Below are 56,963 nucleotides of genomic sequence, written 5' to 3'. Positions count from 1 at the left end.
ATTTTGCATGTGACTTGTTCCACTTTAGATATTTGTTTAAGATGAGATGTAACTCATTGAAATGTGTCATCATATTCGTCGTCAGAAAACAAGTATTATGCCATTATTTCAATGAGTTATCTTTTTTGTCGTGTACAAAGTAAAAAGATGTAGAAATTAGTTTTTACACTTTTTAGCTTGGCGGTAAATATCAATATTATCTAGATTAGCTTGAGCAATTTCCATGGCTTGCTGTGCGCTGCTGCTATCCTGTTGTGTATTTTTATTGCCCGAAAAAGCTGTCGCAAATTGACCCATACGCGCGGCTGTTTCAGATTGACCTGAAAATGCGGATAGCGCGTTGCCAGCAAGACCAGCCCATTTTGAAACTTGATTATTTTGCTGTGCTGACGCTTGGCTTAATGCCAGTTGAGATGCTTCCAATGTACGTTCAAAGGTCTTACGCTCAACGCTTAGGTCAGTGCAATCTAAGGTTTTTAAATAACTGGTGCTATAAACACTATTGTTGGTTTGACTAGCTTGATTGAAATTTGAGGCATAGCCACGGTCTGCTTGAGCCACGGCATTGGCAGCTTCTTGACGGCTTTGATTCATACGAGCTTCAGCTTGGTCCATGATCGCGCCATTTTTGGCACCCATTACTGCAACAGCTGCATCCAATAAGCCTGCTTGAGTGAAACATGGTAGGACACAAAGTGAACTGATTAACGTGATTTTTCTTAGCATCTGATTTACCCCGAGTTTTAAATTAAAGTTATAAGAATCTAGAGTATTTTATCTAATTGAAGATGTATTTAAAATATTTATTATACTTAAGTATTTGAATATATTTATAATATTAAGTATTTCTTAAGTGGGTTAAAATATTTTTAAACTGAGTTTTAAAATCTCGACGAGTCAAAGGACCGATGCGCTCATCTGTATTGTGGTGTATTTTGTGTCGGAGAGTCGCATAAAATATAGCGTCATGGACGTAGTGTAAAAGATATTGGATCAATAACTTATGGCGAAAATTCAGCTTGAATATAGTGCAATTACTGACTTCTTTGTGGAGCCGCATGGCTTGAGTCGTCAAGAGGTAATTGCTGTGCGTAAACAAGCCATTTACCAATATCGCAATCAATTACTTGCGCAGCGGCTTAATAGATCATTTGAAAATTCAGATTTTTCAAAGTCTGCGTTTGGTAAGCCTTTTCTTCCTGATTTGCCACACTTTCATTTTAATCATAGTCATAGCCAGCAGCATTATGTTTTGGCCAGTAGTGAAAAAATCGCCAATATTGGTGTGGATATTGAGGATTTAAATCGAAAAGTCCGTTTTGAAGCGATGGCTCAACACAGTTTTCATCCCGAAGAATTGCTTCATTGGGAGAGCTGTGAGCATGATCCTGATTTTTGGTTTAAAGTTTGGACCACCAAAGAGGCGGTACTTAAAGCGTCAGGTTTAGGGATTCGAGTGAACCTGAATGAACTGAATACGCAGTGTCATCCTGAGCAGAATGGTGGGATGTGTAGCCATCCCACCATTGGCACTTTTGCTTATCAGAATATTCAACTGCCGCATGTGATGTTGACGGTGGCATGGCAAAGTGAACAATCTTGCCGAGGCTTTCATTTGCCGAAAATTGAGTTGAATGTCTTATAAATCGGTATGAAATAAAATAACTATAAAAAAAGCCCTGTTCTGGCTGAACAGGGCTTTTTTTGAAAATCAATCTAAACTGGCATTAGATTAGATTTTGCATTTTTTAGAACCTTGGTAGATACCAATGTTGTCGATGTTTGCTTGAGCAGCAGATTTGTTCGCTTGTTGAAGTTCAAGGTTGCTTGCATCAGAAGTATCTTGCTCACCAGCCAAGCTGTTTGCAATGTTGCCTGCACGAGCAGCTTTTTCAGAGTTACCACCGAAAGCAGCAAGAGCGCCACCCGCTAAACCAGCAAATTTGCTTAATGATTTGCCTGGCGCTTGAGCAGATGCTTGGATGTTTGCAATGTTTTTTTCAGCAGCTTCTAAAGAGCGCTTAGCATTCGCTTTTTCAACAGCAAGAGTTGCACAATCCATCGCTTTTAATTCTGAAGATGCGAATTGAGTTGTAGCAAAAGCAGAAATTGAAATAGAAGTAACAGTTGCAAGAACAAGTAATTTTTTCATGAAATAATTCACTTTTATTGTTAGAAAATAAACGCCCGAAAGTAATGGGCGGGTGAATATTATTCAAAAAAAGGAATTTTGTCCTGTTAAAATGTGACAATTGTGTAACTTTGTGTAATTTGCGTACAAATATGATTGCAAAATTAAATGATTAGTAACACGTTGCTATTTGGGTTTTTGTGCAATCCAAATATTACTTAAGCGGTTGACAAATTGCGGGCTAAACTTCGATAAATTAAATAAAAATTTAGCTTTCATCCCCACAGGTGTATGTGTGGCCATTAAGACCGTATCCTTTTTTTGTACCAAGGTATAAATTTGCTGAGCGACATCGCTCGGTTGAAGATTGACGCCCATTTTCTTAATGCTTTGGGCATCCATGTCTTGCACCATCGCGGTTTGAACAAATAAAGGCATCACATCTAAAACGCGAATATTGTATTTTTGCCATTCAATATCCAAACTTTCAGTGAACCCGCGGACAGCAAATTTAGATGTGGCATAACTGGCTAAATCGGCTTGTCCATAAATTGCTGAAGCCGAAGAGAGGTTAATCACACGAGCAAAATTGCTTTGTTTTAAATAGGGGAATGCCGCATAGCAACCGTTTATCACCCCTTTGACATTGATATCAATCGTACGGTGGTGTGCAGACAGTTCCGTATGTTCAAAGCTGCCTGAATGCAGAATTCCGGCATTATTGACTAAGATATTCAGCTGACCTGCCCAAGCAACAAATTCAGCTAAAGCGCTTTGCCACTGCTCTGGTTGTGTTACATCTAAATGTCCAGCTTTGGCATGGCTACCGAGTTCAGCAGCTAAGGAGGTGACTTGAGATTGGTTAATGTCGTAAAGCCCAACTTTATAGCCTTGTTGTATGAATAGTCGTGCAATTGCTGCGCCAATCCCTTGTCCTGCACCACTAATAAAAATACTTTGCATGTTATGCTTCCCTGAATTGAGTTGCTCATTCCCTGAGTGAATTTTGAGCATATCAAATTTTGTAATCGAAACAATGTACTGATGAGTAAATAGCTGGAGTTCACATGGAACAATTATTAGCAGTGATGAAAGAATTACGTGAAAAATGTCCATGGGATCAAAAGCAAACCCCTGAAAGTCTGACTCGTTATGCCATCGAAGAAGCCTATGAAGTTGAAGCGGCGGTTCGTTCAGGTCAGATTGACGAAGTACGAGATGAACTGGGGGATTTGTTGCTGCAAGTGGTTTTTCAGTCGCAGATGTATAGCGAACAAGGCGCATTTGATTTTCAAGATGTGGTGCAAGCCATTACAGATAAATTAATTCGCCGTCATCCCCATGTGTTTCAGGCAGAGCAATTCTCAGCACTCAATGCGGATGATGTGGCAACACTATGGAAACAGATTAAACAACAAGAAAAAGCAGGGAAATCAGTATCTAGATTAGATGAGGTTAAACATGCTCCTGCATTAAGCCAAGCAGATGAAATCCAAAAAAATGTGGCGAAAATTGGCTTTGATTTTCCAGATATTGAAGGGGCTTATGGCAAGCTTGAGGAAGAGCTAGGGGAGTTAAAAGAGGCCTTAGCAGGCAAAAAATCCGACGAAATATTTGATGAATTTGGTGATTGCTTATTTTCTTTGGTGAATGTTGGACGTAAGATTGGCATCTCAAGTGAGATGGCACTTTTAAGTACCATTCATAAATTTAGAAGCCGCTTTGCTTATATTGAAGCACAGGCCACATTACAACAAAAACATGTAGAAGACTTGTCCTTAACTGAGATGGATCAGTTGTGGGAACAGGCAAAACAACAATTAAAACAACAGGCTGAATATGTACCACATCCTAAAGAATAAATACTCTACACAATTACTTGTCTTGGTTTTGGGTTTAATGGCAGATTTAACTTTTGCTCAAAGCCCTTCGGGCTACGCGGAATGGAAAGCCATGCAGCAAGCTCAAGATCAGCAATTAAAAAAGCAATCTGAGGCCTCGAAGTCCAAAGCGACAACTGCACCGAGCAATACCAACTATTATTTGTCACGACCCAGCACTCAGCAAAATAGTCGATCAGATCAAGTACGCTTAAATACAGCCTCAGTTGATGAACTGCAAACATTACATGGGATTGGTCAGAAAAAAGCAGAAGCCATTGTGCAATATCGTAAAAGTAATGGCTTATTTAAAAGCATTGATGATATTCAACAGGTTAAGGGAATCGGTCCTGCGCTGTTTGCTAAAAATAAAGCAAAATTGGCACTTTAAGTGAAGTGTAAAAAAAAGAATTAGGTTAAGCTCAGCTTGAGCATCGAGATAATCAAATTGCCCTTTGATTGTGTTAGAGATATCATTAGCGACATCTTAAGAATTTTACGTTCAGACGTAGGAGACAGCGTCTTTTGCAAACTTTGCGCGCGTCCAAATGTGGTTTATCAACCGCACAATTACCTTCTTCCATTTTAGATGTGATTGATGCCTTAACTAAGGCAGGCTATGAAGCTTATATCGTGGGTGGCAGCGTCCGCGACCTAATGTTGGGTCATGCACCTAAAGATTTTGATGCTGTAACTAATGCGACACCAGCTCAGGTGAAAGAAGTCTTCGGGCGACGTTGCCGAATTATTGGTCGTCGTTTTGAGCTGGCGCATGTCTACTCAGGACGTGAACTGATCGAAGTTGCGACCTTCCGTGCGCCGCCTAAAAAAGCCGTGACTTCTGCTGCGGGCATGATTTTACGTGATAATAATTGGGGTACGATTGAGCAAGACTTTGCACGTCGTGACTTCTCGATCAATGCAATGTATTACCAACCACGCAAAGGCGAAGTGCTAGATTTTTGTCATGCAGTAGATGACATAAAACATAAAATGTTGCGTTTATTGGGTGATCCACAACTACGTTTTGAAGAAGATCCTGTGCGGATGCTTCGGACTTTACGTTTTGCAGCCAAATTAAACTTTAATATTGATCAAAAAATTCTGGATGTCTTTACTCCAGAACTTACTCAATTGCTGCGTGATGTGTCTCCACATCGTTTATACGATGAGTCACAAAAGCTTTTTACCATGGGGCATCTCAATCGCGTCTTACCGATGCTGATCGATTTTGGTATTTGGTATCAATTATTTGCAGATATCAAACCAGTCGTAACGCCATTTATTGAGTTGGCTGCAAAAAATACCGATCAACGTATTTCGATTGGGAAAACCATTAACCCTGCATTTTTCTATGCCGTGTTATTGTGGATTCCGTTCCAAGAACGTTGTACGTTCTATCTGAATAAAGGTGTGGTTCCTGCTGAAGCGCGTGCTCAAGCAGGCTTGGATGTATTGAAGCGTCAGGCTACACGAACCATTATTCCACGCTTTGCCGAAACATTTATTCGTGAAGTTTGGGAAATGCAAACCCGTTTACTAAGTCCAAAACCACAGCAAATTGAAGCACTTTCAGGTCATGCACGTTTCCGTGCAGGCTTTGACTTTCTGCTGTTGCGTGAAAAATCGGGCGATACAACCACGCAAGGCATGGGGCAGTGGTGGGATGCTTATCAGCAGATGAGCACTGACGAAAAAGAACGAGCAATTAGCCAATATAATCGTCAACGTGCCAAGAGTCGTCGTAAAGCGGCGCATGAAGATGTGGAAGCCAAAACTTCTACTCATCAGCAAGTTGAAATTGAACCGCTGGTGAATGAACCAGAAAGCAGAAGTCGCCGTCAACGTAAGCCTAAATCACATGCCAATAGTCTAGAGACAGTGTCAATCGTTGCAGCGTCAGCCAGTGGTGAAATTGGTGCAGATCATCCGATTTTAAAACGTAAACGTGTGAAACGAGATTTGACTCAGGTTATTTTTGGGCCAACACAATGACGCTGACATATATTGGTTTAGGCAGTAATTTAGGTGATTCTCTACAGATCCTTAGTGAAGCGGTGCATAAACTTGCAACACTCGGAAAAGTGAAAGTCTCAAAACTGTATCAAAGCCCGCCAATGGGTCCACAAGATCAGCCGAATTATTTAAATGCAGCGGTTGCATTAGAAACTGATCTAGCACCTTTGGCCTTGTTGGATGAATTGCAACGCTTTGAACAAGAGTCGGGGCGTGTACGCCTACGTCATTGGGGGGAGCGTACACTTGATTTAGATTTACTGATTTATGGTGAACAGCACATTCAAAATGAACGTTTGACGGTGCCTCATGTTGGTGTTTTAGAACGTGATTTTGTGTTGAAACCTTTGTTGGATTTAGATGAGAATCTACTGATTAAAGGACAACCATTAAAAGATTTACCTATTTTGAATAATCCAAATTTAACTGTATTGGATGCAGGAAACTGGGCCCATCTTTAATTTTTGTATGACCACTTGAGAAAGCCGTCATCTGAGGAATATTGAAATGATTAGTCTAAGTGACTTGAAAAAATTTAAAGCGGAAGGCCGCAAATTCTCCTGCCTGACTTGCTATGATGCGAGCATGGCAAAAGCAATGGAAGTTGCTGAAGTCGATAGTATTCTGATTGGTGATTCATTGGGGATGACCATTCAAGGGAATGACTCAACTTTACCTGTCACTGTTGAAGATATGGTATATCACACTGCAGCAGTGCGTCGTGGCAATAAACATGCGTTTATTTTGACTGATTTGCCATTTATGACCTATGCCACTTTGAATGACGCTTTAGTGAACTCAAAGATCGTGATGCAAGCAGGCGCGCAGATGGTCAAATTGGAAGGTGGCGCATGGTTGTCAGAAACAGTTGAAGTATTGACCCGTAATGGTATTCCAGTGTGTGTGCATTTAGGGTTAACTCCGCAATCGGTTCATGTGTTTGGCGGTTATAAAGTGCAAGCACGTACACGCGAAACCGCGAATCAACTCATTGCAGATTGTAAAGCTGTGGTTGATGCAGGTGCAGCAATTTTACTTTTGGAATGTGTTCCTGCCCAAGTGGGTAAAGAAATTAGTGAATTATTCCCAAATACACCTGTGATTGGGATCGGTGCCGGTGCAGAAACGGATGCTCAAGTCTTGGTTCAACAAGATATGTTGGGACTGACGTTTAGTCACGTGGCGAAATTTGTTCGCAACTTTATGAAAGAGCAAGCAGGGGAAACGGCAATTGTGGATGCGTTTAAGGCGTATCATGCTGCCGTACTTGATGGTAGTTTCCCTGCCAAAGAACATACATTCCAAATTGAGCTGTAAGACATGAAAACTGAAACAACGATTCAAGGTTTAAGTGCATCGCTAAATCCAGCACGTGCTGCGCGCAAAATCATTGGTTTTGTACCAACGATGGGGAACTTGCATGAAGGTCACCTTAATTTAGTTCGTGAAGCACGTAAACTGTGTGATGTCGTGGTGGTGAGTATTTTCGTTAACCCAATTCAGTTTGGTCCAAATGAAGACTTTGACAACTATCCACGTACTTTGGAACAAGATCAGCACTTATTGGCTGAAGTGGGTTGTGACATCGTGTTTGCACCGACTGTTGAACAAATGTATGGCAACAAACCGCGCTTAACCAATATTAGCGTGGGCGGCATTACCAATGATTTGTGTGGCGAGCAGCGTCCGGGTCATTTTGACGGTGTTGCTGTTGTTGTGACAAAACTCTTTAATATTGTTCAACCGAATTTTGCATTCTTTGGGCAAAAAGATTACCAGCAACTTGCAGTGATTCGTCAGTTTGTACGTGACTTAAATATTCCACTAGAAGTGATTGGTGTGCCGATTACTCGTGCTGAAGATGGTTTGGCATTGAGCTCACGTAATGGTTATTTAAGTGCGGAAAATCGTGCGATTGCACCAACGATTTACCAAAGCTTGAAAACGGCTGAGGCAGAATTACATGCTGGAACTCAACTTGCAGATGTGTTAGCGAATATTAAAGCAACATTGACAGCAGCGGGTTTTGTTGTGGACTATGTTGAAGCACGTACACCTGAATTACAGAAAATTGAAGAATTTGATCAAGACGTGGTGTTGTTTATTGCGGCTAAATTAGGCGCAACACGTCTTATTGATAATATGCAGGTTAAATATACTGCAGTTTAAAACGGCTATGGGGTAGCAAGCGATGAAGCGCATTTTAATTGTTACAGGACAATCTGGATCTGGAAAGTCATCTGCATTACAGATACTTGAGGATTTGGGCTATTACTGTATCGATAATTTGCCATTGGCCTTACTCCCCGAAATTGTTGAAAAACTCGATTCAGAAAATAATCTTGAACAATTGGCACTGGGTGTGGATGTCCGCAGTACACGTGCAGATTTACAAGAGTTCGATTTGGTTTTTCAACAGCTACAACGCCATGGCTCAGTCGATATTATTTATTTGACCACGCGTGATCAGGAATTGATTGCGCGATTCAGTTCATCTCGACGTCCCCATCCGTTGGCAAGTCGTTTCAAAAGTTTAAATGAGTGCATACAGGAAGAAAAATCTTTACTGTTACCGATTCAATTACGCTCGACAGTACATATTGATACTACAGACAAGAGCGTACATGATTTAAAACATACCTTGCTGTCTAAACTCGGACAGGCAGATAATTTAATTTTGATCTTACAGTCTTTTGGCTATAAGCATGGTATTCCTCTCGATGCAGATTATGTTTTTGACGTCCGTCATTTGCCCAATCCACACTGGGATATGGAATTGCGTAAGTATTCAGGATTGGATGAGCCAGTTCGTCAGTTTTTACAACAAAGTGAACAAACCAATGAAATGTTCCAAGATATTTATAATTTCTTGGATAAATGGCTGCCGGCATTTGCCGAAGGGCATCGTCATTACATGACGGTGTCGATCGGTTGTACAGGTGGGCAACACCGTTCGGTATATATCGTAGATAGACTAAAAAAAGCACTTGAGGCAAAATGGTCTATTCAGGTTCTACATAGAGAAATGAAGCACTGGTCATGATCGACACAACTGTTGACGTAATTAATAAACTGGGTTTACATGCGCGTGCATCTGGCAAGCTAATCGAAGTCACGACCAAATTTCGCTCGTCGATTCAAATTGGTAAGGGTGGAAAATTAGTAGATGCCAAAAATATTATGTCTTTGCTGATGCTTGGCGCAGGCAAGGGCACAACTTTACGCTTAGTGATTGAAGGTGCAGATGAAGAAAAAGCTTTATCTGAAATTCAAGCACTGTTTGCAGCAAAATTTTACGAGGCAGATTAAACGTGGCACGTCGACCGAACCGCTATACAGAAGAAGACTTTGAATCCTTAGAAGGACGTGCAAGTAAAACTGAGCAAAAGAAAGCTGTACAACGTATGGCTGCTTTGGGCGAGGAACTTGCAAAACTGAATCCTAAACAGATTAAAAATCTTCCTGTTGAAGAGCGTCTGATCGAAGCACTACTAGATGCACAAACCATTACTTCACATGAAGCGCGACGCCGTCAGTTTCAACGTGTAGGTAAATTACTGCGTAATGAAGATGAAACCATGATTTTATCTTACTTAACCCCGCAGCAAGGTGCGAAAAAAACAGCGCAGCTTCAACGCTGGACTGAACGTATGATTGCCCAAGGTGATCCCGTCATTAAAGAGTTCATGAAAGCACATAATGCTGCTGAACATCATCCTATTCGTCAGCATATTTTGCGTATTCAACGTGATATAGCAAAAAATGTAAGCGAAGAAGAACTGACTGCGTCAAAGTTGAAATTGTTTAACTACATTCAACAAGTGGCTTTATTATCTGATAACTAATGCATGATTAGATAGCCAAGTGCATAGATAGCTCAATGATCAGAGAATTCAACATGATCTGATCATTAAAGCAAAACGTGAAGTTATAGACTTCATATCAAAAAAGCGACCTGATTAGGTCGCTTTTTTTGCTTAAATGTTGAAAAAATCATGCTTGGCTTTTGAGTTTTAACATTAACCAAATTCACCAACAGCGCGCTCTTTAGCCCATTCACGGAGAACGAACTTCTGAAGTTTACCTGTCGAGGTTTTTGGAATTTCGGTAATCACTACATCTTTAGGTACTTTGAAACGTGCAAGGTGCTGCTTACAGAATTCGATCAGTTCTTCAGGCGTTGCTTCTTTACCTGCTTTTAATTCAATAAAGGCACAAGGCACTTCTTGCCAACGAGGGTCAGGTTTTGCAACCACTGCAGCTGTCAGTACAGCAGGGTGTTGATATAGAATTTCTTCTACTTCGAGCGATGAAATGTTTTCACCCCCTGAAATGATCACATCTTTAGAGCGGTCAGTAATTTTGGCATAACCGTCAGGTTGGCAGACGGCTAAGTCGCCGGTATGGAACCAGCCACCGGCAAAGGCTTCAGCCGTTGCTTCTGGGTTTTTCAAATAACCCTTCATTACGATGTTGCCACGGAACATGATTTCACCCATGGTCTGGCCATCATGCGGAACAGGTAACATGGTTTCAGGATCAATGACTTTCATGCCATCTTGAAGCGGGTATGGCACACCTTGGCGAGAATGCAACTGTGCTTGTTCTTGAATGGAAAGATCAGACCAACCAGCTTGCGATGCGCAAAGTGCCGATGGACCATATGTTTCAGTCAAACCATAAACATGTGTGACATTGATGCCAATATTACGCATCCCTTCAATAATCGCTGCAGGTGGCGCTGCACCAGCAACCATCACTTCAACGCGATGGTCAAATTGCGCTTTTTTCTCTTCAGGCGTATTGATCATCATTGAAAGTACGATTGGCGCACCGCAGAAATAATCTACTTTGTGTTCTGCGATCAGTTTGAAAATCAGTTCAGGGTCAATTTTACGTAGACAAATATTGGTTCCGCCATTGGCTGCCATTGTCCAAGCAAAGCACCAGCCATTACAGTGGAATAGAGGAAGCGTCCACAGATACGTTGCACGTGGCGTCATGCCGCAAGCAATGATGTTACTCGCTGCATTGATATATGCGCCGCGGTGATGATACACCACGCCTTTTGGATTCCCTGTGGTACCCGAGGTATAGCTTAAACTAATCGCATCCCATTCATCTTGAGGTAAGTGCCACTCAAAGTTGGCATCGCCTTGCGCCAACCAGTCTTCAAATTCAATTTGTCCAATCGGTTGTGCTGTGCCTTCAAATTCAGCATCTGCAACATCAATGACATAAATGTCTTGATCGATCAGAGCCAAAGCTTCGGTGGCAACTTGAGCAAATTCAGGGTCAACCAACAGGACTTTGGTTTCTGCATGTTCCAGCATGAAGGCAATGGTTTTCGCATCAAGGCGTGTATTTAGCGTATTTAGTACAGCACCCGCCATCGGTACGGCAAAGTGTGCTTCAACCATAGCCGGAACGTTCGGTAATAACACAGACACGGTGTCGTTTTTGCCAATGCCTAATTGTTGCAACTGATGTGCAAATTGACGACAGCGGTTATATGTTTGGCGCCATGAAATATGACGATTGCCATGGATAATGGCATCCTGATCAGGATAAATATAAGCTGCACGCTCTAAATAACGTAGAGGCGAAAGTGCCACAAAATTTGCCGGGGTCCGTGGCAATTCATCGTATGCGCTAACCATCGTGGTACTCCAAGTCCATGTCTATTTGTTTTAAATCTGACTTAACAATAATTCAGTCCGTAGCTTCTCTGCATTTATGCTTTAGTCGAGTATTTACACTAAATTTTTAAGTTATTGAAATTGAATAAAATAAAAACAGTAAAGTGACGAAAATGAACCCTGTGGTTCTCAAAATTGATTTTTTAGAATAAATAATTTAGCTGAAAAATAGACAATAATTGTTGGTTTTTTATGCTGATTTTGCAGATATTTCCGTGTGTGATCTTTTTTATTGATTCGGTTTGAATGATGCTTAACGAATAATGTAGAGCGCCTTGAATAGTCTTTGTGGGGATATAAACGAATGATATTTTCTTTAATTGATCGTGGCTTATTTGCTGTTTTTTAACAATAAATTTAAATTTGAGAAGATGCGAAACTTCGTATAATCTAAGTAAAAAATCAAGATGGCTTGTACATTAACATTGCAAAAGCGGAAATCAAAAATAAAACAATACGGCTAAATACAATAAAAAGTATGGCGACAAGGATGAATATGACAATTCAACACGACATTGCATGGGAAAATTGGTCAGGTGCTCAGAAGTCGATCCCGAAGTCATTTACACAACCGCAAAATCTTGAGCAATTAATGGATGTGGTGCAATCCCATCCTAAGATTCGCTTGGTTGGCGCAGGGCACTCATTTAGCCCTTTGGCAAAAACTACAGATACCTTAGTACGTTTAGATCATCTCAAAGGCATTCTAGATATCGATGTAGAACGCTGCCAAAGTACCGTCCAAGCTGGCACAAGATTATTTGATTTGGGGGAGAAGCTCGCGTCTTTTGATCAGGCACTGATTAATCAAGGTGATATTGATCGTCAAAGTTTGGCTGGAGCGATTGCAACAGGGACGCATGGTACCGGACTCGAATTACCATGTTTATCGGCATTGGTTACGGGGTTTGAGTTATTAACCGCGCAGGGCGAATTACTACAATGCAGTGCTGAACAGAACAGCGAAATTTTCCAAGCAGGGCGTGTTTCACTCGGGAGTTTAGGCGTGCTGACGCATGTACAGCTGCAAAATCGGCCGATGTATAAACTCAAAGAACAAACGCGATTATGTCCGCTGAAAGATGTCATGCAGAATATGCAGCAATGGCAATATGCACATCGACATATTGAGTTCTGGGTATTTAGTCATGCCGATCAGGTTATTTTAAAAACCTTAGATGAGACGGAAGATAACCTTCAACCGCGGAAAGAACAGTGCTTAGATGACGACGTATTACTCAAATTTTGTGCAGAATTGACGCGATTCTTTCCACCACTGAATCCATGGCTACAAAAATTATTGGGTGTTTTTGTCAAACCTTCGATGAGCGTAGATTGGTCAAGTCGAATATTTCCTTCTGCTCGAAATACAAAATTTAATGAGATGGAATACCAGATTCCGCTGCAACACGGGATGAATTGTTTAGAAGAAATTTTGCATACCCTTCGACGTCATAAGGTGCCGATGTTTTTTCCGCTAGAATATCGACTTGTACGTGGGGATGATATTTGGCTCAGTCCGTTTTATCAGCAAGATTCGGCCTCAATTTCGGTGCATCAGTTCTATAAGCAAGATTATCAAGTCATCTTTAAGCTCGTGGAGCCGATTTTTTTAAAATATGGCGGGCGTCCGCATTGGGGGAAATTGCATAGCCTAAATGCGCGGCAGCTTCAAAATGTGTACCCCAAGTGGCAGGATTTTTTAAAGATTCGACAAGAATTAGATCCTCAGCAAAAGTGGCTCAGTCCCGAGCTACAGCAGTTGCTGATTGATTAGGCATCGTGGAAAGTTAAACGTTGAAGACCAATCGAACGATATGAAAAAGGGGATGGCATGGATGCATATTTTCAAAAGTTGAATTCACTGTTAAAACAAAATGGTACGGGGATGCCGCAGTTAATTGTGGATGTTGCAGCATTAAATCACAACTTGGTGATCACTCAGCAGCAGATACCACACAGTCTGCATCCGCGCTTGGTGGTGAAATCCTTGGCCTGCATGGCATTGCTCCAACATTGTGCTACACAGCTTCAGACACAGCGTTTCATGCTATTTCATTTTGCACATCTGAAAACACTTTTCGAATCGATGCCGCAAGCCGATGTGTTGTTTGGGAAACCGATGCCGATTCAGGCCTTGAAGCATGCAGACAAGGCCTTTTTGCAGGCAACGCAATCGCAAGTGCAATGGCTGATTGATAGTGAACAGCGTTTAGCCCAATACCTCAAATTTGCTGAGCAGCATCAACTGTGTCTACGCATCAATATTGAAATCGATGTGGGGCTACACCGTGGAGGTCTGAAAACGATCGATGAGCTAAAGGCTGTTTTGGATGTAATCGTTCAACATCCCCAACATTTAAAATTTTCAGGATTAATGGGCTATGACGCACATGTGGCGAAGATTCCACGGCTGATCCAATCTGCTGAACAGACTTATCAACAGTCCCAGCAAAGTTATCAACAATTCAAAGCTTATGTAGAACAGCGCTACCCAACCTTATGTGATGAACACACCTGTTGGAATGGTGGTGGTAGTCCTAGTTTTAGTTTTCATTGTCAGCAGAGTGTCTGTAACGAAGTCTCGTTTGGCTCGATGTTATTAAAACCTGCAGATTTTGAACTGAAAAATTTACACGCTTTCCAAAGTGCCTTGTGGATCGCCACACCCGTGTTAAAAGTGTTGCCAAGGACAGAATTACCACAGTTAGAATGGCTCAGTCGTTGGGCAAAATCTCAGGCTGTGTTTATTTATGGAGGCTATTGGCGAGGGGACTATGTTTATCCTCAAGGCAGTCAGCCCCATGCATTATATGGTCGAAGTAGTAATCAGGAACTTGTGCAAATTCCGCAGACAAGTAGCATAGACATAGATGATTATATTTTTTTACGCCCTGCGCAAAGTGAAATGATCATCCCTCAATTTGCACAGCTTTGGTTGTATCAATCAGATCAATTGATCGCCTTAGAGACATTCAGAGAATAAAAAAGCGTCCTTACGTTCTTTGGTTCAATTGTTTCGCAATTTTTTTTTACGTGCGTAACATCAGTTATGAATGAGAACGTGATTATTATGTTGACAGCATAAAGCGTATTTCGGCTGAAATCTGCTTGAATTATCAGGAGTCTTGTAAAAGGCGGTAGAAAAATCAACTTCCATGGGATTAGAGGTTTATTAAAGTTGGCAGGGCGTGTAAAATTTAGGTCGAATTTTATTTATCCACCGTTTTTATCTTTTGAGGGTCTCCCTCGATCATAATCTCGCGGTGACATGCTCCATTGTACGGGGCATCACTCCTTAAGGATTTTTATATGCCAATTATCACTTTGCCAAATGGCGATCAAAAAGAATTTGATCATGCCGTGTCTGTGATGGAAGTTGCTCAAAGCATCGGTCCTGGTCTAGCAAAAAATACAGTTGCGGGTCGTGTAAACGATCGTTTAGTTGATGCGTCTGATTTAATTACAGAAGATGCTAGCCTACAAATTATCACGCCTAAAGATGAAGATGGTATTCACATCATTCGTCACTCTTGTGCGCACTTGGTGGGTCATGCAGTTAAGCAATTGTTCCCAGAAGCAAAGATGGTCATTGGTCCTGTCATTGAAGAAGGTTTCTACTATGACATCTGGATGCCACGTCCCTTTACTTTAGACGACATGGCAGCAATCGAAGAGCGCATGAAAAAGCTCATCGACCAAGACTATGATGTCATCAAAAAAATGACTCCACGTGATGAAGTGATCAAAGAGTTCACTGCACGCGGCGAAGAATACAAACTGCGTCTGATCGAAGACATGCCTGAAGAAACTGAAATGGGCTTGTACTATCATCAAGACTACTTGGATATGTGTCGTGGTCCGCACGTTCCAAATACTAAATTCTTAAAATCGTTCAAGTTGACTAAAATCTCTGGTGCTTACTGGCGCGGTGATGCGAAAAACGAACAGCTACAACGTATTTACGGTACAGCTTGGGCGGACAAAAAACAGTTAGCTGCCTACATTAAACGTATTGAAGAAGCTGAAAAACGCGATCACCGTAAAATTGGTAAAGCGTTAGACTTGTTCCATATGCAAGAAGAAGCGCCGGGTATGGTGTTCTGGCATCCAAACGGCTGGACGATTTACCAAGTGCTTGAACAATACATGCGTAAAGTTCAACAAGCTAATGGTTACCAAGAAATTCGTACACCGCAAGTGGTTGATTTCACGCTTTGGGAAAAATCAGGGCACGCAGCTAACTATGCTGAAAACATGTTTACGACTCACTCAGAGAACCGTAACTATGCAGTAAAACCAATGAACTGCCCATGTCACGTGCAAGTCTTCAACCAAGGTTTGAAATCTTACCGTGATCTTCCAATTCGTTTGGCTGAGTTTGGTTCATGTCACCGTAACGAACCATCGGGTTCATTACACGGCATTATGCGTGTACGTGGCTTTACACAAGATGATGCGCATATCTTCTGTACCAAAGAACAAATCGGTACTGAAGTTGCAGACTTTATTAAACTGACATTAGATGTTTATAAAGACTTCGGCTTTGAAGAAGTACAAATGAAGTTGTCGACACGTCCAGAAAAACGTGTGGGTGATGACAAACTTTGGGACATGGCAGAAAAATCTTTAGCAGATGCTTTAGATGCTGCAGGCCTAGAGTGGGAACTTCAACCGGGTGAAGGCGCATTCTACGGTCCGAAAATTGAATTCTCATTGAAAGACTGCTTAGGTCGTGTATGGCAGTGCGGTACAATTCAATGTGACTTTAACTTACCAGAACGTTTAGATGCGTCTTATGTGACTGAAGATAACGACCGTGATCAGCCTGTAATGTTGCACCGTGCAATTCTTGGCAGTTTCGAGCGTTTTATTGGTATACTTATTGAACACTATGCTGGTTTCATGCCACCTTGGTTGTCTCCAATTCAAGCATGTGTGATGAACATTACCGATTCACAAGCTGAAGCATGTGAGTCAGTCGTCGCTAAACTTAAAGAAAGCGGTATCCGCGCGATTTCAGACTTGAGAAATGAGAAAATCGGCTTTAAGATTCGTGAACGTACTTTAGAGCGTATTCCTTACTTATTGGTTCTTGGGGACCGTGAAGTTGAGGAAGGTACTGTAAACGTCCGTACTCGCTCTGGAAAAAATTTGGGTACTATGTCAATTGATGCATTCGTTGACCTAGTAAAAGCAGCCGTAGCCGAACGCGGCCGGTACATTGTGGAGTAAAAGCGATTAAACAGCCTGACCGTAATCAACAGGGCGGAAAATCAAACCGTCCTGCCTTGAATGATGAAATTCGTGCAAAAGAAGTCCGTCTAGTAGACGAAAATGGCGAGCAAAAAGGGATTGTATCTCTTGCTGACGCTTTGCGTGCTGCAGAAGCAGTAGATCTTGACCTTGTTGAGATTGTTGCTAATGCTGAGCCACCAGTCTGCAAAATCATGGATTTTAACAAGCATTTGTTTGATCTAAAACAAAAGCAAAAAGAAGCGAAGAAAAAACAACATCAAGTACAGGTGAAAGAAATCAAGCTACGCCCTGGTACTGATGTTGGTGACTACAACGTTAAACTACGTGCCATTATCAAGTTCCTTGAAGAAGGCAATAAGGTAAAAATCACGCTTCGTTTCCGTGGTCGTGAAATGGCACACCAACAGTTAGGTTTGGCTCAATTGCAAAAAATTGAAGCTGACGTGGTTGACTATGGTGTTGTTGAACAAACACCAAAAATGGAAGGCCGTCAAATGGGTATGCTGCTTGGTCCTAAAAAGAAAAAGTAAGTATCCATTAAAAAAGCACTGCATTTGCAGTGCTTTTTTTTGCCTATATTTTGGTTTTTAATCTCAATGATGTTCAAGGGCACAAATAATTTTTGCTGCGTATTGATTGGAAAATAGAGCAAAATTCATGAATGCGAACTTATGTCTGAGAGTATTAAGTAAGTTTCTTTAAGAAAGATAAATTTGATTATATTTTAATTGATATTCAATCGTTGTTTCGATTCAGACGTTTTGAAATGCTTTAATTTAGTTTTAATGTAGGTATAAAGTGAGCAAAGCTTTTTATTGAGCTAACTATGTGAGATCTATTTACATAAAACAGGCCGTGAAATAGGGGTTTTCAGTACCCTCCAATAGATTTTCATCTTGGTAATATTAGGTCGTATATTCCATGTCATAAAAGCAATCAGAACAAAGTACATTTCATATAAATAGATAGTAATACAGAGTAGGATTATTTTTTGCAAGATACGCCAAAATTTAAAAAGAGTAGATGAGCAGCTTGTAAGCCAGACCCACCAAGGATTCATTAAAAACACCTATATGGAGTATTTAGTTTGGAATAAAAAATCAGAACATAAAATTTGCAATCGAGACACTATATTTTTGAGATGGGATGATTTTAATTCTTTTTTATCATGTTACGAATTTAACTATTTTTTTCAAAAAAAAGACCCCGAAGGGTCTTTTTTTATGAGAGTTTACTCAGCGCTATTTTCTTGGACAGGACTTTCTATCAATGCCTTTTTGCCAATTGGAATTTGGCGTGGTAGTTTTTCTTCAGGAATAATACGCTGTAAGTCCACTGTCAATAAACCATTTTCATATAGGGCTTGTTGCACTTCTATATGTTCATCTAAGCGTAAAGACAGTTTAAATGTACGACGAGCAATGCCTTTATGCAGGAATTCCACAGTTGTATCTTGCGCTTCAGTTGGTTTACCTGAAATGCTTAGCACTTGATTTTCTAAGTTTAGCGAAAGTTCATCTTCTGTAAAACCTGCGGTTGCCACCACAATGCGATAGCTATTTTCAGCCGTTTTTTCAATATTGTATGGCGGGTAATTTGGTGTGTCGCTTTGCATGGCATAATCAAATAAATCGTTGAAACGATCAAAACCAATGCTACGACGGAAAAGTGGGTTAAGATTTAAACTACTCATAATTAGAACTCTCTTTAATAAGCAAAGTTGTAACAATAAGAAATGTTCAGTGATGCTTGGCATCCACTGTTCACTAACAAGATCGTTTGATCCTTGTACATGTATCAATATCGGTCTGTGCTGATTTTTTTCAAGGGATTTTTATAAAAATTTATATTTTTTGAATTTTTGTACCTTAAGTGATTTTAAAAGCAAAGTTATAATTCACATTTTAACGTTACTTTTCAGAAAAACTGACAAGCTTTCACTGGATTAAACATGTTATACATAAAGCAAAATGAGATTGCCTTACTGAAAATTAAAAAGGAATATAGATGATTGATCTCTACTATTGGGGTACACCCAATGGACATAAAATTACCATCGCTTTAGAAGAAATGGGTTTGGAATACCAAATTTTTCCGATTAATATCTTGGAAAATGATCAATTTCAGCCAGACTTTTTGAGAATTTCTCCGAACAATAAAATCCCTGCAATCGTGGATCAGAATGGCCCACGAGGAGAGTCGATTTCAGTTTTTGAGTCTGGTGCGATTCTGCAATATCTTGGACGTAAAACAGGTTCGTTTTATCCAGAAGATGAGTTTGAGCGCGTTGAAGTTGAACAATGGTTGATGTGGCAAATGGGTGGTTTTGGGCCCATGTTAGGACAAAATCATCATTTTAGTCGTTTTGCACCTGAACGTATTCCGTATGCAACTGAACGTTATGTAAATGAATCTAAACGTTTATATAAAGTTTTGAACCATCAGTTGATTGGTCAAAAATTTGTGGCTGGAGAGTATTCGATTGCAGATATGGCTATTCTGCCTTGGGCACTGCGTCATGAATGGCAGCAAATTCAGCTGGAAGATTATCCATACGTGAAAGACTATATCGATCGACTGACGGCCCGTCCAGCGGTACAAAAAGCCTTAGCAATACACGTTTAAAAAAAGAGCATGGAAACATGCTCTTTTTTTACGAAATAAATAGAAGCTTTTTCCACCAAGGTCTTTGGTTTTCTTTCAGGGTCTTGAGTGAGAAGGGCTGTAAGGTAACAAAGGGGGAGGCTACACCATTTTCGATATAAGGTTTGAACTTGGCACGTAAAAGTGACTGCTCAACCCGCTTATCAATGTGTGTAAGTCCAGAGCTTTTGATTAATTCAGCTTTTTGAACTTCGCCGGTGGCTAAAACATATAGTTTGAAACTGAGGTCACGATTTTGATTGCCCAGATCGTCATTGTTGAAGTTAAAGATAGGTCGCTTTTGCCAAATCATTTGATCTTGTGTAATCACGTGTTGTTTGGCAACTTCAGAAGGACTTTGTGCATATAAAGTGGTCAAAATTTGTAATAACACAATAAAACTTAAGCAAAGAATTTTTTTCATAAAGTGAGTTAAAATTATTCAATATTTGCGTGGCAGATTAGAAGTCTCATGTATAAAAGTAAAGTGCGGAAAGACTCACCTTAAGATTTTAGATAGGACGGAAGAAAATTCTAACGCTGTGTTAGAATGCGGCGCTGCCGAAAAGAACGCGTTGTTGACGGCTTAGTTGGACGATTTTGCCATGAAAGACTTTTTCTTAAATTTTACCCGTATTGTTGAAAATAACCCAAGAATCTATTGGAGTATTATTTTTGGTATTGCAGGCTGCTTAGTGCTATTTGTCGTTGAAATTGTGCATGTTCAAAATATTCTTGCAGATTTACATACCAAAGATCAAAACTTGATGCGAGCTGTGATTGAACCGATTTCTTCACAATATAAATGGTCGAGAATCGTTGTAATTGTTGCAGCAGTGCTTTGGTCAAATTTTGAATATTTGAAGTCGAAGAAAAAATTAGGTCTCTAAGCATTCGTTTCGATGTGGTCGTTTTTAGTTTTATTCTTCGCGGCATTTGGGGCTGCGACCTTACTTCCTTTACAGTCCGAAGCCGTATTGCTCGGTTTGTTGAGCTATGGTCAACATAATCCATGGCTGCTGATTGTGGTGGCCAGTATTGGTAATATTCTCGGTTCTTGTGTGAATTGGTGGCTCGGTTTAAAAGTAGAACATTATAAAAATAAAACATGGTTTCCCGTGTCAGAGCTGAAAATGCAGCAGGCACAGGGTATTTATCACAAATATGGTTATTGGTCTTTGCTACTGAGTTGGCTGCCGATTATTGGAGACCCTATTACTTTAATTGCGGGTTTAATGAAAGAAAACTTCTGGCGCTTTGTGTTCATGGTGACCGTAGCGAAAACCGGGCGTTATCTCTGTATTTATCTTATATTTTTAGGTTTCTTCTGAGATAAAACAGGGCATTGAAACATTCAATCCCTGTTTGAAATGTTGAATCTATTACTTATTTACAGCCATTTACTTGAAACTGAATTTCATCTTTAAAGTTCGACTTTTTGTAGATCCAAAGGGTGCTCGCAGTACGTTTAACCGAGATCTGACTATTTCTTAGTGCTTCAACGACTTTCTGATCGAGTGCATAAATGCCAGAGCCTTGCTTGATCTTCACCTTTTTCACTTGTCCGTGTTTGTCCACTTTAAAGTTAAATTTGACTTTACGATCGTGCTGTTTCAACTCATGACTAGTGAGGTCTAATTTTGGTTGAGATACATATTGGAATGGCGTTTTCTTATTTGCACTTTGTGCATTCCAAACTTTTGAATCAAAGTTGAAATCACATTCAGGCGTATTGCCTTTAACTCTCAAATTAAACGCTTGATAGCCAATAATGGCTTTGGATTCACCATTTTCTAAATGTGGTTTGACTTTAGCTTTTTTGACAGCAGCAATTAAGATTCGGTCGAGTTGATCGACCCCTGTACTTTCTTCAACACTTGCATCGGTAATGGTGCCTTTTGCATTTGCTGTAACACGAATAATGGCCGCGCGGTCACGTTGCTTAAGGTCTTCATTGGCATATACCGGTTTTGGAAAAACCGACCAATTTAAACGCGTGGTTAAATGCGCAGGAGCAACTTCAATATTCTGTGCAGGAAGTTGATGGGTTTTGGTTGAAGCACTAAACGCTATAGAAAATGGAGCGCAGGCCAAAAGGGTTAAGCACAGATATTGTTTCATAAGTCTATTCTAAGATCACAAAGTGAGTGATGAATGCGTCGATATTGCTGCGCAGTATTTCCTGTATTGGAAATACTGGCAAGGTGTAAATGAAAAATATTCTCTTATTTTTTCGACTGGTGAGTAATGTCCACGCCAAATAAATCACGTGTTTTCGCCCAACTGATTGCTACTACAGCCATTGTCATACAGCCACCACATAGGAAGATGGGTCTTTGCCGATGAGCTGGATGCTCATGATTCGCGATCCCATGAGGTTTATAGCAGGCATAGTAAATGAAAAAAATGGCGACTTTTATTCATGGTCACTCTAGCAAATGCAGGTAGATATATTTTTATCAAGCTACATTTTATAGGCTAATTTTAATGATTTAATTATTTTCACAATCACTGCTATCGAGACGAATTTGATCTGTAACTGTCATTTTAAAAAATGGAAACCATGATTTTTTAGATTGAACTGCTGTATGGGAAATGATTTGTTTGATTTGTTCATCGATATATTGATTACCAGAACTTTCTATCAGTGTAATGTCTGGAGTGGTTACTGTATTTTTTTTCATTGTGAATGTTATGGAGATAGACGGACTAGTTTTAGTGAACAGACTTCGATCTAAATAGATAGATTGTAAAGTTCGTTGATATTTAAATGCGGTTTTTGCGCCTTTGTCTTGAGCTTCATAAACATTTGAATGAAGTTCTATTTTGCATCGAGGTGAAATACGACTTGGGGAATCAGTATTTTCTTCAATAGTTTCTAGTTTAATAGGTAGGTCAGCAACAAATGAAGTGGCTTGACCATGCTCTATATAAGGCTTAAATCTTGCATATCTTAAGGATACGCTGATTTTTCGATCCAAAGCATCTAAGCCTGTACTTTTGAGAGTTTCGACTTGAGTCACTTTACCAGTCTCATTTACATATAAACGTACAAGAAATTCACGAGACTTACCTTTTAGATCATTTGCATTAAAGTCAATTCTTGGTGTTCTAAGCCAACTAACATCACTAGATTTTAATTTAACTTCTTTGGGCATGGTGTTTAGGTTAGTATCAGCATAGGAATAGCCACATAAAATACTGCTCAGTAAAATCAATGTTTTAATTTTCATAAAATAAATCTTAAATTATTAAAATAAAGGAGAAAAATAGAGTGTAAATCATCCATAAAAAAAGGGCAAAATGAATATTTGCCCTTAATATGATCGGTAAATTTATTTTTTTAAATTTTCATTACTTTGGGTGATATCTACTTTAAATAAATCATGTGTTTTTGCCCAGCTGATTGCAACAACAGCCATGGTCATACAACCACCAAAAAGTGTCGCCATGATCGTGCCCATGTATTTTGCTGCAAGTCCCGATTCAAAAGCTCCAAGTTCATTACTGCTAGAAACAAACATGCCATTCACCGCAGCAACACGACCCCGCATATTTTCAGGTGGATAAAGTTGCAAAATGGTCTGACGAACCACCACAGACACGCTGTCACATGCCCCAGTCATTGCCAGTGCAAAGAGTGATAACCAAAGATTGCTTGAAAATGCGAATAAAATGGTAAATACACCAAAACCCGCTACAGCCAATAACATATTACGCCATGCATGATGAGTTGGAGGGAATTTGGTCAATGCAATCATGGTGATCAGGGCGCCAATAGACGGTGCTGCCCGTAAGTAGCCTAAACCTTCAGGCCCCACTTTTAAAATATCTTCGGCAAAAATCGGTAAGAGTGCAATCACGCCACCAAAAAGCACAGAAACTAAATCGAGTGAAATCGCCCAAAGGACAATTTTGGTTTTCCAGATAAAACGAAAACCTTCACTTAAACTGTCTTTTAAATTGTCAGATTCAATTTTAGGGAAACTGCGTTTACTGAGCAGATTAATAAGGACGAAGCAGAGCGTTAGTAGTGCTGCAACACTGAGCAAACTTGTTTCACGGCCTAAAAATGCCAACATAAAACCGCCAAGCATTGGCCCAATAATTACCCCACTTTGCCAACCAATCGTTGTCCATGTTGCACCATTGGCATAGAGCTCCCGCGGGATTAAAAAAGGTTTAAGCGACGTTGCAGACGGATTATAGAAACCACGGATTGTTCCAAGCCCAAAAATGACCACATAAATTCCCCAAGACAGTTGGGTGACATCAATTTGGCCGAGACCGTATTGGTGAAATAACCCCCAAAGAATCAGTGGCATCGGTAGAGAAAAAAACAGACAAATTTTCATAATGGTCTGTTTATTGAAACGATCTGCAAAGTATCCTCCCCACAAAGAGAGAGCAATAAAAGGAATTGCTTCGGCTAAACCAATTAAGCCCAGTGTTAGCGGGTCTTTAGTGATTTGATACAGTGAGTAAGCAACAATAATTTCTTGAATCAAAATGGCTAAGGTCAGACAAAATTGATTAAGCGTAACAATCGAGAAATCCCGATAACGTAGGGCTGCAAAAGCATCCTGTGCAGGTTTCATAATGGACATTAATAGTTGGCGTGCCGATATTATATAAGCCTTATTGTGCATCGCTTATAAAATCATCGGAAAATCTATATCAGAAAATTAATTAAGTTCGATATTCGGTAGAAAGATTCGCTTTTGTTTTGAGCAAAGATGCTTTAGAATACTCGCTCCCTTACCTGCAGGGCGTCTTTGCAATGGTGCAGACGTGCCGAACAGGTGTTCAAAAGAGGTTCTTATGCCTAAGATGAAAACTCGCCGTGGTGCAGCTAAACGCTTCAAGCCAACTGCAAACGGTTTTAAACGTCACCAAGCGTTCAAACGACACATTTTGACCAAAAAATCTGCTAAGCGTATCCGTCAATTACGCGGCTGTGTAATGGTTCACGTAAGTGACGTTGCTTCAGTTCGCCGTATGTGCCCATACATCTAAGGAGATTATAAATGGCTCGTGTTAAACGTGGTGTACAGGCTCATCGCCGTCATAAAAAAATTCTTGCTCGTGCTAAAGGTTACTACGGCGCTCGTTCACGCGTATATCGCGTAGCGTTCCAAGCAGTAATCAAAGCAGGTCAATATGCTTACCGTGACCGTCGTCAAAAGAAACGTCAATTCCGTGCTCTATGGATTGCGCGTATCAATGCTGGTGCTCGTCAAAATGGTTTGTCGTACAGCCGTATGATCGCTGGCTTGAAAAAAGCTCAAGTGATTATCGATCGTCGCGTACTTGCTGACATCGCTATGCATGACGCAGTTGCGTTTGCTGCTTTAGCTTCTAAAGCTAAAGATGCATTAGCTGCATAAGTCTTTATGACTTAAAGAAAGACCGCTTTTAGCGGTCTTTTTTTATGGACGAAGTTGATTAGACATCTTATTTTTTCGACCATATGGCTAAAAACACAATGATGCCAATTGTGATTGCGGCAAATTTTATAAACTCAAATTGTTTAAAAAGTAAATAAAAGCCATAAAGTAAAGCGAATAGCACGGCAAAAATTAAAACTAAAGAAAAAAATACAACCCATGGTTTTTCAGGCTCTTTATCTGTTGAAGTGTTGGTGGCGGAAAGAGCTTGATCAGATGTTGACTTGAAATAATTAACTTTGGGGTATTTTTTCTGTAGTTGTTTGAGTAAAGCTTTCTCTTCATCATTGACTAAATTTTCGCGGTTGAAATGATTGGCTGTATAGCACGTGACATCTACATGGTGTTCTGACAGTTTGTACTCATAATCCAATAGTTGTGCATATTCTTCGGTTGTAAATAAATGGATCGGTGAGCTTTCGTTTTTTACATGTTTTAAATTTTGGATAGCAGCTTCGATTGAATTGAGCATTTCAAGCAGACTTAATCCAACTTGAGGTGAAGCTTGAGGATTCTCCAAAAGAGGGAGTGAGTCATCCAGAAGGCCATAATAATACAAATTATGGATTAGTTTAAATTGAGGCTGAATGTGGGTAGAAAACGGATGTTCAAATAAATCCAGTTGAATGCTATTTACTAAACTGCTCCAACTCGATTTTTTATCAAAGCAAAAGCATTCGTTCCGCTGTTGTTGATTGAGCTCAATTAATGTAAACAGTCCGAATGCGTCATGAAATTGTGTGGAACTTGCACCCCAAAACTCCCGGGGATCACCAATAGGGCTGATATCTAAAATTTTCGTTTCAGATTGGATTTGAACCAGTGCAAAGGCTTGATTTAAATTGTTGTGGAAAACAGCAAGAGGGTAGTTGGTTTTTACAAAGTCAAAATGAGGATGTTGATTAAGTTTTGCATGCTCAAAAAGAAGATCAAATGGATAAAGTGAGCATGTTCTAATCCGCTTTTCAGCCATATACATAATCAAATGATCAACTGAGTCATGTAGTAATGCATTGGTTTTAAAATCGCGAATCAAGAAAATGTCGCAAGCTTGGCCGCACCATGGGTGCAAAATCTCGTCATAGTAAATTTTCTGGTTAAAAAAGCGTTGAGCGTTATATTGCAAACCAAGAATAAATTGCTCGTAATGATCTATCATAATGAAGCATTTTTTTATTTTTCAATTGTAAGCTATCTTAGCTTTAATTTGATTTAAAAGGTAACTGCTTGATGCGCAAATAGTATCACTTCCGCCGAGTGGGTGATGATACGTATATTTGGGATGTACATCGTTTAGTAAAACTCAGTCAAAATTTTAAGATTCAGCAAATCCCTGTAAATGACATTTAGGAGTTAAATGAAGCATATTAATTTCCAAAATCTGCACCGACCACACAGCAAATTATTGAACATCTGCAATTGGTAAATGCTGCGGACTTAAGTTATCCCATTATTTTATGTGCCAGTGGTCGAGTGATGGATGGGATGCATCGAGTCGCAAAAGCATGCATAACCACTCAGTCGCAAATATTAGCCGTTCAATTTGAACAAACCCCAAAGCCTGACTTTATCAATATCGATGCAGATCTTTTGGATTATCATGAAGAATAAAAGTTAACCTACAGATCCAATGCTGTTATCTTGGAGTAGATTCACCAGACTCAAGTAGATCATCATGGCAATGAAAAGAATAAATGTAGTCGGTACATCGGCCACTGGAAAATCAACCTTTTCCAGAGCTTTGGCGGACAAATTAGGACTAAATTATATAGAACTGGATAATCTATTTTGGCTAGATGATTGGCAGGAGTGTCCTGACGAAATCTTTTTTGCACGTATCGGAGCTGAAATTGCTAAAGCGAAAAATGGTTATGTTATTGATGGCAACTATACTCGAACGATTCCTGTTAAATGGTCTGAAATAGATACGGTGATATGGTTAGACCTTCCGTTTCCAGTCAATTTATACCGCTCTGTAAAGCGCGCATTTTCTCGGGCTAAGTCCAAACAAGATCTTTGGCCAGATTCAAATAATCAGGAAAGTTTGTGGCGGATGTTTGGTCGAGATTCCATTGTCTGGTGGATGATTAAGACCCATAAAACGAATCGTGAAAAATATCTAAAGATGATGAATGCACCTGAATATCAACATATTCAATGGATTTGTTTAAAGTCTGCAAATGCAGTTGATGCATTTTTAGAACAATTGGACTCTTATGTTTTTGATGTTTAAGTTTTGATGTTTTATCAATAAAAAAGTGCAGTTAAGTTACAGAAATAATCTTTATACCGCGCTTTGCGACATGCCTAATGTATGGATAGAAAAGAACAAAAGGAAAATAAAATGTTGGCTGAAATAGTTGGTATGGGTCAAGGTAGCATTACTGTAGAGCTCGAAATGATTCCCCGCAAAGGTGAGGCAGTCAAAATCATGTATGGTGCAGACGCAGAGCTTGAGGGGGAAGTAGTCTCTGTCAGTCATTATATTAATCAACATGCCGATCAGCATCGCGTTCGATTAGAAATTCGTCCGTTTAATTATTTAACGACCTCATAATTTTGAGGTCTTTCATACATAAGCATGTTCATAAAAAAGCCCTTCCATGAGAAGGGCTTTTTAGTGTTGATCACATTTATACAGTTAAAGTCCGAAGTAATAAGCCAATAAGCAAATCACTACCGTAATAATAATTAAGGTAATCACTCCACCTGCACCGGGTTTATGGGTTGGATTTGGCGTGTGTGCATGCTGAGGATTTGATTTTCTTTGCTCAGTTTTAAATCCATCCAGAGGAGAGCTTTCGACCAAGGGAGTTAAACGTGCAGTTTTATAGTGATTAGCGACTTTCACAATAAATTTAGCCGTTAAATCTTCAGTTTTTTGAGCAAAATGGTGCAAATTTAACTGTTCTTCAGGTGTATAGATGCTGCCATCTGCATGATAGGGATGCTGAATTTTAGATTGAATGTGGCGGTTTAATGCTTCTAGGCGATACAAGCTGTCATGTGCAAAATCCGCTTGTGCATCCGTTGGCAAGAGTGCAAGTTTTGCGGATTCATTCGATTCGCTGCTTTGATCAGGCTGCGTACCATAATAAGGTGTGCCTAACACCTCCGGTTCAATATAACCTTCCGCAGGTTTTTGTAAAAATAATTCTGCTTCAGTGAAGTTATGAATATCATCCCATTTGGGTGACTGCATATCTGTTTCGATGCGTTTAATGAGTTTATGGTTCAGCTCATAGCGCCAAAAGGTTTCGCGACGAATTTGCAGTTGTTGGGATGCCGGTGCTTCATAGTCATTTTCTGCGTTATACCACTCGGCAAGTTCTTTACCAAAAATCCACGCCTGCTTTTTATTTTGTTCGTGGCTCACAATGAAATGGGCAAAGGGAAGAAGTTCAACGTTAGCATTCGGATTTTGTTCATCATTTAGCAAGCTAGAGCTATGTAAACTTAAGCGTTGTACCCCTTGTTTTTTTAAGCCTTCTAGCCAAATTTGGAAATGTTGAGCTAATAAATGCTGTGATAGCAAATCACGAAAATGGAAACTGTGCTGATCAAAAATGTGGTGATTCAACCAACGTTGAAAACTCAAACCTTGGTTGAGAAATTCATTGCCATAAGTGACGAGTGTGAGCTGTTGTTTCCAGATTGGATCGAGTGCCATAAAGATTGGATCCCATTGATATTGTGTTTATCTTATACTTTTTTTAAAACTTGATGCTAATGCAATTTTAACTTGTGAATGCGCTTCATCATAACGGCTAAAAACTGTTAGAATAAGGGGGTTATATTATTTTTTTAAATTGTTGCTTTGAGAGTTACTATGTCACTGGAAGCCCTGACCACTGAAGCGCTCGCTGCGATTGCAGCAGCAGAGGACCTTGCTACACTCGACCAAGTGCGAGTGCAATTTACAGGGAAGAAAAGCCAGCTCGCGGAACAATCGAAGTCGCTCGGTAAAATGGACCCAGAAGAACGTAAAGTTTTTGGTGCTCAAATTCATGCCGTTCGTGAATCGATTACTGGCGCACTGACTGCTCGTCAAGCTGAATTACAAAAAGCTGCATTAGAACAAAAGCTTGCTAGCGAAACGATTGATATTACTTTACCCGGCCGTGGTCAAACAGTGGGTAGTATTCACCCTGTGACCCAAGTTCAAGAGCGTATTTGCCAATTCTTTACCAAAGCTGGCTTTACTGTTGCGACCGGTCCAGAAGTTGAAGATGATTATCACAACTTTGAAGCATTGAACATTCCGGGGCATCACCCTGCACGTGCAATGCATGACACGTTCTATTTTGATGCGAATCATTTACTTCGTACGCATACCTCAGGCGTGCAAATTCGTACCATGGAAACTAGCCAGCCACCAATCCGTATTGTGTGTCCTGGTCGTGTTTATCGCTGTGACTCGGACCAAACGCATTCGCCAATGTTCCATCAAATCGAAGGTTTGTATGTGGCTGAAAACACCAGCTTTGCAGAACTAAAAGGTTTGTTGGTTAACTTGTTAAATGAATTCTTTGAAAAAGATTTGAAAGTACGTTTCCGTCCATCTTATTTCCCATTTACAGAGCCAAGTGCGGAAGTGGATATCATGGATGAACGTGGTAAATGGTTGGAAGTTTTGGGCTGCGGTATGGTGCATCCAAACGTTTTACAAGCCGCTGGCATCGACCCAGAAAAATACAAAGGCTTTGCCTTCGGTTTAGGTGTAGAGCGTTTTGCCATGTTGCGTTACGGCATTAATGACCTGCGTATGTTCTACCAAAATGATGTGCGTTTCTTACGCCAATTTGCTTAAACAGTTTTATACCTCTCCCTAACCTCTCCTAAAAGGAGAGGGGGTGTCCATCATGACTTAGGGTTCGTCCTCTTTCTTTAAAGGGGCGCTAGAGGGGATTAGAAATTTAGAATTAATAGGTTTTTATACAATGAAAATTAGCGAAAATTGGTTGCGTACATGGGTTAACCCAGCCATTGATAGCGATACACTTTCTGACCAACTGACCATGTTAGGTTTAGAAGTTGATGATTTATCTCCTGCTGCAAAACCATTTACTGGTGTAGTAGTCGGTGAAGTTTTAACAGTGGTTCAACATCCCGATGCTGACCGTTTACGTGTCACTACTGTAAACATCGGTTCAGGCGAGCCGTTACAAATCGTTTGTGGAGCTCCAAACGTACGTGTAGGCATGAAAGCTCCTGTAGCAACCATTGGTGCAGTACTTCCGGGCGATTTCAAAATTAAAAAAGGCAAGCTTCGTGGTGTTGAATCACAAGGCATGCTGTGCGGTGCGTCTGAAATTGATCTTGAAGATAAAATCGACGGTCTATTAGAGCTTCCTGCGGATGCACCTGTGGGCACCAATATCCGTGAATATTTAAGTCTTGATGACCATGTGATTGATATTAGCATCACGCCAAACCGTGGTGACTGCTTCAGTATTCGTGGTATTGCACGTGAAATTGGTGTGATTAATCAACTCCCTGTGACTGCCCCTGAAATTAAAGAAGTTGCTGCAACAATTACTGATGAGAAGAAAGTTGTTGTTGAAACTGATGGTTGCCCACGTTACTTAGGTCGAGTGATCAAAAACGTCAATACCAAAGCACCAACTCCTGAGTGGATGGAGCGTGCATTAGCTCGTGCAGGCATTCGTCAGCACAGTATTTTGGTCGATATTACCAACTACGTTTTAATGGAATTGGGTCAACCTTTACATGCATTCGATGGCGGTAAAGTTGAAGGGGCAGTTCGTGTACGCCAAGCAACAGCAGCAGAAAAGTTAACGTTGTTGAATGAACAAGAAGTTAAATTATCTGAAAACGTGATGGTGATTGCGGATGATCAAAAAGCTTTGGCGATTGCAGGGATCATGGGCGGTCTAAGTTCAGCCGTTTCTGACGATACCACTGAAATTTTCCTTGAGTCGGCGTTCTTTGATCAACTCTATATCGCAGGTCGTGCACGTAGTTTTGGTTTGCATACTGATGCATCTCAGCGTTATGAACGCGGTGTAGACTTTGAATTGCCGATGACGGCAATGCACCGTGCTTCTCAGCTTATCGCTGATTTAGCTGGTGGTGAGTTTGGTCCAATTACTATTGCTGAAAAAGTTGAATTATTACCAAAACGTGAAGCCATTGAACTGAACCAAGCGCAAGTCGATCAACTCCTCGGTTATAAAGTTGAATCTGCATTTATTACCGATGCTTTAACGCGTTTGGGTTGCAATGTCACTGTGAAAGCAGAAGGTGAGTGGACAGTTGTACCGCCATCACACCGTTTTGACATGGCGATTTATCAAGACCTCATCGAAGAAGTGGCACGTATTCACGGTTACGACAATATTCAAATTAGCTTGCCGGTGATTGATGTCAAACTGGCGAAATACCAAGACCAATTTGAATTGGTTCAGTTACGTCAAACTGCAGTGGCTTTGGGTTATCAAGAAGCAATTAGCTTTAGCTTTGCAGATGCGAAACTAGAGAAACAATTGAATCCACAGGTTCAACCACTAGCGCTTGCAAACCCGATTTCTAGCGATCTTGCAGTGATGCGTTCAACCTTATTATCAAGTTTGATCCCATGTGTGCAATACAACGTGAACCGTCAGCAAAATCGTGTTCGTTTCTATGAGCTTGGTCTACGTTTTGATTATCAAGGTGCGAACAGCATTCATGATCTTAAACAGATCCCAACATTTGCACTGGTTGCAACAGGTTCACGTACGACTGAATCTTGGCATGGTAAAGCACAGCCTATGGATTTCTTTGACTTTAAAGGCGATGTAGAGGAGATTTTAAATTCTGCACGTTTAAATGTTGAATATGTACGTTCAGAGCGTACGTGGTTACATCCGGGTCAATCTGCTGAAATCTTAGTCAATGGTCAATCAATTGGTTACTTTGGTCGTTTACACCCATCTTTAGAAGATGAGTTGGATTTGGCGACTACTTGGGTTGCTGAATTAGATCAATCGGCTGTTTTGCAAACTTATGTATCTAATTTTACAGAATTATCACGTTTTCCGTCGGTTCGACGTGATATTGCGCTTTTAATTAGTGATAAGATTAATGTTAGTGAAATTCAGCAACTTATCGAAAAAACCGGCGGTGAGCTTTTAGACGCAGTTTGGTTATTCGATGTGTACACTGGTCAAGGTGTCGAAGAAGGCAAGCGCTCATTGGCATTTGCAATTCAATGGCAACATCCAACACGTACATTAGAAGATGCTGAAATCAAAACCGGTATGGATAACATACTTCAGGTGTTGGAAAACACTTACCAGGCGACATTGAGGGCTTCATGACAGCATTAACAAAAGCAGAAATGGCTGATCATTTAAGTGAGCTCACGAGTTTAAACCGTCGTGAAGCAAAACAAATGGTCGAGTTATTCTTCGATGAGATTAGCCAAGCGCTAATCTCTGGGGAACAAGTTAAACTCTCTGGTTTCGGTAACTTCGAGTTGCGTGATAAACGTCAACGCCCAGGCCGTAACCCGAAAACGGGTGAAGAAATTCCGATTTCTGCCCGTCGTGTAGTGACCTTCCGTGCGGGACAAAAATTCCGTCAACGTGTTGGAAATGAGCAGATCGATTGATCTGCTTTTTTTTGCCTTTGATTTAGGAGGTGCAGTGTTCATCATCTATCGCACAAGTCATGTTGAAGAATATTCGTTTTAAAGTGAGATGATATATTTGAGTTGAGTTGAGTTGAGTTGAGTTGAGTTGAGTTGAGTTGTCGTAGAGATTGATTATGGCTTTCTTTTAGCAAAATCGTCAGTTTTTATTTTTCAATAAGCATGGGTTTAGTATTTTGAATTTAAGCTATTTTTATGAACTAGGCTTTAAAGTTTCAGGCAATAAAAAAGAGAGCCAAAGGGCTCTCTTTTTGTGCTGAATAATCGGTTAGATTATTGAGCTTCAGAAGCAGCAGCAGTAGCTTCAGAAGCAGCAGCAGTAGCTTCAGAAGCAGCAGCAGAAGCTTCAGAAGCAGCAGCTTCAACAGCAGCAGCGTCAGACGCAGCAACTACTTCAGAAGCAGCAGCTTCAGATGCAGCAGCAGGAGCAGCTTCTTCAGTTTTTTTAGCACAACCAACGAAAGCTAAAGTAGTAGCAACTGCAGCAGCAATAGCGATTTTTTTGAATAACATGGCATCACTCTCTAAAATATGAGATTAAAAAATAACCTGCGTTAGTCTGTTGTGTGCTTTTATTATGCCTAATTTGAATAGGTATTAAAAATGCATAGAGCAGTCTAACTGGTCTGCGTGTATGCTATCACTGAGTATTTTGAAATGCTACTAGTGACTTTGAAAAAACCGTGAAAAATAGGTGAAAAACGGCCATTTTTTAACAGAAAATAACAATTAAGAGAAAGTTTTATATTGGCGAAATAGCAAATAAACTACTAAAAAGAATAGGGTTTTTTATAATATATTTTTTATAATCATCAACTTGAAAATAAGTTTACATGGAAATCCATCAAATGTTTCTTTGTGTAACCAAAGTCAACCAAATAAAAAGGCCATCGTTATAGATGGCCTTTTCAGTCAAACATTCAACTTAGTTGGATGCTTTACGTTTCATTTGATCAAAGAAATCATCATTGGTTTTGGTTTCTTTCATACGATCAAGCAAGAATTCCATCGCTGCAAGTTCGTCTTGTGTATGAAGCAATTTACGTAAAATCCAAACTTTACGTAGGTTATCTTCAGACATTAGGCGCTCTTCACGACGTGTACCTGATTTTTTGATGTTCATCGCAGGGAACACACGTTTTTCAGCAATACGACGGTCTAGGGTAATTTCTTGGTTACCTGTACCTTTGAATTCTTCGTAGATCACTTCATCCATCTTACTGCCAGTTTCAATCAACGCAGTTGAGATAATTGTTAGTGAACCACCTTCTTCAATATTACGTGCCGCACCGAAGAAACGTTTTGGACGTTCTAAAGCATGGGCATCCACACCACCAGTAAGAACTTTACCAGATGAAGGGATTACAGTGTTGTAAGCACGTGCTAAACGAGTAATTGAGTCAAGCAAAATCACTACATCTTTTTTGTGTTCAACAAGACGTTTAGCTTTTTCAATCACCATCTCTGCAACTTGTACGTGACGAGCTGGTGATTCATCGAATGTTGAAGCAACTACTTCACCACGAACAGTACGTTCCATTTCTGTTACTTCTTCAGGACGTTCGTCAATCAGAAGGACAATCAAGAAACATTCAGGATTGTTACGAACAATCGACTGTGCGATGTTTTGTAACAACATGGTTTTACCCGCTTTTGGCGGTGCAACGATAATTGAACGTTGACCTTTACCAATCGGAGCAACCAAGTCAACCACACGCGCAGTTAAGTCTTCTGTTGTACCATTACCTAATTCCATTACCAATTGTTCGGTTGGAAATAAAGGTGTTAAGTTTTCGAAAAGAATCTTATTACGTGAGTTTTCTGGTGTGTCGTAGTTAATTTGATTAACTTTTAATAATGCAAAGTAACGTTCGCCTTCTTTAGGTGGACGAATCGTACCTGTAATAGTGTCACCAGTACGAAGGTTGAAGCGACGGATTTGTGATGGGCTCACATAGATATCGTCAGGGCCGGCTAGGTAAGAACCCGCTGCAGAGCGTAAGAAACCAAAGCCGTCCGACAGAATTTCTAGAACGCCATCACCAAAAATCTCTTCGCCGTTCATTGCGTGGCGCTTTAAGATGGCAAAAATAATATCTTGCTTACGGTTACGAGCCATTCCTTCGAGGCCCATAAACTCGGCAATCTTGATGAGTTCGCCAATCGGTTTTTTCTTGAGTTCGGTTAAGTTCATAGGTGGTCAGATAGAATCTAAAATTCTGAGGTACAGGTTGGAAAAGGGAGCAACAAATGTGCCGCGATCATGCAAGAAACGATAGCAATTGGTTTGCACAAAACAATTCAGAGATCTGATTCGTTATATGAAGAGAGATGTGAAAAACAATTCTGTTGCCGAGCGGCATTTTATGTGTTGTGTTGTAAGAAAATGACAGGATTTGAGATCCTTAATTTCTTGAGTAAACAATATAAGAGAGAACACAGCATTTGTCAATTTATCAACCAAAAAAATACGCTGTGTAAAACAGCGTATTTTCGAGTGTTTTTATCGAAAAAATATTAGATGTTTTCTTCGATGAAAGCTGTCAATTTAGATTTTGGTGCTGCACCGACTTGGGTTGCTACAACTTCGCCGTTTTTAAACATTAATAATGCAGGAATGTTACGGATGTTGTAGTTTACAGCTGTTTGTTCGCAAGAAGTTACGTCTACTTTAACGATTTTAACTTTGCCTTCAAACTCAGTTGAAAGTACTTCAAGTACAGGTGCAATGGCTTTACAAGGAGCACACCAACCTGCCCAGAAATCTACAAGTACAGGAGTATCAGACTCTAGTACATCGGCTTGGAAGTTTTCATCAGTTGTATTTACGATATTGCCAGACATGGATTTTGCTCCGGAATTAATTTTTAAGTTGACTCTATGTTTATAAGTATTACATAGCCAACTATAACAATGTAGGGGGTTATGTAAATTTTCGACCTGAATGGCGAGTTTGTCTAATGGATGATCACGATGCCGATGATCGTGTATGACTATCATTGCTTCAGATAAAAAATCGATAAGTTCAGCCCGAACTACTCATAAATGGCTTTTAAATTGCATGTATGTGAATTAATCTAAGCACAATTCTGAACAGGTTTTTTTGAATAATGTCTGATTTTTTGATTGATGAAGAATTACTTGCTGCTATCGATATGGGATCGAACAGCTTCCACTTGGCTATCGCACGCGTAGACCATGGTGAAGTGAAAAAAGTTGCATCAATGTCAGAAAAAGTACAGCTTGCCGCAGGTCTAGACGAAAATAAAAATTTGACTGAAGCCGCACAGCAACGAGGCTTAGCCTGCCTAGCACGTTTTGTGGGGCGTTTAAATCCTGTACAAGCTAACCGTTTACGTATTGTGGCGACTAATGCCTTGCGTCAAGCAAAAAATGGTCATGAATTTATTCAAAAAGCCGCTGAAATTTTACCAAAACCAATTGAAATCATTGCTGGTCGTGAAGAAGCGCGTCTAATTTATTTAGGGGTTTCACATACTATGGCAAATAGTGGTCGCCGCCTTGTGATTGATATCGGTGGGGGTTCAACAGAGTTGATTATTGGTGAAGAGTTTGAACCGATTCATACAGAATCTGTGCAAATGGGCTGTGTCGCTTTTACCAAAGCGTTTTTTGCTGATGGTGAAATTAACCTGAAAAATTTTGATAAAGCGGTAAATGCTGCTCGCAAAGAAATCGCAGGCATTGCCAACACTTATAAAGCTGCGGGCTGGGATACTGTTGTCGGTTCAAGTGGCACGATCAAAGCATGTCGTCAGATTTGTGTCAATATGGGCTGGAGCAACGATCAGGAAGAACTGACACGTGACGGTTTATTTAAACTCAAAGATAAATTGCTTAAATATAAGCATGTCAATGAAATGGAATTTGATGGTCTAAAAGAAGACCGTCGAGCAGTTTTGCCAGCCGGCATTGCCATTTTGTATGCAGTCTTTGATGTGCTGAATATCGATAAATTGGTTTATTCTGATGGCGCGTTACGTGAAGGCGTGATGTACGACCTATTGGGACGTTTCCAACATGAAGATGTTCGTGACCGTTCTGTACATGCGTTGATGGGTCGCTACAACGCAGATATGAAACAAGCTGAACGTGTGGTAAATACCGCTCAACAACTGTTTAATGGTGTGGCGACCGCACTGAATTTGACCAGTGATGACAGTGATTTACTGCGTCGTGCAGCGTATTTGCATGAAATTGGCTTAGCGATCAGTCATAGTGGTTACCATCGTCATGGTGCTTATTTACTGCAACATTCGGATATTCCGGGTTTCTCACAAATTGATCAAAACCATTTGTCGCATTTAGTGGCGCATCATCGTCGTAAGTTACGTAGTGACGCGCGCATTGATGTGATGAAAGTCGGTGGTAACAAACTTGTTTACTTATGTCTATTGCTTCGTTTAGCAGTTTTATTAAATCATAGTCGCAGCGATGAGATGCTTCCTGCCATTGAATTAAGCGTGGACAATGCGCAACAATGGCAACTTAGTGTTTCTGGTGATGCCAAACAGTGGCCTTTGTTGGTTGCAGACTTGCATGATGAGCAGGTGCAATTTAAGCATTGGGATATTGAACTGAATATCCAGTCGGAACAATTTATCAATTAACAGACCAGTTAAGTTAGGGATAATGATCGACCTATGAAAAATAAAGCAGCTCAATCTAAAGCCTGGACTACGGTTCAGATCGCACGTCATCCTGAACGTCCGCAGTTTTTGGATTATGTTGGCGAAATTTTTACAGAGTTCGATGCTTTGCACGGTGACCGCCTATTTGGTGATGACGGCGCGATGATTGGTGGTTTGGCTCGTTTAGATGGTCAGCCTGTGATGATTGTAGGTCAGCACCGTGGTCGTAGTACACGTGAAAAATTACAACATAATTTTGGTATGAGTAACCCCGAAGGTTACCGTAAAGCACAGCGTTTATTGGATATGGCCGAGCGTTTTAATCTGCCAGTCTTTACCTTTATTGATACCATGGGTGCGTACCCAGGTGTGGGTGCAGAAGAGCGTGGTCAGGCCGAAGCGATTGCAACTAGCTTAGCTCAGCTTTCTTCACTTAAAGTGCCTGTAGTGGCAACGGTATTGGGTGAAGGTGGTTCGGGTGGTGCGCTCGGTATTGGCGTAGCTGACCGTGTGATTATGCTATCTCACAGTATTTATTCAGTAATTTCACCGGAAGGCTGTGCATCTATTTTGTGGAAAACTGCAGAAAAAGCAGAGCAAGCAAGTGAAGCATTAGCATTGACGGCAGATAAATTGCAGAAGATGGGCATTGTGGAATACGTGGTGGATGAAGCGGAAGGCGCACATTTAAACCCTGAAAAAGTCATGCAGGATTTGAAAGTGGTCTTGAAGCAAGCTCTAGAAGAACTGCAACCAATGGATGCAAACGAACGATGCGAAGCGCGTTACCAGCGTTTAATGAAGTTTGGCAGCGACAATTTAGGGCTGATTGCTTAAGTCAAATTCAGGCGCTGCCTGAGCAAAGCCGATTTTTAATAGGATGTAGTGGTGGCATGGACTCCATGTTGCTGCTGCATCTTATGTCGTTTTTGTGCCCTGAAAAGATACGGGTGATTTATATTGATCACCAATTACAAGCGTGTAGTCATGCTTGGGGCGAATTTGTACGTGCTCAATGTAAAGCGCTGAATTTGCCATTCATCATACAAAAAGTTCAGGTTGCGCAAGGTAATCTTGAAAATCAAGCACGCTCGGCCCGCTATCAAGCCTTTGCCCAACATTTACAAGCAGATGAAATATTGGTACTCGCACATCATCAGCAAGATCAGGCGGAGACATTGATGTTGCGGCTACTTTCAGGTACTGGTGTCCATGGCCTTGCTGCGATGAAAAAATTCGATGTACGTGAAGATTTTACATTATGGCGTCCGCTATTGGATCTTTCACGTGAGCAAATTTGCCAATGGGCAGCACAGCTACATGTGCAAAATATTCAAGATCTCACCAATTTTGATACTGACTATGACCGCGCGTGGAGTCGTGAAATTTTGTGGCCATTACTCAGTGAGCGATTTCCTAAAATGCAGCAAGCTCTGAGCCGAACCAGTTACTTGATGCAAGATGCTGATGAAATTTTATATGAGGTGTTGCAGCAAGATTTAGCGGCCTGTGGTTCATCGCAAATGTTATCTTTGGCTGCTTTACAACAGCTCAGTCAGGCACGTCAGCGTCAGTTGTTATCGCACTGGATGAAAGGTGAGGGGCAATATCGTCCAAGTTTTGAAATGGTACAGCGTTTATTTTCAGAAGTGATTGGCTCACGCGAAGACTCGCAAGCGGCATTACACTGGAATGGATTTTATTATCTGCGCTTTCAACAGCAACTTCATCGGATTGCCAAAGCGGAATATCTGCCAACTAAACCCATTCAAGAGGTTGAGGTTGTAACTTGTGTTGTAGGTCAGTGCCTCAAGTTGCCTGCCGGTCATTTTGTAATTCAACCCTCAGAGGTTGGCTTATCACCAGAATTATTGGGGCAGCAACTCCAGATTCGCCCACGTCTTGGCGGAGAAAAAATTCATTTATATGGTCGTGTTGGAAGTTGGCCGTTGAAAAAAGCCATTCAGCAGGCGCAAATTTTTCCATGGCGACGTCATACTATTCAAATATTAAGCCGAGATAATGTTATGCTAGGCGTCTTTACGCCTCAGGGCTTTTGGTTGGCGCAGTCTGAATTTTGTACTCAAGCTGGCTGGCAACCAACATTATCTCTTAACGCTAAATCTGCAATATCGGATCTTCAATCATGAGCGCAATTCTAAATTGTAATATCAGTTTCATTGGTGGTGGCAACATGGCACAGGCTTTAATTGGTGGCCTGATTGCACGTGGTGTCCCGACTACACGTATTACAGTTTCAGATCCCGTAGAAAAAGTACGTGAGCTTCTGGCTGAAAAAGATTTGCATGTGACGGATGATAATGTTGTAGCAATTCGAGATGCGGATATTGTTCTTTTTGCCGTTAAACCTCAGGTGTTGGCAGAAGTTTTGGCACCATTACAAGGTTTGCTAGAAGGGAAGTTGGTGATTTCAATTGTTGCAGGTGCAGAAATTGCAACGATTTCAAAACTATTAGGCACAGAGCGTATTGTTCGTGTCATGCCAAATACACCGGCTTTAGTTCAAACCGGTGCGCATGGCTTATATGCAGGTGAAGCGGTTTCGGCTGAAGATCGTGATCTTGCAAGTCAAGTTTTGGCTTCAACTGGCTTAACACTTTGGGTAAACTCAGAAGCGCAAATTGATGCGGTAACAGCTGTTTCTGGCTCAGGTCCTGCATACTTTTTCTATATGATGGAAAGTATGATCCGTGCAGGTAAAAACATGGGCTTGGATGAAAAAGTAGCTACAGCATTAACCTTGCAAACTGCATTAGGTGCCGCACAAATGGCAATTACCAGTGCCAACAGTCCTGCGGAGTTACGTAAAAATGTAACCTCTCCAAACGGCACCACACAAGCTGCGATTGAAGTATTTGATCGTGCTCAAATTTCACAAAATATTCAGGCCGCATTAGCCGCAGCGCAAAAGCGTAGCCAAGAGTTGGCCCAAGTGTTAAGTGAAAGCACTAAATAATTCGATTAGATTTAGGAAAGTTCAAGTATGGGCTCTGCTCAAATTTTTGGAATCATTATTAACGTTGCAATTTTGCTCGTATTTTTCCGTTTTTTAATGCAGCTTGCTGCCGTGAGTCCATATAACCCTGTGGTTTTGGCAACAGCAAAAGCAACAAAAATTGTCGATATCTTTAGCCGAATTTTCCCAACTTTGGCCAAAGGTCGAGTGAATACTGCAGCTTTGGTGTTGGTGGTGATTCTGTATTTGTTAAAAATGTTTGGTTTGATGTATTTGTCTGGCGTGGCAGTGAATAGTCCATTCCATCTGATCATTATGACCTTTGTGACCATGATTCAGGATTTAATCCGTTTCTGTCGTTACTTAATTATTGCATCGATTATTTTGAGTTGGGTCGTGATGTTTAGCCAGTCACGTTCGCCTTATATTGAAGTGGTTCAAGAATTGGCAGAACCGCTACTTGCACCATTCCGTCGTATTCTTCCAAATATGGGGATGATTGACTTGTCACCAATTTTTGCGATTTTGGCATTGTTGGTTGCGGAAACCATTATGAAGCAAGTCGCAATTGCATTATTGACTGGTCTTTAATCTGAGCTAAGACGAGTTAAATTAAAAAGGACGCCGAGGCGTCCTTTTTTTGTGGATTTAATATGAGGTGTAAAACAAGATATTTATACTAACTAATAAACATCTCACCTCCATCCAACCTTCCTCCTAGAGGGAGAAAGGCGTGAATGAATTAGTGTGCTTCGTCCCAGTTATTACCTTGACCGACTTCCACAATCAGTGGAACGGAAATTTTCAACACAGATTGCATCACTTCAGTCAGTTGGGCAGAGAGTTCGTCGGCAATTGCAGCATCAACTTCAAACACCAATTCATCGTGTACTTGCAGTAACATTTTGGCTTGATCTTTCGGTAAGATTTTATCGACTGCAATCATAGCCAATTTAATAATATCTGCCGCAGAACCTTGTAGCGGCGCATTAATCGCTGCACGTTCAGCGCCTTGTTTCACCATTTTGTTGTTCGCCATAATGTCCGGTGTATACAGACGACGACCTAAAATGGTTTCCACAAAACCTTGTTCACGTGCGACTTGGCGAGTACGTTCCATATATTCCAAAACACCAGGGTAGCGTTGGAAGTATTTACCAATATAGTTACGCGACTCTTCTCGAGTGAAACCCAACTGACGGGTCAAACCAAATTCAGACATACCATAGAGCAGGCCGAAGTTCACCGCTTTGGCTTGACGACGTTGGTTGCTGGTCACTTCATCGAGTGGAATGCCCAAAACTTCTGCCGCAGTACGTTTATGTACATCTTGCCCATGATTGAAGGCATCGACCAATGCATGATCTTGCGAGAAATGCGCCATTAAACGTAATTCGATTTGCGAATAATCGGCTGCCAATAAAATGCGACCTTCAGGTGCAATAAAGGCTTTACGGATTTGACGTCCAATATCTTCACGGACAGGAATGTTTTGCAAGTTTGGATCTGTGGATGACAAACGACCTGTAGCCGTTAACGCTTGGTGGTAACTGGTATGCACACGATGTGTGTCATTATTCACTTGTTTTAACAGACCATCGGTATAAGTGCTTTTCAGTTTAGAGAGACCACGATATTCCAAAATTAAATCAGTAATCGGATGGTCGATTTTTTCTAACACACTTTCACTGGTACTGTACTGACCTGTAGAAGTTTTCTTACCGCCTTTTAAACCTAATTTATCAAACAGAATCTCACCCACTTGTTTTGGTGAGCTGACATTGAAGCTTTGACCCGCAAGATCGGTAATTTCTGTTTCTAAATTTTGAATGGTATTGGCAAATTCCACACCGAGTTGGTCGAGGAAGTTCATATCCAATTCAATGCCGTTTTCTTCCATAGAGGTTAGAACACGAGCAACAGGCATTTCAATATTGTGCAAAATATTGATCAGCTCCGGGTGAGCTTGTAACTTCTTATCGAGTACTTCATATAGACGATAGGTCACATGGGCATCTTCTGCGGCATAATGGGCTGCCGTTTCAAGCTCAATTTGGTTAAAGGTTTTTTGTTTTGCACCTTTGCCCGCCACTTGTTCGAACGTCGTTGTGAGATGACTTAAATACAAACGTGCGACGTCATCCATTCCATGACGAGTTGCCACAGAGTTAAGGACATAAGAGGCCAACATGGTATCGAAATACCAACCTGCCAAATGAATGCCATGATTTTCTAAGACATGTGCATCATATTTGAGATGATGACCAATTTTTTGTACGTCATTATCTTCAAGTAAAGGTTTGAGTTGATTCAGGATCGTGTCGCGATCAAGTTGTTGAGGCGCACCTTCATAATCATGCGCAAGCGGCACGTAATAGGCATCATGTGCATCTAAAGCCACTGAGAAACCCACAATCTGTGCCACGCGGTAGTCGAGGCTAGTGGTTTCAGTATCAAAGGCAAAACGCTTTTCAGTATTTAGACGTTTAAATAACACATCCCAATCTTCTTGAGTCAATACCGTGTGATAACGTGCTTCACCAAGTAAGTCATCAACACTGGTTTTGTCCGCTTGATCTTCAACTTCAGGTGCATTGGCTACAGTCGCCTTGGTGTTGATGGCTTTGGCTGTTTGTTTGTAGGTTGCACCATTGGGGTTGTTCGGATGATCTAAAGACTGCAGTTGGTTACGGAATTCTAGTTCCGTATATAAATCACGCAGTGCTGGAATATTTGGGTCGGCAAGTTTCAAATCTTCGTATTTAAGGCCCATGTCGAGGTCACAAACGATGCTCGCCAATTGGTGATCAAGAGCAATCCCTTCGACATTGTCTTTAATGTTTTGACCGACTTTACCTTTAATACTGTCGACATTTTCTAAAATGCCGCCAATCGAGCCGTACTCGGTTAAAAGTTTCGCTGCCGTTTTTGCGCCAACACCGGGTACACCACGGATACCATCAGAGGCATCGCCCATCAGCGTGAGGTAGTCAATGATTTGATTCGGCCACACCCCAAATTTTTCAAAAACACCTTGAACGTCCATCGGTTTGTCTTTGAAGCTGTCTTCTAAAGTGACACGCTCAGTAACGAGCTGCGCCATGTCTTTGTCACCAGTGGAGATCAAAACTTGATGACCGGCTGCTTCAGCGCGCTTGGCTAATGTACCGATAATGTCATCGGCTTCAGCACCTGGCAACATATGTAGTGGAATCCCTAGAGCACGAATTAACGCATGAAGATATGGAATTTGTTGTGATAATTCTTCAGGCATGCTTGGACGGTCACCCTTATAAATTGGGGACAATTCATGACGGAAGGTTGGTTCAGGTGTATCGAAAATAACGGCCATGTGCGTCGGTTGGATACGACGCATTAATTTTTGGATGGCAGAAATGGCACCTCGGATTGCATTGGTATGCAAACCGGTTGAAGTGGTTAATGGTGGCAGTGCATGGTAAGCACGAAATAAAAAGTATGAGCCATCGACCAAGACAAATGGTGGCATTGATAATTTCCTAATCCTAAAAACGGTTTTATTGTACGTGATTTTTTGCCCGTACGCTGAGTCTAGATTGTATATGTAACTTACCGAATCACTGATGAATAGTTTTAATCCATCGGTCAGGCTCATGTATCATCAAAACATTCAGGAAAATGACGAAGCAGGTATGCTGAAACAGAATAATGAAATCAAGATGATTTGGTTGATGACGTTGATCTTGGTAGGGATCGGGGCATGGTACTTAGATGTCCGTATCCTGAGTTATATCAGTGGCATCGGTTTTATGCTCAGTGTGATGAATTATGTCGATGATTTACAGCACGGCGCTGATGCACTGAGCTCATCAAAACAACTATTTCAATTGACATCAAAGGTTCCATTATATATTGCATCGCTACTAACTGTTGTCGGACTGTTAACAGAATTGGGATACTTGGTTGCGATCGGGATTAGCCTGTGGGTTTATTTTTTTCTGTGTTGGCTGAAACGATTAGAACGTCAGCTGCATCTATTGCAAGGACGTGAGCTTCAGTCGCAGTCCAGTCAAACGGCTACTTCAATATCAGCGTCGACAATAGACCGTCCTGAAAATTTTGATTCTGACGATACACCATCTGTACATCCCGAGACGGCAATCGGTACAGTTAGACATCAGGCAACATTCAATTCAACGCCTTCTAATACACCATCCAAGTCTGCGCCAAATCTATCTAGTCAAATTCAGCAATGGCTTTTCCAAGGCAATCCCGTGTTAAAAGTGGCGGTACTGGTCTTGGTGATTGGCGTGGTGCTATTACTCAGATTTGCCACAGAGCATTGGCAACTTAGCTTGGCCATGAAGCTGTTGATTGTGAGTTTGATCAGTGCTGGTGTTGTCGGACTAGGATATTGGCTGCAAGCCAAAAATCGAAGTTTTGCCTTGGCGCTAGAAGGTTTGGGTCTTGCAGCGCTGTTTTTGACCTTATTTTTTGCCTATTACAATGCCGTGATTGCGGGCTTTGGCATAGCCTGTGTACTGTATGCAGTGCTTATGGCATTGACGATTTGGCTCAGTTTGAAACAACAGTCAGTTGAACTGGCGATCATGGCAATGCTGATCGCCTATCTTGCGCCATTTACCTTGCCTGTTCGTGATGCAACTGCAACGGAATTTATTGCCTATTATCTTGTGATTAATATTGCTGTTGCAGTCATGAGTACTTTAAGACCGTGGAAATATCTGAATCAAATCGCATTTTTGATGACGGTGATTATGGGTGGTGGATATGCTTTTTACCACGGATACACCACCGAACGTCAGATGATGAGCGTGCTGGTTTTAGCCCACGCTGCGATTTTTATTTGGCTCGGTTTTCGTTTTAGCCAGTTATTGGCGAAACAAGATCTTGCGCATTTTCAGCTTAAACCTGCCTTGGATATTGCACTGATTTTTGCCGCACCAGTGCTTGCTTATCTAGCATTGTATTTGATGTATTTTGAGGAAACGGTATGGCAGGCGGGGTATAGCTTGCTATTCGCAGCGCTTTTTGCCGTACTGTATATCATCAGTAAACGTAGTGCTGTGATCCCACTGATTGCACAAAGTTATTTGAGTTTGACCTTAATATTCTTGGCATTGATTCCACCGATAGTATTGAAAGAGCAGTGGAGTGTGGTTGGTTGGGCAGTTGAAGGTGCGTTGATATTTATATACGCCCTATACAAGCAGTCCAATATCAGCCGTTATTTAGGCATGGCGCTCTTGGTGATGGCGGGTTGTTCAAGTCTGTACTATTTGGTTCAACTGCCACATTTCCCTGCACAGATGTATTGGGGCGTGTGTTTAAGCTATTTGGTGGCCATTATCGTGACGCATGCTGTTCCTGCATTTCATAAACAGCTTTCAAGTTCGAGTATTGCCTTTCAATGTGTGCAAATGCTCTCAGCAACCACCATGTTCATCATGTTGCTCTTAGATTGGCTGCAGACTAGCCATCAATTGGCCTTGAGTCTATTGATCGTTAGTGTGGCTTATCTGGTGGTGAATGAAGGCTTGTTAAAACGAAAAGCTTCGTGGAGTTGGTCCATCATTAAGTGGACGGGTCTAGTGCCTGTTTATGTGATGGGGCTGTACCAAGTTATTTCAGTGAGTGAGAACGGTCAGTTACTTTGGCATTCAACGATGGCGCAGATTTATTTTGCATTCGCTGGGCTGAGCTTGACGCTGCTTTGGCTACGACCATTACTCGGTGTGCTTGAAGAGAAAGAATGGGTCAGTTTCGGAATTTTGAGCAGCTTGGCCTGGACCAGTCTGACGCTGATACCCAGTATGCCGTATATCAGTGTGGTAATTTTGCCGCTGATATTTTGTGCATGGTGTTATTGGCAAGCGCAGCAACCGGCCTGGAAAATGTTTTGGCAAGCGCGTAGCAGTTTGTTTTTGGCTTTAAGTTGGATCATTAGTTCGCAATTATTTAGTCAGCAGGCCTTTGTGGGATATGTCTTGCCGATACTGAATCCTTTTGATGCAGTGAGTTTGCTGTTGTTAGCGGCTTTTTTATGGATGTTGAATCAACAGTTAAAAGCCGGTTTAGATCGTAGCTTGGCTGCCGTGTTGAGTGTTCTTGGGCTACTTTGGTTAAGTAGCTACGTTGTGCTCCGCGCCTTATATATATATCTGGATACGCCTTATAACAGTTTAGACATTTGGAGCGATGCGACCATTCAGCTGAGTTTTACTATGCTGTGGGTGTTATTGGCTTTGGTGAGTATGCGCTTTGCCACTCAGCGCCAATTACGTTCAGTTTGGCTACTTGGTGGCAGTATTTTGGTCTTGGTGACGTTGAAATTGGTCTTGCTGGATTTATCTCATGTCGGCACTCTCATGCGAGTGATTTCATTTATGGCCGCAGGTTTTGCCATGCTTTTGATCGCCTATATTGCGCCCATGCCGAATGACAAGATTGAACCATGATGAAATTTTTAACGGTACTAGATCACTAAGCCGTATAGGTCGATGGCTATAAAAAGTGGATGATAAAAAAGCCCTGCACATTTGATGATATGCAGGGCTTTTTATATCAAGTCGATAGACCATTATTTGAGTTGAGGTTCTCGTTGGATCTCTTGTGCATTGGCATATTGATCGACGTCGGCATCGCTTGCTTGTGTAGAAAGCGGGTGGTCAACAAAACCCATTTTCGGGACTGGGATTTCAATTTTATTTTCGACAAAGGCATTACGAATCCGTTCCTGCATTTCATCACGGACTTTCAGGAAATTCTCTCTTTGACACCAAATAGCAAAAAGCAGCTCAATGGAAGATTCACGAAAGGCAGTGACGGTCACGGCAGGTTTAGGATCGGCCAAGACCAATGGATATTTACTAACGGCATCTAATAGAACTTCACGGACTTTGATGATGTCTTCATGAAAGTTAATTGCAAGGGTAATTGGAATACGCCGTATTGGAAACTTAGACAGGTTATGTACAGGTGCCCGAATCAGTTGTTCATTCGGCAAACGGACATAGACATTGTCCTGCGTGAGTAATTTGACCGACAGTAAATCAATCGAGATTACTTCACCTTCAATGGTATGCCCACGAATCAGTGTCAATTGAATGGTATCACCAACTTCAAAAGAACCTTCACCGATCAAGAACATCCCGCTGATCAGGTTGGATGCGGACGTTTGCGAGGCAAAACCCAGTGCGACCGTTAAAATACCTGCTGCACCCAAGAAGACGCTGAGTTTAAAGCCGGCTTCTTTTAAACTGGCCATCACAAAGATGATAAAGATGAAATAGAAAATCCCGCGACGCCAAACCAACTGTTGATGGGCATTGAAACGCATACCCACAGTACGAATAAAGGTATTCGAGATAAAACGTGCAATCAAAAAGCCGATGACTGCCAGTAAAACAGCCACCAATAATTCCGTCAGCCGATCGGTATTAAGATTGGCGACCATTCCTTTTAGGCTGCTGGTAATTTCTGTCGAAATATTTAAATCTGCCATGGCTCGCCCTTAGAAAAATGAATCAAACATATTGAACAGCACATTGGCTGACTCGCGTGGCGGATGCAGATAAATCACGTCACCTGCTTGTGGCGGTGTACGGTTTTCAATTTTGACCCGCGGCGGTTTGTCATGACCTTCATGCACGACTCGAATTTGTGAAGTCCATAAACGTCCTGTACTTTCACTATAAAATAATGGCAAAGCCGGTACAGGGACATTCATACGGTCAAAACGAATCTGTTGATTACTCACGTTATGAAACTCAATAGGGGTTACTGCACGAAAAGCACGAGGTTTGAGTTGTTTGAGTTCTGTACGACCATCGACTGCCGTGGCATAGCAAATTTCACCCATTCGATGATTCGGACCAAACCAGGTATCTTTTGGTAGAATAACAGGTATATCAAACAAGGGTTCTCTAAGACCTTCGACAAAACCAGCAATCCAAAGCGGTGTGCTGATATATAGCGTTCCGCGCTGTCCGGCTGGAATATAAATCGGATCGACCGGTTTAATCACCACAGACCGATCTGCCAAACGTGGCATGATTTGAATTTTGTCATGTGTTTGGCGGAACATATAGCGTTCCATTTTAATGGGCTGTGGAAAACCAAATTCAGGGTCTTGTATCGGATGCCATTGTTGCTCATAGTCAAACTGAAAGGTTGGGCGATGGTATTCCATACGCCACTCTTGCATGCCGCGCGTCACACGGAACAATAAAGACCCAAACTGCCAACTGCGCGGGTGATTCAGTTCAAATTGATATTCCCCCCACCATTTACGTTTTGGGGATTCCTTTTCAGTCAAATCATTTTCTAATGGCAATGCGTATATCCCTTGTCCTGATAAATCCTAAAAACAGACTTCACGCTGTCAGATGCTTAGAGTACACTCAAAACAACTTTTTTCATCATTATAATGCGTGATGCAAGTACTTAAACAATTACAAATACCATATAGTTTTGCCAAACGTCATGGCGTATTGCTTCGATATGAGGGTGATCAAGCTTTTATTGTGCGTCGTGACAGCACGCCACTGTTGGCTTTACAAGAAGCACGTCGCTTTTTAGGGCATCCTGCACAATATCAATTATGTAGTGAGCAAGAGTTTAATCAATTACTCAGTGCAAGCTTTGCCGGAGACACCGGTGAGTCTCAACAAGTTGCAGCGGGTCTGGAAGATCATCCTGATTTACTCAGCCTTGCGGACTCTGTGCCAGAAGCTGAAGATCTGATGGATCAGGAAGATGATGCACCGATTGTACGCTTAATCAATGCCTTATTGTCGGAAGCGATCCGTGTCGGTGCTTCGGATATTCATATCGAATCCTTTGAAAAAAAGCTGTCTGTCCGCTTACGTGTCGATGGTCAGTTACGTGAAATTGTGCAGCCACGTCGTGAACTTGCGCCACTGTTGGTGTCACGTATCAAAGTCATGGCCAAACTCGATATTGCAGAAAAGCGAATTCCACAAGATGGTCGTATTTCACTACGTTTGGCGGGCCGTGAAGTCGATGTTCGTGTATCAACCTTACCTTCTTCGTATGGTGAACGTGTGGTGATGCGTTTACTCGATAAACAAGCTGGGCGTTTAAACATGACCCATTTGGGCTTGATGCAGCATGACTATGATCGATTGAAACAACTGGTACATCGTCCGCATGGCATTATTTTGGTTACGGGACCAACGGGTTCGGGTAAAACCACCACCTTATATGCGGCATTGTCTGATCTAAATGATGGTTCAAAAAATATTTTGACTGCGGAAGATCCAATTGAGTATCAACTTGAAGGGATCGGGCAGACGCAGGTCAATACCAAAGTGGATATGACCTTTGCTCGTGCATTAAAAGCCATGCTTCGCCAAGACCCAGATGTAGTGATGGTCGGGGAGATTCGTGATTTAGAAACTGCTGAAATTGCAGTACAAGCATCATTAACAGGCCACTTGGTACTTTCAACGCTGCATACCAATACAGCAATCGGTGCGGTGACCCGTCTTAAAGACATGGGGATTGAACCCTTTCTACTTTCAAGCTCATTGATCGGTGTGGTGGCGCAGCGTTTGGTTCGAACCTTGTGCCGTCACTGTGCGACTTGGCATGATGCCGATGATTTTGAAAAAGACTTATTTAAGCATCTCGATGCATCGGCCGAATTAAAATTGCCACAACCTAAAGGCTGCGAACAATGCTCGCATACTGGATTTACAGGGCGTACCGCAATTTATGAAATCGTCCCGATTGATGAGCAAACACGTCGCCTCATTCATGGTAATGCTGCTGAGTTTGAGTTGGAAAATCATGTACGTGCAAATGCGGGTTCAATTCGTGATGATGGATTGCGTAAAGTTTTGGCAGGTAAAACCACGATAGAAGAAGTTTTACGTGTAACCAATGAAGCCGCGGAGTGATGAGAGAAATATTCATTTTTTTCATCACTAATAGCTGAGAGTGCTGTTTACTTTACCTCATTAAAATCGTGGAACATTGATTAAGCATTAATCGTGGAACGAAATAAAGCATTAAAAAAGCCCAATTGGTGATGATTGGTCTTTTTTTTGCTTAAGTTGTATTAGCTCACATTTAACCTGACAATCTTAAGCAAATATCAGCTCAAGTTTGAGCCGGCACACTATGCAACAAAGCCTATTCAAATTCAGGATATACGAAATTATATTTTCCTGTTTTCAAGCGTTCCACTATTGCATAAGGATTTATAACTACACCTATTTCTGCCTTTTGGTTTTCGCCTATCAAACTTCCGACATCTATAAAATCCTTATTAATATGCCACACATAACAATTATTAGATATTCTGATTATTTCCTCACCTGGTCCTGCACCATAATCATTGGTATCTCTAAACAATATTTTAGTGATATCACCTACTTCGGCTGAATTACCAACTTTCTCCCATAGTTTCATTTTGATACCAGATTTAGTAACGCAATGTGAATAAAACTCTACTTCACCATTCACAATATCCGATATATTCGGCGTGATATCATGTGAATAAACTTTCTTAAATGCTCTGATAACATCACTATTTAATTGAGTTGAATCAAAGGCAATAAGTTGGAAGTATTTTTTTCTTCTATTATCTAATTTAACAGAAAACACATCGCCAATTTTTGTGATTACTCTAGCCATTATTTAATCCTGTATTTTTTCCAATATTTTGTGGAAAAAATTTAATCATATCCCATTTAGCATACATCTCTTATGTGAAATTGGACTTAGCGTGCAATCATCAAAAAGGCTGATATGCAAATACATATCAGCCTTTTTATTTTTTGAACATTCAGCGATAAAAATTAAACAATCACATTCAGCGTCACATCAATATTGCCACGTGTCGCATTTGAATATGGGCAAACAATATGTGCAGCATCAACCAGTTTTTGCGCCTCACTTTGCTCTAGACCTTCCAAATGAATATTTAAAGTCACTTGAATGCCAAAACCTGTTGGAATAGGACCGATACCGACATCACCTTCCACATACACATCAGGTGTGATGTTTAAATGATCACGGTTAGCCACAAATTTCATAGCACCTAAGAAACATGCAGAATAACTCGCAGCAAAAAGCTGTTCAGGGTTTATCCCGCCGCCTGCGCCACCCATTTCCGTAGGCACTTTCAGTTGAATATCTAATATACCGTCAGATGAAGTTGCTCGGCTATCACGGCCGCTAGCTGCTTTTGCATGTGCTGTATATACCACTTTTTCTAAGGACATTTTTTATTCTCTGCATATGTTGGAGGGAGTGACTATCCTGTCTGAAAATGGATAAAGAATAAGCAGGGATTGTGTAAAGCGCTAAAGTATAACTTTAAAGTGCGGAGGCGAAATGTTAGAAGTGAAGAGGGGGGTGTTCATTGACGGCTAGGCCCATCAATGAATAATACTTTGATTAAACTTACCAAAGTTCAGCAATTTTCTTCATCAATTCAGCACGAATGGGCGCGGTTGGGTTACCTGCATTGCGCTGCGTTTCATTTTCATAAAACTTTTGCCAAGTTTGAACCATCTCTAAATTGACATCTTGAGTTTTAAGCTTTTCAACATCGGCTTTGCTGATATTGGCTAAGCGCGCTGCTGCACCTTCTGGGCCTGTACCCCAACCAATGATGCCTTGACCATAGGCAGGTAAAGACATGTTGTTCGGTGTTGGTGGTAGCGCAAGACGTTGAATATCTGGATTGACCAAGGATTTAATTTGAGGATGGACTTTTTCAGACAGGGTTAATTCAGCAAAACTGAGTGTGGATGCGCTGAGTAGCAACGTACTGATAAGGAGAGGTTTAAGCATCATAGATCAACAAATGAATGTAAATAATAATCGTTATATATTTTAGCAAGGTTTTGGTAGTTGAATAAGAATATTTAAATGCATTGGAAATGGATAAGGCTTTATTTTGAGCTCAGCTGTAGATGTGTAGAGGTTAAAAAACTCAAAGCACTATTTTATAAGGAATTAAAACAGTGCTTTGTATAGATAGGTACAAATGGATTTAAGTCAAAACATTTAAAGTGACATTAATATTGTTTCGGGTCGCATTTGAATAGGGGCAAACAATATGTGCAGCATCGACCAATTTCTGTGCCTCGCTTGCATCCATACCCTCAAGATGAATATTAAGCGTCACTTCAATACCAAATCCTGTTGGAATAGGGCCGATACCAACATCACCCTCGACGTAGGCAGCAGGGGTAATCGAAATTTTATCTCGGTTAGACACAAATTTCATTGCACCTAAAAAACAGGCTGAATAACCAGCGGCGAAGAGTTGTTCGGGATTTGTACCATTACCTGTACCCCCCATAATTTTCGGCACCGCCAATTGAACATCTAAATGCCCATCGGACGTCGTTGCACGACCATCACGACCACCAGTGGCTTTTGCATGGGCTGTATAAACTGCTTTTTCTAAAGTCATTTTTCTAATCCCTCAGATGATGGTTCAAAATCATATCGTGGGGGATTTTGTTTAAATAATATTCAGTTTTTTTGTAATTTTATACAGAGTGAAAATCAATATTGAACCAAAACACGGTGCTGCATCAGTGGCATTGATGCGCGAATCTGTTGCTGCTCGTCTAAGTCAAAAGGAACTGTGAGTAGTTGAGCGCCTTCTTCTGCGGTGATTGCTAAAATTTGACCACGGCTGTTGCTTGCTCCAGCATGACCCCAAGTTTGACGCTTTTCACCATGCCAGCCTTGTTGTGCGGCACCTAATACAGCACATTGACTATCCATGGCACGAGCTTGCAGTAACAACTGCCAGTGCATTTCACCCGTGGTATAAGTAAAAGCTGCAGGCGCCGTTAAAATGTTTGCACCTTGGCTACGAAGTTTCAAAGCCAGTTCAGGAAAGCGCAAGTCGTAGCACACCATCAGGCCAATATTGCCAAAAGGTGTTTTTGCAACTACGGTTTCAGTACCAGGTTCAAAGAATTTTGATTCTTGATAGCCACCGACAGCGTCACCAACTTGCACATCAAATAAATGAATTTTGTCATAACGTGCTTCGGTGCGTTCAGGGCTGATACATAGGCTGACAGTACGGACGCGACCATCTTGAATGATCGAGCCATCTGGACGATAAGGACATGGGAGTGTGCCCGCAACAATCCAAAGTTGGTACCGATGTGCGAGTTGTTCTAGTCGCTGCTGAATACTTGCAAATTGCGCTGCGGTTTCGCGTTGTTTACCTGCGGCAAAGCAGACAAAATTTTCGGGAAATACAATGAGACTCGCACCTTGAGCCTGACTTTGTTGCATCAATGATTCGATGACTTTGAAGTTATCTTCAATGTCATTTTGAGAATTCATTTGTGCAACGGAAAGTAAAGTCATGCGAAGAGGGGCTCTGTTGTGGTTAACCTAAATTAGACATTTTGCTGTTTAGGTTGATCTAGATTTTCCTGCTCTTTTTGCAGTTGTTTGACCAAAGGCTCAAACATATTTTGGTTGCTATCATTTAGTTTCATCAGCGTTTTGTGTGCATCTAAAACCGTATTCAGCATATTGCTATGGGTAATGTGTTCTTCCATAAGTGCGCGAGTGCATACACTTGGATCACCACAATAATTCAAAATAACAAACACTTGACCTAAACCCATGCTATTGGCAAGCGTTGTGATATCAGAGTTTGTAGACAACATTACCGCTTGGATATGGTGAACTTGTTTGAGCTTCAAACCCAGTTTCGCCAAAATGCCAAGAACAGTACTATCGATAAATGTCGTTTGGGTTAAATCAACGATTGCACCGACGACATTTTGTTGCTGTTCAATTTTGTTTAATAACTTGTCTAGACTAATACAAGATTGGGCACGCACTTCGCCAATAAGCTTAAAAATATGCGTTCCGTTCAAGCTTGCATATTCAACATGACCTGTTGACATATAAATGCCATTTGCAGAGAAGGATAGTAAATTATCCCATAGGGGCACAGCTTACTCAAGTAGCCGAGTATGATCAGAAAGTCGTATTCGGTTTAAGTAATTGATTTCGTGATTAATTGATTCGACGTAAACTTAGGATGGCAATATCGTCAGCAACATGGTCTGGTGCTTGAAATGATTGATTTTGCAAGTGATAAACCAATTGACCTAGCTGTTCATTCAATCCACCGTCAAAAGGTTCAAGTGCGCCATCCGAGCAAATTACAAAGCGCGAATAACGATTTAAGGTAAATTCAAACTCTTCCACTTCTAGGTCTTCAGTTAAGCCGAGTGGGAAGCTGCTGGTATTTAAAATTCGTGCGGGAAGACCGGGTTCAAGTAAAATGGCCGGAGGATAATGGCCTGCACTAGACCATTTCAAGACATGTGTATCGAGATTGAGTATCCCCGCAATCATGGTAATGTGCTTTTCAATATTTTCTTGAACCAACATGCCATTGAGCTTTTTGATGAGTTCTCTCGGGGTTTTTGAACGACCGTGGAAAGCAGCCATCCAAGAGGTCAGTAAACTACTCGTCACCCCATGACCAGATACATCTGCGAGATAAAACATGATTTCTTTATCGCTGATTTTCCAGTAATCGTACCAATCACCGGATAAATAGGCTGAAGGCTGGAAGAATGTTTCAATTTTATAGTTGTGGAGTTCAATCGGGTTGGGCAGTAAACGTTTTTGCAAATCTGCAGCAGAAGGGAGATCACGGCTGTCTTGATTGCGTTTGTATTGCGCATCAATTTTAGTGAGTGCCACCTGAAGGTTAGTTGGGATATGATCCCAAACCCATCCGGCTAAAGCGCCTTGTTGCCAAGCTTGAGCCAATGCAGCACCTTCATGCTCAAAAGCAAGCACAATGGTAGGAAGTGTCCATTGGTGATTTAAAAAGTCGGCAACATCAGCAATTGCAATGATCGTTGGATCATACAAGTCTAGATCTTCAATGTTAATCATTTGTACGCTAGGAAGCGCATCAAGTACCTGATCTAAATATGGAATATCACGAGTAGGTTGAATGAAATACATAAAGAATTAGATGAATCCTTCGATAGACAATAAGTGTACTATAGCAAGCTAATGATGGCTGGAGGGAAAAACCACACCAGCCAATTGAAAAATTTTATTTATTCAGTTGTTACCGTGTCGGTATCATCTGAAATGCTATCATCAATGAAATCGGTAGAATCATCAGATGAAACGTCTACTGAATTATCTTCAGATTCATCAATATCGTCATCTTCTTCATCAATAAATAAGTTTTCTTCAGCAATACCTTTTTTCTCAGCAATAGAATAGTTCAGGCGTTGCAAATAAATATCACGAATTTGAGCGTATTTATCGCCTTGCAATACACCTTCGATATCCAGTAATTGAGCGCGAGTATCGATTCCACGTAAAGTTTGCTCAGACCAATACGCCACATCATGACCATCAAGCATATATTTCTGTGGACGTCCTTGACTATCTACTGCTAGACCGACGGTTTGGCGCAATGTGCTTGGACCAAGCACTGGTAGAACAATATAAGGACCAGAAGGAATACCGTAATAACCTAAAGTCGCGCCAAAATTTTCATCTTCTGTTTCTAGACCCAGACGGCTTGCAGGGTCAGCAAAGCCTAAAGTTGTCAGTGTATTAACAGTAAAACGCCCCAGACTTTTTGCGGCACGTGTCGGTCGACCTTGGATGAGTTGGTTAAATGCATTCCAAGGTTCGCCCAAATTTTTACGGAATAAACGATACGATTCACGTATATCCTTAGGGGTTTTTGCGACATATTGCACAGCAGCAGGGCGGGCAATATGGACATCTAAATAATCATTAAATGCGTAAACTTTCCGGTTGATCGGCTGGAAAGGGTCTTTATCTTCTTCTGATTGTGCTGCATTGGCATTTACAGATAATTTTTTTGCAACTTCAGATGACTTGACCATCGCAGCATGCGCAAGTTGTTGCGTTTTTGATTTATTGGCAGCTTCTGAGTCTTGAGCAACAGGTGCTGAAGCCTCGTCATTTGCAAATACAGGTGTTGTTACGACAAGTGACAATAATCCTGCATATAAAAAAGAAGTTTGGCGCATATATAGTCCTGACGCTTTTAGCGCGGCAAAATGTTTGCCGTATAATAAGTAAAAACGTTCAAATAATCCTGATTTATTACTATTAAACCAAATTTGATCAAAATATGAATGAAAAAATGTAATTTGGGTGAAAAATGTGCGCTCAAAATAATTATTTTAAAAAAGGTGTTGCAACGGTCCTGAAATGCTGTAGAATGCACATCCATCGGCGGTGATGAAGATTAAAACTTCTGATAAAACAATAACTTGGTTGAATTGATTGAGTTAGGTCTTATTTGATAAGTTTAAAAATAATTTGAATTACCAGTTGACTCTTTAGGAATAAAGAGTAATATAGCCGACCTAGCTTGCTGGTGACGAACCAACAAGAAGATCATTAAGAGATTATGAAGAACAACTTGTGTGGATTTTTACTGGTTGATCGATCGAAATTATTTTCATTGATTGATGGTAGAAATTACTCGAAGTTTATTTGAGCAAATTTTTGTCAGTAATTGATGAGCCAAGATTGGTACACTATATGTACTATTGATTTTAAACTGAA

Annotated in this window: 56 protein-coding genes and 1 pseudogene; 32 read left to right on the top strand and 25 right to left on the bottom strand. The window is 41.0% G+C overall.

Annotated features, from left to right (window positions below; all coding sequences use genetic code 11):
- Positions 1 to 156 precede the first annotated feature (156 nt).
- Positions 157 to 726 carry a hypothetical protein gene (locus tag FTT85_RS09820; RefSeq protein WP_180183448.1) on the bottom strand — a complete coding sequence of 190 codons (570 nt, stop codon included), beginning with the start codon at positions 724 to 726 and terminating at the stop codon, positions 157 to 159.
- Positions 727 to 1,003: 277 nt separating this feature from the next.
- Here FTT85_RS09820 and FTT85_RS09815 point away from each other — a divergent pair, with 277 nt between their 5' ends.
- A complete protein-coding gene (locus FTT85_RS09815) occupies positions 1,004 to 1,645 on the top strand; it encodes a 4'-phosphopantetheinyl transferase superfamily protein (protein ID WP_180183447.1) in 642 nt (213 codons plus the stop codon).
- Positions 1,646 to 1,732: 87 nt separating this feature from the next.
- Here the strand turns inward: FTT85_RS09815 and FTT85_RS09810 are convergent, their stop codons facing one another.
- Positions 1,733 to 2,152, bottom strand: coding sequence for a hypothetical protein (locus tag FTT85_RS09810; protein ID WP_180183446.1), 420 nt, complete (start codon positions 2,150 to 2,152; stop codon positions 1,733 to 1,735).
- 165 nt (positions 2,153 to 2,317) lie between these two features.
- Positions 2,318 to 3,094 carry an SDR family oxidoreductase gene (locus FTT85_RS09805; RefSeq protein ID WP_180183445.1) on the bottom strand — a complete coding sequence of 259 codons (777 nt, stop codon included), beginning with the start codon at positions 3,092 to 3,094 and terminating at the stop codon, positions 2,318 to 2,320.
- A gap of 104 nt (positions 3,095 to 3,198) precedes the next feature.
- Here FTT85_RS09805 and mazG point away from each other — a divergent pair, with 104 nt between their 5' ends.
- The 9 genes from mazG (at position 3,199) to yjgA (ending at position 9,872) form a co-directional block, all read left to right on the top strand.
- Complete coding sequence (mazG, locus tag FTT85_RS09800) at positions 3,199 to 3,993, top strand: nucleoside triphosphate pyrophosphohydrolase (RefSeq protein ID WP_180183444.1); 795 nt, start codon at positions 3,199 to 3,201, stop codon at positions 3,991 to 3,993.
- On the top strand, positions 3,971 to 4,402 hold the full coding sequence (locus FTT85_RS09795; RefSeq protein ID WP_111884737.1) for a ComEA family DNA-binding protein: 432 nt from the start codon (positions 3,971 to 3,973) through the stop codon (positions 4,400 to 4,402). The genes mazG and FTT85_RS09795 overlap by 23 nt, the downstream gene beginning before the upstream one ends.
- A 134-nt stretch (positions 4,403 to 4,536) precedes the next feature.
- A complete protein-coding gene (pcnB, locus tag FTT85_RS09790) occupies positions 4,537 to 6,006 on the top strand; it encodes a polynucleotide adenylyltransferase PcnB (RefSeq protein ID WP_180183443.1) in 1,470 nt (489 codons plus the stop codon).
- Positions 6,003 to 6,488, top strand: a complete 486-nt coding sequence (gene folK, locus FTT85_RS09785; protein ID WP_180183442.1) for a 2-amino-4-hydroxy-6-hydroxymethyldihydropteridine diphosphokinase — start codon at positions 6,003 to 6,005, stop codon at positions 6,486 to 6,488. The genes pcnB and folK overlap by 4 nt, the downstream gene beginning before the upstream one ends.
- Positions 6,489 to 6,534: 46 nt before the next feature.
- On the top strand, positions 6,535 to 7,344 hold the full coding sequence (gene panB / locus FTT85_RS09780; RefSeq protein WP_180183441.1) for a 3-methyl-2-oxobutanoate hydroxymethyltransferase: 810 nt from the start codon (positions 6,535 to 6,537) through the stop codon (positions 7,342 to 7,344).
- Positions 7,345 to 7,347: 3 nt separating this feature from the next.
- A complete protein-coding gene (gene panC / locus FTT85_RS09775; RefSeq protein ID WP_078192648.1) occupies positions 7,348 to 8,196 on the top strand; it encodes a pantoate--beta-alanine ligase in 849 nt (282 codons plus the stop codon).
- A 22-nt stretch (positions 8,197 to 8,218) separates the two neighbouring features.
- Positions 8,219 to 9,070 (top strand): RNase adapter RapZ, encoded by an 852-nt coding sequence (rapZ, locus tag FTT85_RS09770; RefSeq protein ID WP_078189595.1) that lies wholly within the window; start codon positions 8,219 to 8,221, stop codon positions 9,068 to 9,070.
- Positions 9,067 to 9,336, top strand: coding sequence for an HPr family phosphocarrier protein (locus FTT85_RS09765; RefSeq protein ID WP_067763492.1), 270 nt, complete (start codon positions 9,067 to 9,069; stop codon positions 9,334 to 9,336). Before rapZ ends, FTT85_RS09765 begins: the two co-directional genes overlap by 4 nt.
- A 2-nt stretch (positions 9,337 to 9,338) precedes the next feature.
- Complete coding sequence (yjgA, locus tag FTT85_RS09760) at positions 9,339 to 9,872, top strand: ribosome biogenesis factor YjgA (protein ID WP_078189593.1); 534 nt, start codon at positions 9,339 to 9,341, stop codon at positions 9,870 to 9,872.
- A gap of 174 nt (positions 9,873 to 10,046) precedes the next feature.
- Here yjgA and FTT85_RS09755 read toward each other — a convergent pair whose 3' ends face one another.
- Entirely contained in the window at positions 10,047 to 11,687 is a 1,641-nt protein-coding gene (locus FTT85_RS09755; protein WP_111884733.1) for an acyl-CoA synthetase, read from the bottom strand.
- Between the two features lie 535 nt (positions 11,688 to 12,222).
- Between FTT85_RS09755 and FTT85_RS09750 the strand changes: the two genes are divergently transcribed.
- From FTT85_RS09750 to infC, 4 genes are all read left to right on the top strand, one after another.
- Positions 12,223 to 13,503 (top strand): D-arabinono-1,4-lactone oxidase, encoded by a 1,281-nt coding sequence (locus tag FTT85_RS09750; protein ID WP_180183451.1) that lies wholly within the window; start codon positions 12,223 to 12,225, stop codon positions 13,501 to 13,503.
- Between the two features lie 57 nt (positions 13,504 to 13,560).
- Positions 13,561 to 14,712, top strand: coding sequence for an alanine racemase (locus tag FTT85_RS09745; RefSeq protein WP_180183440.1), 1,152 nt, complete (start codon positions 13,561 to 13,563; stop codon positions 14,710 to 14,712).
- Between the two features lie 326 nt (positions 14,713 to 15,038).
- Positions 15,039 to 16,961: a threonine--tRNA ligase gene (gene thrS, locus FTT85_RS09740; protein WP_078189589.1), complete on the top strand. Its 1,923-nt coding sequence runs from the start codon at positions 15,039 to 15,041 to the stop codon at positions 16,959 to 16,961.
- 5 nt (positions 16,962 to 16,966) lie between these two features.
- Positions 16,967 to 17,515, top strand: a complete 549-nt coding sequence (infC, locus tag FTT85_RS09735) for a translation initiation factor IF-3 (protein WP_078192643.1) — start codon at positions 16,967 to 16,969, stop codon at positions 17,513 to 17,515.
- Positions 17,516 to 18,216: 701 nt separating this feature from the next.
- Here infC and FTT85_RS09730 read toward each other — a convergent pair.
- Complete coding sequence (locus FTT85_RS09730; protein WP_168378471.1) at positions 18,217 to 18,678, bottom strand: Hsp20 family protein; 462 nt, start codon at positions 18,676 to 18,678, stop codon at positions 18,217 to 18,219.
- Positions 18,679 to 18,992: 314 nt separating this feature from the next.
- On the opposite strand from FTT85_RS09730, the gene FTT85_RS09725 reads away from it, so the two are divergent.
- A complete protein-coding gene (locus FTT85_RS09725) occupies positions 18,993 to 19,610 on the top strand; it encodes a glutathione S-transferase N-terminal domain-containing protein (protein WP_180183439.1) in 618 nt (205 codons plus the stop codon).
- A 28-nt stretch (positions 19,611 to 19,638) separates the two neighbouring features.
- On the opposite strand, the gene FTT85_RS09720 is transcribed toward FTT85_RS09725, so the two are convergent.
- Positions 19,639 to 20,052 carry an energy transducer TonB gene (locus tag FTT85_RS09720; RefSeq protein ID WP_180183438.1) on the bottom strand — a complete coding sequence of 138 codons (414 nt, stop codon included), beginning with the start codon at positions 20,050 to 20,052 and terminating at the stop codon, positions 19,639 to 19,641.
- 181 nt (positions 20,053 to 20,233) lie between these two features.
- Here FTT85_RS09720 and FTT85_RS09715 point away from each other — a divergent pair, with 181 nt between their 5' ends.
- On the top strand, positions 20,234 to 20,518 hold the full coding sequence (locus tag FTT85_RS09715) for a hypothetical protein (protein WP_180183437.1): 285 nt from the start codon (positions 20,234 to 20,236) through the stop codon (positions 20,516 to 20,518).
- A gap of 12 nt (positions 20,519 to 20,530) precedes the next feature.
- Complete coding sequence (locus FTT85_RS09710; protein WP_168378474.1) at positions 20,531 to 20,959, top strand: YqaA family protein; 429 nt, start codon at positions 20,531 to 20,533, stop codon at positions 20,957 to 20,959.
- A gap of 55 nt (positions 20,960 to 21,014) precedes the next feature.
- Here FTT85_RS09710 and FTT85_RS09705 read toward each other — a convergent pair whose 3' ends face one another.
- The 3 genes from FTT85_RS09705 to FTT85_RS09695 all read right to left on the bottom strand — a co-directional run bounded on the left by FTT85_RS09705 (position 21,015) and on the right by FTT85_RS09695 (position 24,226).
- Positions 21,015 to 21,749 (bottom strand): energy transducer TonB, encoded by a 735-nt coding sequence (locus tag FTT85_RS09705; protein ID WP_180183436.1) that lies wholly within the window; start codon positions 21,747 to 21,749, stop codon positions 21,015 to 21,017.
- A 371-nt stretch (positions 21,750 to 22,120) separates the two neighbouring features.
- Positions 22,121 to 22,861 (bottom strand): energy transducer TonB, encoded by a 741-nt coding sequence (locus tag FTT85_RS09700; RefSeq protein WP_180183435.1) that lies wholly within the window; start codon positions 22,859 to 22,861, stop codon positions 22,121 to 22,123.
- Positions 22,862 to 22,963: 102 nt separating this feature from the next.
- Entirely contained in the window at positions 22,964 to 24,226 is a 1,263-nt protein-coding gene (locus FTT85_RS09695) for an MFS transporter (protein ID WP_180183434.1), read from the bottom strand.
- A gap of 223 nt (positions 24,227 to 24,449) precedes the next feature.
- Here FTT85_RS09695 and rpmI point away from each other — a divergent pair, with 223 nt between their 5' ends.
- Both rpmI and rplT read left to right on the top strand, forming a co-directional pair.
- Positions 24,450 to 24,644 carry a 50S ribosomal protein L35 gene (rpmI, locus tag FTT85_RS09690; RefSeq protein ID WP_065994397.1) on the top strand — a complete coding sequence of 65 codons (195 nt, stop codon included), beginning with the start codon at positions 24,450 to 24,452 and terminating at the stop codon, positions 24,642 to 24,644.
- A gap of 11 nt (positions 24,645 to 24,655) precedes the next feature.
- The gene (gene rplT, locus FTT85_RS09685; protein ID WP_004647525.1) at positions 24,656 to 25,015 is read left to right on the top strand and encodes a 50S ribosomal protein L20; all 360 of its coding nucleotides are present in this window, start codon (positions 24,656 to 24,658) and stop codon (positions 25,013 to 25,015) included.
- Positions 25,016 to 25,082: 67 nt separating this feature from the next.
- On the opposite strand, the gene FTT85_RS09680 is transcribed toward rplT, so the two are convergent.
- On the bottom strand, positions 25,083 to 26,048 hold the full coding sequence (locus tag FTT85_RS09680; protein ID WP_180183433.1) for a hypothetical protein: 966 nt from the start codon (positions 26,046 to 26,048) through the stop codon (positions 25,083 to 25,085).
- A 284-nt stretch (positions 26,049 to 26,332) separates the two neighbouring features.
- Here FTT85_RS09680 and FTT85_RS09675 point away from each other — a divergent pair.
- From FTT85_RS09675 to FTT85_RS09665, 3 genes and pseudogenes are all read left to right on the top strand, one after another.
- Positions 26,333 to 26,686 (top strand): annotated as a pseudogene (locus FTT85_RS09675) (hypothetical protein).
- 70 nt (positions 26,687 to 26,756) lie between these two features.
- Complete coding sequence (locus FTT85_RS09670; RefSeq protein ID WP_180183432.1) at positions 26,757 to 27,308, top strand: adenylate kinase; 552 nt, start codon at positions 26,757 to 26,759, stop codon at positions 27,306 to 27,308.
- A gap of 111 nt (positions 27,309 to 27,419) precedes the next feature.
- Positions 27,420 to 27,632: a hypothetical protein gene (locus FTT85_RS09665; RefSeq protein ID WP_111884721.1), complete on the top strand. Its 213-nt coding sequence runs from the start codon at positions 27,420 to 27,422 to the stop codon at positions 27,630 to 27,632.
- 84 nt (positions 27,633 to 27,716) lie between these two features.
- On the opposite strand, the gene FTT85_RS09660 is transcribed toward FTT85_RS09665, so the two are convergent.
- Positions 27,717 to 28,745 carry a hypothetical protein gene (locus tag FTT85_RS09660; RefSeq protein WP_180183431.1) on the bottom strand — a complete coding sequence of 343 codons (1,029 nt, stop codon included), beginning with the start codon at positions 28,743 to 28,745 and terminating at the stop codon, positions 27,717 to 27,719.
- Positions 28,746 to 28,904: 159 nt separating this feature from the next.
- On the opposite strand from FTT85_RS09660, the gene pheS reads away from it, so the two are divergent.
- The 3 genes from pheS to FTT85_RS09645 all read left to right on the top strand — a co-directional run bounded on the left by pheS (position 28,905) and on the right by FTT85_RS09645 (position 32,690).
- Positions 28,905 to 29,885 (top strand): phenylalanine--tRNA ligase subunit alpha, encoded by a 981-nt coding sequence (pheS, locus tag FTT85_RS09655; RefSeq protein ID WP_078189575.1) that lies wholly within the window; start codon positions 28,905 to 28,907, stop codon positions 29,883 to 29,885.
- A gap of 130 nt (positions 29,886 to 30,015) precedes the next feature.
- Positions 30,016 to 32,397 (top strand): phenylalanine--tRNA ligase subunit beta, encoded by a 2,382-nt coding sequence (pheT, locus tag FTT85_RS09650; RefSeq protein WP_180183430.1) that lies wholly within the window; start codon positions 30,016 to 30,018, stop codon positions 32,395 to 32,397.
- Positions 32,394 to 32,690 (top strand): integration host factor subunit alpha, encoded by a 297-nt coding sequence (locus FTT85_RS09645; protein ID WP_004649746.1) that lies wholly within the window; start codon positions 32,394 to 32,396, stop codon positions 32,688 to 32,690. Before pheT ends, FTT85_RS09645 begins: the two co-directional genes overlap by 4 nt.
- A gap of 312 nt (positions 32,691 to 33,002) precedes the next feature.
- Here the strand turns inward: FTT85_RS09645 and FTT85_RS09640 are convergent, their stop codons facing one another.
- The 3 genes from FTT85_RS09640 to trxA form a co-directional block, all read right to left on the bottom strand.
- On the bottom strand, positions 33,003 to 33,242 hold the full coding sequence (locus FTT85_RS09640) for a hypothetical protein (protein ID WP_180183429.1): 240 nt from the start codon (positions 33,240 to 33,242) through the stop codon (positions 33,003 to 33,005).
- Between the two features lie 412 nt (positions 33,243 to 33,654).
- Positions 33,655 to 34,923 (bottom strand): transcription termination factor Rho, encoded by a 1,269-nt coding sequence (gene rho / locus FTT85_RS09635; RefSeq protein WP_067731074.1) that lies wholly within the window; start codon positions 34,921 to 34,923, stop codon positions 33,655 to 33,657.
- A gap of 323 nt (positions 34,924 to 35,246) precedes the next feature.
- Entirely contained in the window at positions 35,247 to 35,573 is a 327-nt protein-coding gene (gene trxA, locus FTT85_RS09630) for a thioredoxin (RefSeq protein WP_078192629.1), read from the bottom strand.
- A gap of 266 nt (positions 35,574 to 35,839) precedes the next feature.
- On the opposite strand from trxA, the gene ppx reads away from it, so the two are divergent.
- The 5 genes from ppx to FTT85_RS09605 are packed head-to-tail and all read left to right on the top strand — an operon-like array spanning position 35,840 to position 40,949.
- Complete coding sequence (gene ppx, locus FTT85_RS09625) at positions 35,840 to 37,360, top strand: exopolyphosphatase (RefSeq protein WP_180183428.1); 1,521 nt, start codon at positions 35,840 to 35,842, stop codon at positions 37,358 to 37,360.
- Positions 37,361 to 37,393: 33 nt separating this feature from the next.
- On the top strand, positions 37,394 to 38,218 hold the full coding sequence (locus FTT85_RS09620) for an acetyl-CoA carboxylase carboxyltransferase subunit alpha (protein ID WP_111884716.1): 825 nt from the start codon (positions 37,394 to 37,396) through the stop codon (positions 38,216 to 38,218).
- Positions 38,155 to 39,531, top strand: a complete 1,377-nt coding sequence (gene tilS, locus FTT85_RS09615; protein WP_180183427.1) for a tRNA lysidine(34) synthetase TilS — start codon at positions 38,155 to 38,157, stop codon at positions 39,529 to 39,531. The genes FTT85_RS09620 and tilS overlap by 64 nt, the downstream gene beginning before the upstream one ends.
- Positions 39,528 to 40,358, top strand: a complete 831-nt coding sequence (proC, locus tag FTT85_RS09610) for a pyrroline-5-carboxylate reductase (protein ID WP_180183426.1) — start codon at positions 39,528 to 39,530, stop codon at positions 40,356 to 40,358. Before tilS ends, proC begins: the two co-directional genes overlap by 4 nt.
- A gap of 27 nt (positions 40,359 to 40,385) precedes the next feature.
- Positions 40,386 to 40,949, top strand: coding sequence for a YggT family protein (locus tag FTT85_RS09605; RefSeq protein WP_180007241.1), 564 nt, complete (start codon positions 40,386 to 40,388; stop codon positions 40,947 to 40,949).
- A 151-nt stretch (positions 40,950 to 41,100) separates the two neighbouring features.
- Here FTT85_RS09605 and polA read toward each other — a convergent pair whose 3' ends face one another.
- Entirely contained in the window at positions 41,101 to 43,866 is a 2,766-nt protein-coding gene (gene polA, locus FTT85_RS09600) for a DNA polymerase I (RefSeq protein ID WP_180183425.1), read from the bottom strand.
- 163 nt (positions 43,867 to 44,029) lie between these two features.
- Between polA and FTT85_RS09595 the strand changes: the two genes are divergently transcribed.
- Positions 44,030 to 46,816: a DUF2339 domain-containing protein gene (locus tag FTT85_RS09595; RefSeq protein ID WP_180183450.1), complete on the top strand. Its 2,787-nt coding sequence runs from the start codon at positions 44,030 to 44,032 to the stop codon at positions 46,814 to 46,816.
- Positions 46,817 to 46,938: 122 nt separating this feature from the next.
- Here the strand turns inward: FTT85_RS09595 and FTT85_RS09590 are convergent, their stop codons facing one another.
- Positions 46,939 to 47,862 carry a mechanosensitive ion channel family protein gene (locus FTT85_RS09590; RefSeq protein ID WP_180065855.1) on the bottom strand — a complete coding sequence of 308 codons (924 nt, stop codon included), beginning with the start codon at positions 47,860 to 47,862 and terminating at the stop codon, positions 46,939 to 46,941.
- Between the two features lie 9 nt (positions 47,863 to 47,871).
- Entirely contained in the window at positions 47,872 to 48,693 is an 822-nt protein-coding gene (locus FTT85_RS09585) for a hypothetical protein (RefSeq protein WP_078192622.1), read from the bottom strand.
- Between the two features lie 100 nt (positions 48,694 to 48,793).
- Between FTT85_RS09585 and gspE the strand changes: the two genes are divergently transcribed.
- Complete coding sequence (gspE, locus tag FTT85_RS09580) at positions 48,794 to 50,281, top strand: type II secretion system ATPase GspE (protein ID WP_180171723.1); 1,488 nt, start codon at positions 48,794 to 48,796, stop codon at positions 50,279 to 50,281.
- Between the two features lie 235 nt (positions 50,282 to 50,516).
- On the opposite strand, the gene FTT85_RS09575 is transcribed toward gspE, so the two are convergent.
- The 8 genes from FTT85_RS09575 to FTT85_RS09540 form a co-directional block, all read right to left on the bottom strand.
- A complete protein-coding gene (locus FTT85_RS09575) occupies positions 50,517 to 51,020 on the bottom strand; it encodes an Imm26 family immunity protein (RefSeq protein WP_180183424.1) in 504 nt (167 codons plus the stop codon).
- Between the two features lie 164 nt (positions 51,021 to 51,184).
- Entirely contained in the window at positions 51,185 to 51,610 is a 426-nt protein-coding gene (locus FTT85_RS09570; protein WP_180183423.1) for an organic hydroperoxide resistance protein, read from the bottom strand.
- A gap of 181 nt (positions 51,611 to 51,791) precedes the next feature.
- A complete protein-coding gene (locus tag FTT85_RS09565; RefSeq protein ID WP_180183449.1) occupies positions 51,792 to 52,184 on the bottom strand; it encodes a DUF4951 domain-containing protein in 393 nt (130 codons plus the stop codon).
- Between the two features lie 202 nt (positions 52,185 to 52,386).
- A complete protein-coding gene (locus FTT85_RS09560; RefSeq protein WP_111884709.1) occupies positions 52,387 to 52,812 on the bottom strand; it encodes an organic hydroperoxide resistance protein in 426 nt (141 codons plus the stop codon).
- Between the two features lie 95 nt (positions 52,813 to 52,907).
- Positions 52,908 to 53,732 carry a carbon-nitrogen hydrolase family protein gene (locus FTT85_RS09555; protein WP_180183422.1) on the bottom strand — a complete coding sequence of 275 codons (825 nt, stop codon included), beginning with the start codon at positions 53,730 to 53,732 and terminating at the stop codon, positions 52,908 to 52,910.
- A gap of 32 nt (positions 53,733 to 53,764) precedes the next feature.
- Positions 53,765 to 54,283, bottom strand: a complete 519-nt coding sequence (gene gigB, locus FTT85_RS09550; protein ID WP_180183421.1) for an anti-anti-sigma factor GigB — start codon at positions 54,281 to 54,283, stop codon at positions 53,765 to 53,767.
- 112 nt (positions 54,284 to 54,395) lie between these two features.
- A complete protein-coding gene (gene gigA, locus FTT85_RS09545) occupies positions 54,396 to 55,364 on the bottom strand; it encodes an RsbU family protein phosphatase GigA (RefSeq protein WP_180183420.1) in 969 nt (322 codons plus the stop codon).
- A 98-nt stretch (positions 55,365 to 55,462) separates the two neighbouring features.
- Positions 55,463 to 56,419 carry a VacJ family lipoprotein gene (locus tag FTT85_RS09540; RefSeq protein ID WP_180090399.1) on the bottom strand — a complete coding sequence of 319 codons (957 nt, stop codon included), beginning with the start codon at positions 56,417 to 56,419 and terminating at the stop codon, positions 55,463 to 55,465.
- Positions 56,420 to 56,963: the final 544 nt, after the last annotated feature.

Origin of the sequence: Acinetobacter sp. YH01020, assembly GCF_013420275.1 — a bacterium.
GTDB lineage: Bacteria > Pseudomonadota > Gammaproteobacteria > Pseudomonadales > Moraxellaceae > Acinetobacter > Acinetobacter amyesii.
The sequence above is the reverse complement of the archived record's forward strand: the minus strand, read 5'-3'. Positions and strand labels throughout refer to the sequence as shown.

Coding starts and splice junctions, on each gene's coding strand:
- FTT85_RS09820 (WP_180183448.1), bottom strand. CDS start 726: ATGCTAAGAAAAATCACGTTAATCAGTTCACTTTGTGTCCTACCATGT.
- FTT85_RS09815 (WP_180183447.1), top strand. CDS start 1,004: ATGGCGAAAATTCAGCTTGAATATAGTGCAATTACTGACTTCTTTGTG.
- FTT85_RS09810 (WP_180183446.1), bottom strand. CDS start 2,152: ATGAAAAAATTACTTGTTCTTGCAACTGTTACTTCTATTTCAATTTCT.
- FTT85_RS09805 (WP_180183445.1), bottom strand. CDS start 3,094: ATGCAAAGTATTTTTATTAGTGGTGCAGGACAAGGGATTGGCGCAGCA.
- mazG (WP_180183444.1), top strand. CDS start 3,199: ATGGAACAATTATTAGCAGTGATGAAAGAATTACGTGAAAAATGTCCA.
- FTT85_RS09795 (WP_111884737.1), top strand. CDS start 3,971: ATGTACCACATCCTAAAGAATAAATACTCTACACAATTACTTGTCTTG.
- folK (WP_180183442.1), top strand. CDS start 6,003: ATGACGCTGACATATATTGGTTTAGGCAGTAATTTAGGTGATTCTCTA.
- panB (WP_180183441.1), top strand. CDS start 6,535: ATGATTAGTCTAAGTGACTTGAAAAAATTTAAAGCGGAAGGCCGCAAA.
- panC (WP_078192648.1), top strand. CDS start 7,348: ATGAAAACTGAAACAACGATTCAAGGTTTAAGTGCATCGCTAAATCCA.
- rapZ (WP_078189595.1), top strand. CDS start 8,219: ATGAAGCGCATTTTAATTGTTACAGGACAATCTGGATCTGGAAAGTCA.
- FTT85_RS09765 (WP_067763492.1), top strand. CDS start 9,067: ATGATCGACACAACTGTTGACGTAATTAATAAACTGGGTTTACATGCG.
- FTT85_RS09755 (WP_111884733.1), bottom strand. CDS start 11,687: ATGGTTAGCGCATACGATGAATTGCCACGGACCCCGGCAAATTTTGTG.
- FTT85_RS09750 (WP_180183451.1), top strand. CDS start 12,223: ATGACAATTCAACACGACATTGCATGGGAAAATTGGTCAGGTGCTCAG.
- FTT85_RS09745 (WP_180183440.1), top strand. CDS start 13,561: ATGGATGCATATTTTCAAAAGTTGAATTCACTGTTAAAACAAAATGGT.
- thrS (WP_078189589.1), top strand. CDS start 15,039: ATGCCAATTATCACTTTGCCAAATGGCGATCAAAAAGAATTTGATCAT.
- FTT85_RS09730 (WP_168378471.1), bottom strand. CDS start 18,678: ATGAGTAGTTTAAATCTTAACCCACTTTTCCGTCGTAGCATTGGTTTT.
- FTT85_RS09725 (WP_180183439.1), top strand. CDS start 18,993: ATGATTGATCTCTACTATTGGGGTACACCCAATGGACATAAAATTACC.
- FTT85_RS09720 (WP_180183438.1), bottom strand. CDS start 20,052: ATGAAAAAAATTCTTTGCTTAAGTTTTATTGTGTTATTACAAATTTTG.
- FTT85_RS09715 (WP_180183437.1), top strand. CDS start 20,234: ATGAAAGACTTTTTCTTAAATTTTACCCGTATTGTTGAAAATAACCCA.
- FTT85_RS09710 (WP_168378474.1), top strand. CDS start 20,531: ATGTGGTCGTTTTTAGTTTTATTCTTCGCGGCATTTGGGGCTGCGACC.
- FTT85_RS09705 (WP_180183436.1), bottom strand. CDS start 21,749: ATGAAACAATATCTGTGCTTAACCCTTTTGGCCTGCGCTCCATTTTCT.
- FTT85_RS09700 (WP_180183435.1), bottom strand. CDS start 22,861: ATGAAAATTAAAACATTGATTTTACTGAGCAGTATTTTATGTGGCTAT.
- FTT85_RS09695 (WP_180183434.1), bottom strand. CDS start 24,226: ATGAAACCTGCACAGGATGCTTTTGCAGCCCTACGTTATCGGGATTTC.
- rpmI (WP_065994397.1), top strand. CDS start 24,450: ATGCCTAAGATGAAAACTCGCCGTGGTGCAGCTAAACGCTTCAAGCCA.
- rplT (WP_004647525.1), top strand. CDS start 24,656: ATGGCTCGTGTTAAACGTGGTGTACAGGCTCATCGCCGTCATAAAAAA.
- FTT85_RS09680 (WP_180183433.1), bottom strand. CDS start 26,048: ATGGCTGAAAAGCGGATTAGAACATGCTCACTTTATCCATTTGATCTT.
- FTT85_RS09670 (WP_180183432.1), top strand. CDS start 26,757: ATGAAAAGAATAAATGTAGTCGGTACATCGGCCACTGGAAAATCAACC.
- FTT85_RS09665 (WP_111884721.1), top strand. CDS start 27,420: ATGTTGGCTGAAATAGTTGGTATGGGTCAAGGTAGCATTACTGTAGAG.
- FTT85_RS09660 (WP_180183431.1), bottom strand. CDS start 28,745: ATGGCACTCGATCCAATCTGGAAACAACAGCTCACACTCGTCACTTAT.
- pheS (WP_078189575.1), top strand. CDS start 28,905: ATGTCACTGGAAGCCCTGACCACTGAAGCGCTCGCTGCGATTGCAGCA.
- pheT (WP_180183430.1), top strand. CDS start 30,016: ATGAAAATTAGCGAAAATTGGTTGCGTACATGGGTTAACCCAGCCATT.
- FTT85_RS09645 (WP_004649746.1), top strand. CDS start 32,394: ATGACAGCATTAACAAAAGCAGAAATGGCTGATCATTTAAGTGAGCTC.
- FTT85_RS09640 (WP_180183429.1), bottom strand. CDS start 33,242: ATGTTATTCAAAAAAATCGCTATTGCTGCTGCAGTTGCTACTACTTTA.
- rho (WP_067731074.1), bottom strand. CDS start 34,923: ATGAACTTAACCGAACTCAAGAAAAAACCGATTGGCGAACTCATCAAG.
- trxA (WP_078192629.1), bottom strand. CDS start 35,573: ATGTCTGGCAATATCGTAAATACAACTGATGAAAACTTCCAAGCCGAT.
- ppx (WP_180183428.1), top strand. CDS start 35,840: ATGTCTGATTTTTTGATTGATGAAGAATTACTTGCTGCTATCGATATG.
- FTT85_RS09620 (WP_111884716.1), top strand. CDS start 37,394: ATGAAAAATAAAGCAGCTCAATCTAAAGCCTGGACTACGGTTCAGATC.
- tilS (WP_180183427.1), top strand. CDS start 38,155: ATGCGAAGCGCGTTACCAGCGTTTAATGAAGTTTGGCAGCGACAATTT.
- proC (WP_180183426.1), top strand. CDS start 39,528: ATGAGCGCAATTCTAAATTGTAATATCAGTTTCATTGGTGGTGGCAAC.
- FTT85_RS09605 (WP_180007241.1), top strand. CDS start 40,386: ATGGGCTCTGCTCAAATTTTTGGAATCATTATTAACGTTGCAATTTTG.
- polA (WP_180183425.1), bottom strand. CDS start 43,866: ATGCCACCATTTGTCTTGGTCGATGGCTCATACTTTTTATTTCGTGCT.
- FTT85_RS09595 (WP_180183450.1), top strand. CDS start 44,030: ATGCTGAAACAGAATAATGAAATCAAGATGATTTGGTTGATGACGTTG.
- FTT85_RS09590 (WP_180065855.1), bottom strand. CDS start 47,862: ATGGCAGATTTAAATATTTCGACAGAAATTACCAGCAGCCTAAAAGGA.
- gspE (WP_180171723.1), top strand. CDS start 48,794: ATGCAAGTACTTAAACAATTACAAATACCATATAGTTTTGCCAAACGT.
- FTT85_RS09575 (WP_180183424.1), bottom strand. CDS start 51,020: ATGGCTAGAGTAATCACAAAAATTGGCGATGTGTTTTCTGTTAAATTA.
- FTT85_RS09570 (WP_180183423.1), bottom strand. CDS start 51,610: ATGTCCTTAGAAAAAGTGGTATATACAGCACATGCAAAAGCAGCTAGC.
- FTT85_RS09565 (WP_180183449.1), bottom strand. CDS start 52,184: ATGCTTAAACCTCTCCTTATCAGTACGTTGCTACTCAGCGCATCCACA.
- FTT85_RS09560 (WP_111884709.1), bottom strand. CDS start 52,812: ATGACTTTAGAAAAAGCAGTTTATACAGCCCATGCAAAAGCCACTGGT.
- FTT85_RS09555 (WP_180183422.1), bottom strand. CDS start 53,732: ATGACTTTACTTTCCGTTGCACAAATGAATTCTCAAAATGACATTGAA.
- gigB (WP_180183421.1), bottom strand. CDS start 54,283: ATGTCAACAGGTCATGTTGAATATGCAAGCTTGAACGGAACGCATATT.
- gigA (WP_180183420.1), bottom strand. CDS start 55,364: ATGTATTTCATTCAACCTACTCGTGATATTCCATATTTAGATCAGGTA.
- FTT85_RS09540 (WP_180090399.1), bottom strand. CDS start 56,419: ATGCGCCAAACTTCTTTTTTATATGCAGGATTATTGTCACTTGTCGTA.